Source organism: Bacteroides sp. An19 (assembly GCF_002160215.1).
Lineage (GTDB): Bacteria > Bacteroidota > Bacteroidia > Bacteroidales > Bacteroidaceae > Phocaeicola > Phocaeicola intestinalis.
Genome location: NZ_NFKD01000014.1, coordinates 1 through 57,329 on the forward strand (window position 1 = coordinate 1; position 57,329 = coordinate 57,329).

Sequence of the window (57,329 nt, forward strand, 5' to 3'; positions counted from 1 at the left end):
TATTAAAAACATGGAGGAATAACTATGCCTTATATAGACGATGAACTGCTGGAAAAGATGATCAATACGATGGCGGAAGGATTTGCGCGTATCGAAAAGAAGCTGGAACGCATGAACCGGCAACGGGACTGCCTGGACGGAGACCAGTTTTTGGACAATGTGGACCTGGCGGAACTGCTTGGCGTGTCGCAACGGACATTGGCACGTTACCGGGAAAAAGGGAAAATACCTTATTACTGTGTGGATGACAACGGGCGGACACTCTACCTTGCTTCGGAAGTACGGGATTTCATCAAGAGCCGACGGAAATCTTTGGATTCGGGAAGGACTGAAAACAAGCTGAATACGACTTGCAAAGTAAAGAATATCAATCAATAAAAGAAACTGTATGGAGAAGCTGTTTTGAATTCCTATGAAAAGTTTTCATGACTTGATGCATCCGTTTCCGTATGTGTTTTGGGCAATGAATTCAAAAACAGTTCCCTACAGATGTAAATCTTTTCTTCGATAAACTACAAAACGCCCTTTAAAAACAACCATAAGATAATAGGGGACAAAAACAAAACACCTATTAATATTTTTTAAACCAATTTTCCATCCTAAAATTTATAAAGATATTCTTTTTACTTTTTGTCAAGTAGAAAACCGGGAATTTGTAATTGAAATGGTGGAGAAAGATATTTCAAAATAAAATTGCAAAAGTAAAAATCTTATAGATTGAAACTTAGAAATAAAAAATCTCCTGTTTTTTAGCTCCATAATGGAAATAAACAAGGGCTAAAGCAGGAGATTTTTATGTTATAACTTATAGATTATAAGTAAACCTATCTCAATTTTTCATTTTGAACCTCATAAATTTAATGGTAGTATTCTACGTGAATATTGATACCTTTCTTGTGTTGGCAAATTTACAAAGTTAAGACTTGTTGAATGTTAGTTCTGAATAACGAATCATCATTATACGGGAATCCCTGTGTTGTAAAAATAACTGGGGGGATATTTGCAATATTGCCAATATAATTGAGGAAGATATGCAAATGGACGTCATAAGCATACACAGTCTTTCCGACTAATTGAGGGAGAATATCAGAATCAAACGATGGTGTCATTCTGATAGTAAGGTCTGTTTTAGGTCTACCTCCATCATAAATCGTTTGCACGTCAGAATAACTGGTATTCCATACAAGGTCTTCGTTATCAGTTTGAACATTGGAATAGAGATTCTGTATCGCTGCAAGAATACAAGTATCAATTGTATCTGGGGTATTCTTGTTGTATGTTCTTGTAAAAGGACGAGTATATACTATTGTTCCTCCACAATCACATAAATGATGTTTGAACCTAAATCTAATTACTCTTGCCACTTTCCAATCTGGAATAGGAAGCATTACTAATTGAACATTTGGTGTTGGCATAAACATTTTTATATTAAAAAATTAATGATATTAGAACTTACAATATGATTGTTGAAAATCAAGCCTTTCAGCCCTTATAAATAATCCACATGCCATTTATCCTCGTCTATGAATTTCATTTTTTTATTATCTATCAAGTACTTATCCTCCTTTTTAATAATTGTATACTGTAGGTATTTGTTATCATTTTGTGTTATTACAGTAAATCTATTCTTTCTAGTTTCTTGTGTGTCAATTACCTTTTCCTCTTTAGGATCATAAATATAACTTCCTTCAACTCCCCATGATAGAGCATTTGGACGGCTCATTTTTCGTTCCTTATCTGTACAATATTTACTAATTATAGAAGCTGCCTTTTGCTTCATCATGCGAGTAGCTTCGTCCCATGCCAACTGAGTATTTTTCTCTAACTCGTTACAATACTTCTCCCATTCATTCATTTCTGAGATAAAATTTTGAACGAGTTCTTCAATCATTTTTTTTGTAGTATTATCCATATCTTAATTGAGTATTAATGAAAATTATTAAACTTCATTGTTTTTGTTTGTCCATTTGGAGTAGTATATGAGTATATTATATTAGTAGGTCTTGTTCCTCCATTCTGATATTTCAATTGAATTGAGACATCAACACTACCATATGTTTTAACAGCATTTGCAATTTCTGCTTCAAAAAGCCTAAATTGACCTCTATTTATATGTGGATCTTGAGGAAAAACATGATCAATACCACCAGATCCCCCTAAACGCTTTCCAATAATATGACCTGCATCATCTGTATCAAATCCTAATCCACGAGCTTGTGCTATAGATTTAGCATTTGTTTTTGTGCCAGTACCTAAATCACTACTGGTTATTGTTGCTTTTGCTGTCAATATTTCGTTTTGTAAACCACGGGTATAAGTAGGTATAACAATCCATCCTAGGATATCAAATATAAAATTAGGATTATCCACATATCCATAAAAGGTTGGATTATTTCCTGCCAATCTAATAGGGTCTTGTGAAATATATCCTCCTAAATTAGGTAAATAATATCTGAACCTATTATAGTACAGTCCTGTTTCCTCATCCGCATATTGTCCCTGAAATCTGAACGGGCAATCGAACTCCGTTCCCTTGTCAACGGCAATCACTTTACCGTATATATCCAGTGTGCAATCCCAAGTCTTGTTTCCCTGCCCGTCATACATCTGGATAGGCGTACCCAAATAGTCGGACACGATGGAATACTGCTTGCCACCCTGGATCTTTGCCGCAGGTACAAACGTGCCCGCCTCGAACACCCAGGTGGTAACATCTTCCACCGGCTCTTTTGGAGGGGTGTTTTTCTCTTCGTCCGATTGCAAGCCGATGGCTTTATAGCTCCATTCGTGTAAAGGCACGTTTCCGTCCCACACCCAGCGTGTGACTTTGCCGAAATACCGCTTGGCGGTACGGCGTCCCAACGCGTCGTAGCGGAATTCCACGGGCCTGCCGTCCGGACGTATCACTTTCTTCAACATACCGTTGGACGCCCACTCGTAGAGCCATCCCATGCCCGTAGCCAGGCAGCGGATGCCGCGTTCCTTTTCCATGCGCTTGCGGTCATGGGGCACGGCGTTGTCCTGTAACTCCTTGAACTCGCGGAAAACGAGGTTTCCCTCGTCGTCGTAGTGGTAGAAGGATGACGGGTCTTCCAGCAGCCGTCCTCCCGCACCGTACTTGCGGTCTTTCTTCTCCTGCGTTTCAAATAAGTTGCCCACGAAGTCCGGCACGCGGTAAATCACGTCCGTTTCGGAACCGTCTGTCGTTTCCTGGCGGATGAGGAAGTCGAAACGGTCGTAATCGTAGCGCATGAGCGTCCCGGTCAGCTCGTTCTCCTTGGCGAGCAACCGATTGGCGACGCCCCACTCGTAACGGTACGCCCCGCGCTCGATGCCGCCCGACCGCACGGACTTGCGCACCTCGCGCCCGAAACGGTCGCGTTCCGTCCTGACGGTCACACCGCCGGAGAAGGTGCGCTGCACCTCCAGCCCGGTGTTGTCACGCACCCAGGACGCCTGCCAGCCCTCGCCCGCCTGCATGGTCTGCAAATAACCCTCCCGGTCGTATGTATGGCGGATGTCCGCGCCCAGACTGCTGGTGATGCGGGTGCAGTTTCCCTCGCTGTCATACGTGCGGCTGACGGTATATTCTCCCTGTTTTTCCCCGGTGACCAGTCCCGTCTTCCTGTCACGGGTGAACTCCAGCAGGTTCTCCGCGTTTTGTGCCTTGACGAGCAGCCCGTCCTTGTCATAGGTGTAAAGGGACACCTCGCCGTCATACTGCTCCTCCTTCAGGATGTGGTCCAGCCCGTCGTACAGGTATCCGGTCCATTTGCCGCCGGGACGGTTCACACGGGTGACACGTCCCGCCCCGTCACGCTCGTACTCGCGGCGCAGGCCGTCGAAGCCTGTCTCCGTAATGACCTGGCCCAGCCCGTCCAGCCCGAAGAAATAGTTGTCGCCCGCCTCGTTCCCGATGCGGCGGAGCTGCAGCTCGCTGTTGTAGCCGAAAGTGATGCGGTGACGGTCCTGCTCGCGGCTTTTCAGCACGCCCAAAGCTCCATAAGTAAATTTGACTTCACGGATGTTGTCGGCAGCATGGACCAGGTTGCCCATGGCGTCGTACTCGAAACGGTGCACGTTGCCGTCCGGCTCCTCAAGGCGGATGAGGTTGTCGGCACGGTCGTAGGCATAGCGGGTGGCGTTGCCTTTCACATCGACCGCCTGCACGAGCCTGCCCCTGCCGTCGTATTCCCAACGGCGGAACAGCCCGTTGGGGAACTGTAGCAGTTCGAGGTCGTACCTGTCGTTGAAGGTGAGCGTGTAAACCCGTCCCTGTCCGTCGGTGATGGTGCGCAGGACTCCGCCGTCGTAGGTGTATTCCACCGTTTCCCCGCTGAGCGTGGTGCGGCTGACGACACGGTCCAGCTCGTCATAGTCCCATGACAGCTCCCTGCCTTCCGGTGTGCGGAGCGAGGTCAGGTTGCGGTTCTTGTCGTAACTGAGGAACGTGTCCTCGCCGTTCTCGTCCGTGATGCGGACGGGCTGCCCGGACTCGTTGTAGGCCGTCTTGCGGGTATATCCTTCGGGATTGACCGTGACCTCCAGCTCCTGATAGCCGTTGTACTGCCGGCGGGTAATCCCGCCGTTGGCATCCACGATCTTGTAAATGAGTTTGTCTTCGCCGTAGTAGTATTCGGTCCCGGCATCCTCGCCGTTGCGGATGCGGGTGCATCCCTTGGCGTAGCGGATGGAGTATTCCATCACGCCGCCGTCGCCCCACGTATGCACGCACCGGGCATTTTCGCCCCTGCCCTCATATTCCCAATGGAAGGACATGCCTCCCTGGTTGGTGAGCTGCACGAGCAGGTGTCCGTCGGCATAGACGAAATGCTTGCTGACATCCAGCGCGTCGGTGGTCTCCACCATGTCGCCCCGTCCGTCGTACCGGTAGCGGACCAGTTTGACCTCCTCGTTGTCCTGCCGGACGGACACGCAGCATACACGGCCCAGCCCGTCGGTTTCCACTTTCAGGCGTTCGCCGCGGGAGGATATGATGCCCGACAGGCGTCCGGCGGAGGCGTACTCGAAACGGATGCGGAATCCGTCTTTGGTGGAAATGTCCGACACCATGCGGTATCCGAAACGGTTTTCCGGCCCGCCGAAACGGTATTGGAGCCCCCGGATGTCGGTGAGCAGGTAGCCCTGCTCGTCGAGCGTCCAGAGAAGCTGTTCCTTGCGGTCGAAATGGGAACCGCCCGGTTCCAGCACGGGCAGGAAGGACTCACGCCCGTCGGAGTGGCGGAAAAGGAACGCATCTTCCTCCAGACGGCGTATGCCCAGGTTGTAGCTGTGGTGCCAGTTGTAGCCCAGAGGACCGTCCACGGCGGCGTCGCTGTAATAGGTGCGCTCCCAGACGATGGGGATGGGACCGGGAAGCTCGAAGTCCACATTGGTATGATACACCCTGCCTGTGGCGGCATCCACCGGCTCACCGAACGTCTTGCACTTGATGGGCTGGAGAATGTCCGCCAGCCTGTTCTTTCCTTTCTGTCTCAGCCAGTCGATCAGGTCCTGGAACTTGTCGCCCAGCTTTTTCCATAACTTACCCAGTCCCTTGAGGCCGAATTTCATGGCCAGGGCGAACATGTCGATGGTGGGCGGGCCTCCGACAAGCACCTGCTTGCCCACCGAGGTGATGGTGGACAGCATGGAGGTGGGGGACATCAGCGCCTTGCTGACCTTCTTGGGCTTGCCCTTGCGGGGGACGGTCGGTATTCCCACTATGTTGCAGGACAGTGCCGGATGCGTCAGGGTGGAGCAGGGAGCACCGTCCGCCAGTACCGTCGAGCTGCCCATCCACATCTCGGACTCGGACATGCCGCTGACCAGCGGCGCGGAATGCAGGACGTATGCCGGCAGATGCACGATGCCGATGCCCGCCTGGGCGATCCACTGGCCGTGGACCTTCACGGACGGGGCCATGCCTTTGAGTATGCTGCCCGCCACGCCTGCCACGCCGCCCGATGACGGGGGGATGGCAACTGCCAGGCTTGCCATGAGGTCGGCCATGAGGTCGTACACCTTGCCCACGTGGGGCACGGGCATGACGGGGGAAGGCGGCGTGACCGTGGGGTGCATGTCGATGCCTACGGACAGGTCGCCGAACTTGGCCACAGGCATGCCCGGCATGGAAGGAAGCGCTCCCGCCAGGCCCGACTGCAGCTTGTCCAAGGCGGACTTAGAGGCCGTAAAAAGGTCCGAAAAGCCCCGTCTGACGCTGTTGCTATCAACGGCGTCAGCTATATTTTTGAATACATCTGACATAGTGAGAATTTTTTAGAACATAAAGAGGGAGTAGCCGAAAGGTCCTGTCGAACCCTTCAGTTACTCCGGAAAAGGCTTATTTATGCATCCTGCGCATAATCGCTGTTCCATTCATTTTCATCATCCCCCTTTGTTCCCTCCAGCTTGATGACAAAGCTCTTTGCCGGAAAATAGGGAGTCAGGTGAATGTCGAGGAAGATACGGTCCTTCTGCTTCGGGTCTCTCTCAAAGCGCAGGATCTTGAACTTTTCAATCAGGCGTCCGGGACCTTGTATGCTGTCCAAGAAATTACTAATTTGACCGCGTAAATCCCTCTCAGCCTTGCTGTTCCAATTTTCGAAAGCACGGCGGTTAAGAAAATCCATCAATACTTTTGTCACCCAATCGAACACACGTACCACCGAATAGGTCTGCAAGCCCAGGTTGTCACCGTTGAACAGGGTCTTGGCCGAGAAAGCCATGACTTTGCCGTATTCCTTTACCATCGGTATCAGACCGATTTTTTCTATTTCGGAAATTTCGCTTTTCTTCAAGCTAAAAGCCACACTGTCCACCTCGCTCATGGAGCCGTACTTCTTTCCGGCAGTGACCTGTGCCATCACCGTCTTATAGACACTGCCTGCCAGTGCAGCCGAAGGCGGAATCAGCAAGTCCTCCGTTTCTCCCAGTTCGGCATAGCGTCCACGTCCTACCAGGTAGTTGCAGGTCATGCAAACGTTGGACTTGTACACATCGCCACCCGTCAGGTTGGAATCAAAGAACATCTCGATCACATCGTCGGGTTTTTCAAGGTCAGCAAAATCGGTGAAAATCATGACCTTGTTGTCATGCGCTATTTTTGCCCATTTCTCCACCACCTTGTTGGAACCTAGGTATCCGGGGATTACCAGCAGGGAATAGTTGGTGCGCAGGTCCAAACGGTCATAGTTGGCACGAAGCTCGTCGGCAATGGCGTCGATGAAGAAAGAGTTGTCCAAATCGGTAAGCTGCGCCATGGACGCATTGACGATGGATACGTTCTTAATCTTGTCAGAATCCGTATTCTTGTAGAAAAGCATGACTGTGCGATAGGATTTTTCCAGCTGTTTCACTTCTTCTACCGCCTTCAGCTGATTTTGAGAAAGCAGGTCAGAAACGGCAGCAGACTTTTTCTGGCACAAATCCACCATTTCGCTGATGGACTTGCCGTCTTTCAGCATATCTATCCACATCTCAATCCTTTTTTCCAGTTCCTTACGCTCGTTAGCCCGTTCCCGGTCAGTAAGGAATATATTCCGGCGTGCCTTACGTTCCGGATTCAAATTCTGTATGCCGTCCACCGAAGATTCCAAGACATTGAAACCTCCGAACTTTGCCAAAGCCTGTAACTCCGCATTCAAGTTTTTGGTTTGTACCGCAGCCTGCTGTTGCTGTACTACGGTTTCCTTCTGTGTGTTCTGTTCACTCATGGTTCTCATTCATTTACAGGGTTAGACTTCTCGTTTCCTTTTAATTCGTCCAACATGATAGACAGTGTATTGACGAACGCCTTGCGTGTGGCCGGGTTTTCCAAGACCCGTTGCAGCACCTTGTTAGACCGTAATGATTTCTCCATCCTGTCAGCGAACTGCTTTTCAGCATTCAATCCCGACAGGAAAGGACTCTGTTCCGTCATTTTCTTCACGGAGAAGTCTCCCACATTGTGGAAACGAAAGTTTTCTTCTACAGGAGCACCTTCCGCATCAGCGAACTCGATATCGATTTCCGGCTGGAAATGTTCAAAGACTTCGTCAATGTTAGTCAGGCCGGTGACCACTTCGGGAGCTACCGGTTCGTCCTTTGTCAATTGCTCAACCAATAATGTCCGGTTCTGTGGAATTTCCGCAATACCTTCGGAGGCATCCATTTTCACTTCATTTCCGCCTATTCCGTAATTTCCTAAATCCATACTTAATCTGTTTTATAATTAAAAAATATGTTAGTAAATCTCATTCAACCGAAAATCTTACTTTTTCTTCTGGCCTTTGCCTGCTGCATGGCCGGGTTCTCCACCAGTTGTTTCCAATCCTCTCCCAACCATTCCTGAAGCTGGCGTTCCAGAATCTCCATATCAATCGGCGCACGTACCTGCCTGCCAATGTGGAGCGCCAGATATGCCGCATAAGTAAACGTGGAGTTCCGTCTGATTTCTTCGGAAAGATAACTCCCGGCTGCCAGAGCGAGCAGAAAATACTCGAAAGCCTGATTCAGCTGTCCTTCCTCATAGCATAAAAAACCACACATACGATAGCCTTCCATGACATAGTAGGGGTCTTTTTGTCCGGTAGCTTTCTCCGCCAGTCCTTTATACAGCGCAATTGCTTCCTCTCGTTTTTTCTCTGCCGTCAGAACAGCCGCTTTCATGGAAGTTGCCATTTTCCAGTAGCTATATCCAGTCGCTTCGCCATTATCCATCGCCTTTTCCGCTTCCCTGATCGTGTCGTCGCTGTACTTTATGCTATGTTTGTATTCCCGAATCGCATAACACGCTTCAGCGGCGATGAACAGGGCGGACGTCAATATATTCGTATCCTTCAACTCCCTGGCAATATCCAGCAGTTTCCGGATTTCCTTGTTCAACAGTTTCCAATCCTGCTTTTGTGTGCAATCCATGACGGCGCTCACCTGCTGTTTGAACCGGTTTTCGGGTGCAATCAGGTCATTGCCTGTATCAGCCCGTGCCATCCGGTTATGCAGGGCCGCCGCCATATCAAACTTGGGACGGATATGAATTACAGCCGAAGATTCATCCAGATTGACACTTCTGTTTTTCTTCATGTCAATGGTCGTTAATCGGATTCCCTGCGGAATCCCTTCTTCCAATGCCTTCTTGAACCATTCGGTCCTGGAAAAGTCCCTTTCCTGTCCCGGAGGAAAATAGATGCAGAAACAGGCATTCTCCAACCCGGATATGCATGCCTTGAAGCGCAGCATCTCTTTCCACAGATTGGCTGTCGTATGTTCGACAGACGTGTCCGGAACATATTCTTCTTTCAACAACCCATCGTGCCGCAAGGCCTTGATGATGTCGTATTTTTCCTCCACTTCCTCTGAAAACCAGCCGGCATATTCCTGCCACAAGCGTTCGGTGTATTCATCCCCGCTTCCCTCACACGGTGTGTCAAACCGGAAGAAAATATCTTCGAACTGTCCTACGGGCGAACGCTCGATTTCCAGGAACCTGTCAACCAGATCCACATCGTTTTGTCCGACAATCCATATAGCCAGTTTCCAGTCCTTCTTATCAACAATATCCGCCCAATAATCGACAGCCTTGTAGTATTCCTGTACAACAGACGCAGATGCTCCCATATCCTGATGGTTTTATGAATTTAACTTTATGACTCCTCCTGTTACCGCTACATCGGCTGTTCCTTCGATTGCCAGGTTCGTGCCTTTGACCGTGCCTTTTTGAGTGCTCAAGTCATATTCTTTGGAAGCCTCCTGCTTGATATTGGTTCCGCTGCTGCCGATTATCTTCTTTTCACCGCTGAGTATCATGTTCTCACCGCCCGACAACAGTGTAATGCTTTTCCTCCCTTCAATGGAAATCGTATCAGACTGCAAGCCGATAGACTTGCCATCCATGATAATAACCGACTCTTCTTCGTTGGTGATGGTAACGGTCTTCTTTGCCATTATACTAATCGTATCTTTTCCGTCCAGCAGAACAAGCTGTTTCCCAGTCTGATCCATGATAGTGATGCTTCCCGTCTCATCATCAAAAAGGATGGTGTTCCCACTTCGGGTAATGATACTTTTCAGTTTGTTGTCCTTGTCTCCGCCTTTTCCCGAATCCTTGTGAAACATGGCTCCGGTCACATAAGGACGGTCCGGATTGCCGTGCTCATAACCGACCATCACCTGGTCCCCGACTTCCGGGACGAATACCCATCCCCGATTTTTGGATACCGCATTGCTTGTTCCCGCATTAGGAGTCTGTACCCTGATCCAGTTGGTTGTTTTTCCTTTTTTCTGCCAATCAAAGACAACCTTCACGCGTCCCTGTCCTTTTTCGTCATCATTCTTCTCCACCGTTGCCAACTCAGGCAATGCCAACGGCATTTTCACATTGGGCACAGGGATGTGTGTCATTTGGTCCGGGATGCCGACAAAACTATTCACATAATGCCCGTCCCGATGCACTTCGTGGGTGATTTCGGTGATACGGAATTTGCCTAAAGGCGACAATTTCATCCTATCCGGGAAAGCCACGTCGATAACCTCTCCGATCCTGATCAGACATGTCTTGCCAATGCCTTTTATGTTCAAGAGGCCGGCACCGGATGAATTCTTTACAATTTTCATCTGTTCGTCCAATCCCGCCTTGTCGGTGACATGCGGATTGGCCGCAGAAGTGGTGCGGGCACTGTAAGCCTTTTCCGAACAACCATGAGCTATGGACTGGAGGTCGTTCATCCCTTCCGGTTTTGCGGGCGTATCTGCATTATGTATTTTGTTCTCCTGCGCTACATAATCGTATCTGGCAGATTTCCCGGGTACCAGATTGGCTACCAAGCGTACTTCTTCCAAATCCACATCATACAAGATCTTCGTAGGGTCGTCCTCCTTGTCCGGCTTGCCAAAATAAGTTTTGGCGCCATCGTAATAAAACCATTCCCCATACAAGGCTGAAAGGCGGTTCATAAAATCAAAGACACTTTCGTTGTATTGTGCCATGTAAGGAATAGGCAAATTATATTCAGGATTAGAGACCAGATTGACTTTTCCGTACTCCTGTGTCACTTCCTTTATAATGGCGGATAAGGTCTGGTCCGTCCATGAATCGAGTGTTTTATTATTTTCATACAGTATAGTAGGGCTTGCTCCATGAATAGCCACTCCGCCAGTTTCGCCCACACTTCCAATCATTTCCACCTGGTTGATAATTCCCTCAAAATCATAACCTTTTCCAGTCTGCTTGTGGACAAATGAAATGTTGACGGTCTCCCCAATGTAATTGATGAATTTCTCCGGAGTCTGTTGAAAAGTGTTGTTAGGCGACAGATAGTTTACAATTATAGTAAACGTATGATGCCGGTTGAAACCTTGATGAAGACGTAAAGAAACGAATTTTTGTTCTTCCCCCTTCACTGTGACTTTTGTGGCTACCAAATTCAGAAAACTTGCTCCCATACTTATACCTATATAAATTTCATTTAATAATCCGACTGGTCGGTATGTTTTTGAGTGCCGAAATAACCGGAATTGGTATATTCCGGCACTCTAAGAATTTGACTAGAAACAACCGTTAGTTGTTTTCCGGCCAGTCTTGTACAAATGTAGCATCAGCCATCTTCACCGTTTGAGCAGAGATGGAGAATTTGATCGTCATCGGATAAGAGTTTGCTACATTCAGTGCCTCCTCATACTTCACTATATACCCGTTCTCAAATACCAGTTCCTTCATTTTGGCATCCTCGTCTGCTTTCTTGAAGACGATGTTTCCGTTTACAGGCTGGTACTGCTTGAACATTTTGTCCAGTACAATCGTATCCGGAGTTGATTCAACCTCGACATTGATTGTACCACCATAGATGTCAGATGCCGGACGACCCTTAGGATCTACATCACGGTTGAACTTGACATCCCATCTCAACACATCAAACTCTTTCGAGTCCGAGAACTTAAATGACGCTTTAAATGCCATATTCTCAAAGTTTTAAGTTAATAAAAAGGTTAATTCTGAAATTTATAGCCATCCATGACCGGTTGCCCTATCATTTTTGACTTCTGATTTCGGTGCCCAATATATGGCATTTTGCGGAAATAACAAAGCGTTTTTGGAAAAAAATTCGATTTTTCCCGAAAAAATGCCCTCTGGCATGAAAAAAACAGCTCTAAAAATAGCTGATTTTCGTTTTTTGCCTTATATTTGCAGTGTTCTCCTGCGCAATTTTAAATCTTATTGATTATGGATACAGGAGTTGGTTTCATTAATCTTGATGATTCTGTAAAAATTGCGCTTAACATAGCACAGGCAGTGGCCCGTGAAAATGCGAACGAATATTACACGCCGTCGCATTTGTTAAAGGCCTTACTTCATAAAGAAGTAGGGTTAAGGGATTTTGTATTAAGTATAGGCAAGGATTTGGGATATTTGGAAGAATGGGCAGATGTCCATATCGAGCAATGCCCGAAATCTACCCAGTTGTCTGAAATCAAGCCGTCGGAAAAGATTGACAGCCTATTCCGTACTGCCGATGACGTACGTATAGAACTCGGACTGTTTGACATTAATCCTATATGTGTATTGGCTGCTCTGACAAAGCCGGGAGTCGCCTATTCAAGTGACCAGCTCAAATCCTTTCCCATCCTGGAAAAGGATATCTGTTCCATATATTATAATAATGAGCCATCGGGCAATTCTCCTGTTCCCATGACGGAAAGTTCTGTCCCGGTATCCAACCCATCTTCCTTTTTAACCAAATACTGCATGGATCTTACTGCCGTTGCAACGAACAGTCTGCATCCTGTAATCAACCGTGACCGCGAGAACCGCATGATCATGGAGATTTTAGGCAGCCGAACCAAATCCAATGTGCTGATTGTCGGCGATGCCGGAGTCGGGAAGACGGCTCTGGTTTACGGACTGGCGTGGGATATTGTGAACCATAAAGTACCCTCCTTCCTGGAAGGAGCCCGTATCTTTGAACTGGATAACGCCTCACTCATAGCCGGAGCGACGTACAAAGGAGAAATAGAAGACCGCCTGAAAAATATCCTGAAAGAACTTCGCGGCATAGACAACGCCATTCTGTTTGTTGATGAAATCCATGTATTGCTGGATAGCCGTCAAGGAAATTCGGGTGCCGGAAATGTGCTGAAACCAGAGTTGTCGCACGGCAACCTGACCGTGATAGGTGCCACCACCATTGACGAATACCGTAAGATCATCGAGCCGGACCATGCCTTTAACCGTCGTTTTGAGGTAATACAAATCAATGAGCCGGACATGAAGTCCGCCATTCAGATGCTGCATTCCGTACAGAAACAGTATGTGGACTACCACCAGGTGAAAATCAGCGAAGACGCAATAGCCGAATGTGTGCGCCTTGCCAAACGGTATGTGAAAGACCGCCGTTTGCCGGATTCAGCCATCGGACTGCTGGATATGACACTCTCTGCCATTAAGATGGTGAATGAAACGGGGAAAAACGATGCGGAAACCCTGCTTGGCCAATTGGACGAAATTGAGCAGGCGGAAAAGGATCCTGTAGAGAAGGAAGAGGAACTGAGGGACCTGATATTTCTGATGCACAATAAGTTAAGTCCAATCCTGTTAGGGGTTATACCTGACGAGGCGGATGTACAAGAATTGCAGAAGTATGAAGAATTAGCAACTTACCTGAGAAATGCGTTGAATGCCATTCTCCAGTTTACTGAAAAGAAAATAGAGGAAGTCGGAGTCTATGAAGTAGCCGCTGTCGTTGCCAGCAAGACAGGTATCCCTATCGGTAAAATACAGTCCCAGGAAAAGGAACGACTGCTCAATATGGAGGAGTATTTGCGACGCAGGGTCGTCGGACAGGACCGGGCGCTGAAGACATTGACGGATGCCATTCTGGAATCCCGCAGCGGCATGAACAAGCCGGGACAACCCATCGGCTCCTTCTTCCTGCTGGGACCCACCGGAACCGGAAAGACCGAACTGGCCAAGGCCCTGGCGGAAACACTGTTCAATGACGAGAAATCCATGATCCGCTTTGACATGTCGGAATTCAAGGAAGAACATTCGGCCGCCCTGCTATATGGCGCGCCTCCGGGATACGTGGGCTATGAGGAAGGCGGCATGCTGGTCAACAAGATACGCCAGCAACCATACGCCGTGGTGCTATTTGACGAGATAGAGAAAGCGCACCCTTCCGTATATGACATTTTCCTGCAAATCATGGATGAAGGAAAACTGCATGACCGGCTGGGAAAGGAAGGGGATTTTTCGAACTCCATCATCCTGTTCACCTCCAATGTGGGAAGCGAGTGGTTGACAAGACAACTGGAATCGGGCAATGTGCCGACCACCAACCAGATAATGGAGGTGATGGGGCAGTATTTCCGTCCGGAATTCCTTGCCCGCCTGTCGGAAATCGTACCGTTCTCCCCTATCAGCGAAGATATCCTATTGAAAATATTCGATATACAATTCAACGGGGTCAAGAAACTGCTGGACAAACAGGGTATCAGCATCATCATCAGTGATGATGCCCGAAAGATGCTTGCCCATAAGGGTTTTACTCCCAAATACGGCGCACGCCAAGTGGCCGGCGTAATCCGTAACTATCTGCGCAGACCCATATCGCGCCTCATCATCAAAGAGGAACTGTGCCAGGGAAAGACACTGGAGGTCGGCCTGGATGAACGAAACGAATTAACCTTGAATATTCACTCCTAAATTTTGTATGCACTATGTTTGGATATACAGTATTCTTAAAAATCGGCAATCTGGCAGCCACCTCGCTGACAGATATGTATAAGGACAGTTACCAACTGATAGGTTGTGAATTCGGATTCGCCCAAGGGATAGATGTCAAGGGACAAGTGCAGACGGAAGTCAAGGGCGGAACCTTTTATGTGACCTATCCCCACCTGCCCAACCGGGACATGATCCAGTGGATGCTGGATGCGCGCAAATATCAGAGCGGCGCCATCGTCGTGCACGACAACCAAGGCTCCGCGCTTGAGAAGATACTCTTTGAGAAAGCGACCTGCGTGGATATGGAAATCAGCTATATCCGGCAGGGTAAGGGCTATATTGCGACCAAACTGACCGTACAGGCACAGAAACTGATGTTCGGTACAGAGGAATTTGAAAACCAGTGGGTACTCTAAAAAAGATAATGCTATGGGACTCTTTAATTTTCCACAAGTGGATAGCGATGTGAATGTCATATTCAGCATTGACGGCGACGAATATGCGGTAGAACAGTTCAAGATAGGTTTCCACCAGCCTGTTGACGGGAACAAGAACCAACCGGAAGGAGAAGTGCGCGGAGGGCGAATCATGATTGTCCTTTCGCAAACGGTGAAAAACAATATCTACGGATGGGCCATCAAGCCGTGGGTGAAAAAGAACGGAGCGGTGCTGTTCAAGACCGGTACGTCCGGGGTGATATTTGAGGTGGCGTTTACGAATGCGTACTGTATAAGATTACATAGAAGTATAGAAGCTATAGGAGGGGGATTAACAACAACTTTAATTCTATCTTCAGAAAAAATTATGCTTAATGGTATTGAATTTGATAACTTTTGGGTAAAATAATAGAAGCTATGATAGAATTAGATGATTATATATTTTTAAAGATGATAGGTTATCCATATTCAGGGAAAGTAAAGGGTGATTATATTGTTGTTCAGGAGAAAAGTTATTTTGAGAATTATTCTAATGATTCAATAGTTTATGAGCCTTATCTTCAATCATCTTCTCGTATCATTACTAATAATGATAACAATAACACAGAAGATGATGATACAGATAGCTTATTGTATCAAATAAAAGAGTATTCAAATAGTTTATATAAATATATATGCGATAAATACCAAATAGTATCTGATCATTTTGTGAACTTTTCTAGTGAATGTAAGTCGGAAATTATAGAATGGTATTCATTAGTAAGAGTTGCTGGAAGTATGACTAAAGATTGGTTTTTGGGAGAAGGATATGAAACTAGGCGATTTTCTAATGATAAAGTAGCTCTTTGTATGAAAAATAGTAAATCTGTAGATAGAATACGAAAAGATTTTTATACAAAAGCTAAAAGAGTTGGGTATATAAAGGGATTAACATATACATCAGGACGAGGTACTTTTGGATTAACAGGGCTTTTTAATGCAGGATTAGACCCTATAGAACAATTTGTTGGTTCTTGTAGAATTGATATTACTTGTAGTGATGGTAAAAATTTGCATTTTGTAGTGTGGAATAAGACTAGTTTTAATTCATTCTTGTATCATATTGGTTCTGGTATTAATATAATATTAGAAAAAGTGAACTTACCTCAAATGCCAGAGTGGGAATGGAATAGAGAGACTTTTAAATATATGAGTAATATGGAGCAATTTTATGAATGGGATGAACCAATTGATTTTCAGCTTTATAAATAATGTAAATATGAAATTACTATATTTTGTTCTGCTTTTTCTTTTAAGTAGTTGTGATAATATGTATAACAAAAATGTAATAGGAAATTTCTATCTAACAGCAACAGAATCATTAGATGATTTGTGCTTAGTATATTATGAACATAAATCAAACTCATATCCAGCAATTATTGCATATGGCATTTTTAGTGTTCAATATAATTGTGAATATATTATTGTTAAAAAGCATCCTTTTTTAAATCCTCAATCAAGATTAAGATTTGATGTGAATATTACAGAATTTTACATAATAAAAAATGTTCATACTGATTTTTTTGAAGATAAAAATTGTTTAGGGCCATTAAATGAAGAAATGTTCATACAAAAAATAAAGGAATTAAATATTGATAACCTAAAAGAGTTTAGTATAAAAAAATAAATTTATGAAACAATATAAAACATTAATTATTTATTCAATCTCCAATGACCCATCAAAGAAGTCATTTGAAGAAGAACTGGAGAAATACGGACTGGAACGGATAGGAACGCAAGACATCTTCGCCCTCCCATTGGAGGAATACCGGACGAAGGTGCAGGCATTCAAAGCCTACCTGCGAGCCTACGCCCGCCAGCATCTGAACAGTCAGGACACGGTGCTGTTCGTGGAATCACGCATGAACGAGGAACGGACCCTGACCGCCATGCTACAAACCAATCTGACGAGTGAAGAAGAATAAAAAAACATAAGGATATGAGTGCACAATCGTATATCAAGTTCTGGACCGCCGAACCCTCGGAGCATGAGGAAGTGCAGGCATACGACCTGCTGGACTATGAGTATGACTTTGAGAAACAGACCCGTCCGAACGGGCAGGCAAGCGGCGAGATACACGGAGGCAGGATGCGGGCAAGCATCGCGGGATTCCCTACGGAAGAACTGCTGGAATGGATGTTCAATTCAAGAATCCTGAAAGACGGGGAAGTGATGAACACATCCGGCCTGAGCGGTGCGCCCAAGGAAGTTATCCGTTTCAGAGGCGCACAATGCCTTGAACTTGACGTGCATTCGACAGTAAAAGAAAGCCGGACTTCGCTATCCATCCATTTCAGGGAAATGGAAGCCGGGGATTCGTGTCACTTAAACTTGAAATCATGAACTGGTTTACCTCTTTGTTCAAACGAAAAGACTCCGCCGTGCCGGATGATCGGTACGTGATGCGGCTGACCGTCTGCCACGAGACCTACGCGGTAGAGGAGTTTGACCTGAAATTCAAACGCGATACCGACCGCAACGGACTGCCGGAGGGTGAAGCATACGGCGGCTTTATCACCTGTACGCTTACCGGCATGCCGGGGGACGGACTGCTGAGATGGGCCGCGTACAGCAGGATGTACGAGGACGGAGACCTGCGGATTTACCGGAAAGACGAACCCGACCAACAGGCCGCATTCGCCTTGCGCTTTACAGAAGGCAACTGCATCCGTTTCCGGCGAAGAATAGACCATACCACCCATGAGTACAGCATCGTCCTGCTGTTTGCCGCGAGAACACTGAAATTTACGAATGAAGAATTTGAAAACGAATGGCGCTGACGTATATGGAAACGAAATTTTGCAAACTGCCTTTGGACTTTGAGGCCCTGCTGAACGAAGATGTGGGAAACAACCATCTTGCCTCGTGCAACGAGATTGATTCGATTGACCAATTTATCGAGTTGCTAATCAGCACGGCCCCCGGAGAACATGCCTTTGACAAGGAGTTCGGCTGTGAGATATTCTATCTCGACTTTGAAAGCATTGTCTCCCATACCCGTTGGGAAGGACAATTCTCAGAATACATTACGAAGGCAATCACCCGATACGAAAAACGTCTTACGAACGTATATGTACGGGTCAGCATAGATGACGCGACCCTACAGGACAGCGTATCCGGCGTTTCGACCATCAAGAAACGCGTTCAGGTATATGTGTATGGCACTCTGGTACACACAGGAGAGAAGCGGTGCTTTTATTATGTGATTTATTTAGGTCCCATTTCAACCAGATAACAAGGTATATGAGCATAGAGAAATATAACAAGGAACAGATCAGGAACCGTATGCTAAAGTATGCTGCGACTTTCTGGGGAATCAAAAAAGCCGAAAACTTTGATCCGGTCGTCAAGCTCCTGCTGGAAGCATTGGCCAATGAAATGTACATACTGGGAGAAGATTTTACCGCCATCGAAACAAGGTTGCTGGAAAAGACCGCCCGGATTCTGACACCGGGTATCCTGACCTTCCCTTTCCCCGCACACGGCATCGTACACGCTTCTCCCGTCGAGCCCGTTTATCTGATTACGCGAGAATCGGGCATGTATTATGAAAGCGATTCGCTGATCCGGAAACTGTCGACAGGAAGTATTTCGTTTTATCCGGCATGTGATACGCTGCTGCATAAAGCCGACATAAGATATATGGTCTGCAACAACCTCCTGTACCGGATAGACCATACTCTGGAAAAAACCATGATTGCCCGTATGGAATCCAGAATGACTCCGCGTACCGTTTGGCTCGGTCTGACTGTGGATGAATCCATTACCGACCTTCGGAATTTCTCTTTCTATCTTGATTTTCCAAATCTTACGGAAAGCTATGAATACCTGTTCCTGCTTCCCTGTACGGAATGGTCCGTCAAGGGAAAACAGGTTGTCATGCTGCGGGGAATCTACGAAAAAGACGATACACAAGATAACCCCATCCGTGCGTTTTTCCAAAACTATGATACGATGTTCCTCATAGACAAGGAAATCATGGAAATCTACAATAAACATTTTCTGAGCGTCCAGCAGTCTTTCCCACTTGATGATTCCTGCAAAGAAACATTGCCAGAAGAACTGTATCCTTGTTTCAAGGAAGCCGTGCGGGAAAAAATGCAGGACAAACTGGTCTGGATAAAGATACAATTCCCCGCCCATTTCACTGCAGAGGTTATGGATGAACTGCAAGCTGGAATCAATATCGTACCCGTCGAAAACAAACTGTTACGCGAACAAGTGACTACTCTTGAAGACACTTTCAGGGTGATTCCCTTGCGGACGGATAATTATGAATCCCTGTTGTCCGTACACAGTGTGAAAGACTCGGACGGGAAAAGCTATCATGAACTTCTGTATCCGGAAGGAAATTCCAAGTCAGGCTATGGCACGTATTCCATCCGTAAAGGAGGGTGCGAACGGTTTGATTCCCGTTCTGCCAAAGAACTGTTATGCTATCTGCTGGATCTGCTGGATGATGAGACCCATGCATTCGGTTCCGTTTCGAGTATCAAGCTACAGGCACTCGCCACCCAAATGGAGCAACTGATGGCACAAATGAAACAAGCAGTTGACAACATGAATGAATTCAGAGAGACACCCTACTATCTGATGATCGACCAAGTATCCGGTAAGAGCCAGGTTACCGTCAAATACTGGACCACCAACTGCGAGATAGGGAACCGGATACAGGCCGGTGTGGACCTGTCGCCCAATGCCACCACTTATTTGGACCCAAGGACACTTGCGCTTGTCAGCACCACCTATGGCGGCAAACAGGCTCCCCAAAACCGGGAACGCATAGACATTTACAAATACGGTTTCATTTCACACGGCCGTGTATTGACCCAGAATGATATTATCAGTTTCTGTAAGAAAGAGCTCGGAGAACTGCTGGTACGTACGGATGTCAGGAACGGGGTAGAAATCAGCCCGATGCCCAGTGAAGGGCTGATACGTACCAAAGAGGTACATTTGATTCTCAAAGAAAAGCTGGACGACCCGTCACAGGAGAAGCAGATGAAAAACAATCTGAGGACCAAGCTTTCAGCCTGTTCGCCAGATACATTCAATTACCGGATATTCATCGAATACAATAAAGCCTAAATAACTTATAGCATATGGACCCAGTTACCCAACATCTCATTTCATCGTATCTGTTGATGCCCCTGCTTACCGTAATTTTCGGGATAGCAGCCTATTTCATCGCACGGAAGAACAGACTATTGAACAACAAGAAACTGATTGTTTATCTGCTCGTGTGCAGTATCGTGCTTGCCCTGCCCGGGCTGTCCGGATTTATGGACTACAATTTCATGCCCTATATCTATATCCTGCTGGTTATCCTGTACTGGGTTGGCGGATATTATAACCGGTACATCCTGCGTAAAGTGTTTTCTTCAGGCAAGGAGATGCCCTCTTTCGGTATACAGTGCCTGATGACAGTCACGGTCATGCTGTTAGGTGCCGGAATTTTTTCGGTCGTCTTCAACCTCTGCAACGAACTTCAATACGGGATATGGGCTTCGACCTGCATACTGCCTTTTGTATTTCCCCTTCTATATACCCAGACGGTAAAAAGCTATTTCGACATCCCCGTGGAAATCTATAAAGTGTGGAAATATTCGGAAGAATATGATTCAGAAACCCTGTATATCAACCGTGAACGAAGTATCGTCATCGACGTGGACATTTTCCGCAGGGTAGATGACCCGGTATCGGAACGTATCACCGGCAAGGCCTCCGAGGATGTCATTTTCGGGCAATGGTTCCAGCGTATGATTGATGACTGCAACCTCAAATCGCCCTCTTCGCCCATCGTTTATCAAAATGAAGGAGGAGCATATTATGAATGGGTATTCTATACCAAATCCTCTTTTTTCAGAAAGAGGTTCTATATTGACCCGGAACTTACACTTGCGGAAAACAAGCTGAAGATGCATGATGTGATTATCGCCAAACGGGTAGCGAATGAACTAGTAACATATAAGGAATATTAAAACGCAATATTATGGCAGGAAATCAAAATAAAAGGGGCAGCTATCCGCTTGTGAACTGGGCGGACGGCATGCCGGTCAAGAAGGAGCACTTCGTCCAGCAAGAAAACCATTTTACGCACCGGCTGTGTGAATACCAGTCGTATCATCTGAACCGTACGAACTATGGGCTTTTACCCTTCAAGAAAGGAGAACCCGTTTCCGGAGATTTCAGCATCACGGAACTTGTCACGGGAACTTTGGAAGTCCGCCTGAAACGGTGCCATGCCATTACTTCGGGAGGATACCTGATCGATTATGACGCAGGAGACAATGATGAACTGACGGCCAGTTTCCATATTTCTGCCGATGAAATGGAAGACAAAGATCTGCGATGGGATGTCATCCTGATGGCCGATCCATTCGAGCACCGTCCTTCAGGTATTCCGGACGAAAAGGAATTAAGTCCCCGGCAACCCAACGCATTGCCCAACTATGCGTTAAGCGTACTGCCGACAGGGCAAACCAACGGAGGCGAGCTGGGCAGGCACTTCCTGCTGATCGGACGTTTGCGCAAGAACGGCAACCGCTGTGAAGTGGACGGTAACTTCATACCTCCCTGTACCAGCATGTCCAGCCATCCTGACCTGAAGAACTATTATGCCAAATTCGGGCAGCTTGTTGATTCCATCGAAAAAGCCTCATTCGATATTCTCGCCAAGGTGGAAAATGCGGAAAAGCAAACGGTGCTGGCCACAAGCATCGGCATGTTGTGCCGTCATATCATGCTTTTCATATCCGACATTTATTTTTCCTATCGTAATGAAGGGCAATACTATTCCCCCTTGCGTTTTCTGAATGTATTTTCCACACTGGCACACCACCTGTACGTATGCCTGAGTTTTATGAGCAAAGAGGAAAAAGAAGACCTGTTGAAGTACTTCAATGAATGGAACGGCATCACTCCCGGTGCATACGAAGGGCTGTTGCGGGAAAATTGCGGCTTGCTGTATGACCATCACAATATCCGTCAACTGATGGTAACTACAGAGCGTTTCCTATACCTGTTCAATGACCTATGGACCACTCTCAGCCGTCTTGAATACATTGGCAAGCACAAGGAGAACATCGTGGTTGCCGAACGTTCCAGACACCCCAAGGAATCCAGTGAAACACGTTGGAACATATTGGACTAACCTTAATACCCGGAAAGTTATGGCAGAAGAAACTGACAAAATCGTATGTTTTGACGAACGCTCCCATCCGTTCAATTTGCCGGACACTGACTTCAAAGCGGAAGTGGTGGCCAGCGGACTGAAAGAAAGCGGCTACGATGCGGAACGCACCCTCATTTCCAGGTTGGGGGACATACGGCGTGGCTTTTCGAAAGACATCCACGATGTCCACTCGGAATATTCCCAATACGACCTGACAGATTACCTGTATCTCTATGTGAACAGACGAAGTATTTATGACACACTCCCCGAAGGGATTTTCCATAAGAACCTCTATCAGTCCGACAAAAGCTCCAAAGAGCAGATACTGGATGAAATCCGGATTCACCGGGATGAAGAGTTCTATGCCCGGCGCTTCTTCAAGCCTTTCGAGATAACCCTGGACTACATGCTGGTGAGTTTCCAAAACAAGGAACGCCGTATCGATGAAATGAACGTGCATCCAGACTTTGTAAGTATATTCTCCGACCAGTGGCCGGTGCTGAAACTGCTGCCTGTCCATCTGGCGATTATGCTTATCCGCATGTTGGCCTATATGGAACAGATTACCGTCAGCCCTTCCAAAATAAGCGAGTGCATGAGCATGCTGACCGGAGTGCCTATTCGTCTGCAAAAAGGAGAGAAAAGCGTAGTGGAAGCAGACCCGCATCTTGTCCCTAAACTGGGAGAATGCCTTTTGGGAGACACCATGGTCCTGGGGAACCATTTTGCCGACGGCACTTACCAAATGCTGTTGGAAATCGGCCCGCTATCAGCACAGAAGATGGAGACCCTATTCTCCGATACCATTGACCGCCAGATACTCAGTGACCTGATGGACCTGTTCCTGCCCGCTGACAAGGAAATACAAGTCCGTTATATCATACAGCAGGAGGACGCCCAGTTCAAGCTGGGAAATCCAACGGAACAAGGAGCCTATTTAGGAATCAGCACTTATTTGTAACCCATAAAACACCTATTCTATATGAAACCGAGAAATAATACGGAAGTAAGGAAAGCCTATCTGAAATTTTCCTGTTACCTGACGGGTTGCGTCATTCTTGCCGTGGCCATATTTGCCTGTTTCCTTAAAACGTCCAGTACGGAAGTGAAGCGGATTACGGAACAGACATTGAAGTATGATTATGTCTATGCCAAAGAACTTTCGTTGTCAAACAGCGTGGATTCGGTCTATCAGTACATGAAGCTGATGAACACCTCGCCACAGATTAACGATGTTCTTCTGCAAAGTGTTGTCAGCGTGCGAAAAATGAACCTGTTGAAGTATATCCAAAGTATGGATGACAAGGATTGCAGGCTTTACAAGCAACTGCTGGGGAACATCAACATGTTCCTGAGTGTAAAAGACTCCATCCGCCTGTTGAGCATCCAGGAAGAGATGGTAAAGAAAGACCTGATGCAATGTATCCAAGACAACTGGAAGACACGTCGCAACCTGAATGTCGGTTCCAACAGCAACCAATAAAACTGCATATTATGAATGACAATAAAAAAACACTGAACAAGCGGGAGACCCTGATGGGGCATATCTATGTATTCCTGTTCTTTTTCGTAACAACCGTGGTATGTTGTCTGGCAATATTCATGTGGAATTCGGATTTCAAGATGTTTGAAGAGAAGGAGTTCGTGAAAATAAAGATGGACCGTATCAAGGATTTCCAACAGGAACAGGCCGACAGCCAACTGGCCATAGATTCCCTGTTCCGTAAAATCGAAACCTTTGAGCCGGGGGTACATGCCCAATATGAAGAAGACGATATCCACTACCTGATAAACAACCTGCGCAATATATACGAAAGAAACAGTTGGGACAAACGGTACAAGCTGTTTATGCACATAGCCGACTTTTATGCCATGTGGTTGGCAGACAAAAAACAATTGTGGAGTATCGAACAAAACATACAACTGTTCAAAGCCAATCTGGAAGAATGCGAGATCGGATTGCAGAAAAAAGAAGAATACCTGCGCTCAGGCACTAAAAATAAATGACATGGGAAAGATTTATACCAGAAAGATTCTGTTTGTAGCGGCAGCCATGCTGCTGTGCATACTTATTGCCGTGCTGATCCGGATATTTTTCTCCAGCCGGACCGTGCGGATGACACTGACCCCCATAGAAGTGGAGGTCGGAGAACCCATCTATTATGCGGACAGTACCCGCAGGGCAAACACATGGCTCTGGGAGTTCGGCAACGGAGATGTCTCACACGAACGAAACGGACAATATGTGTTCAAAGAACCGGGACGTTACCAGGTACGCCTGCAAGTGGACCATTCGCTGGAAAAGAAGCAGATCATCACCGTACGGAAGAAAACAAACACTTACGGGAGCGAGCAGCTTGTAAAAATGAAAGCTCCGGCGAGCGCTTTCCAAGGTGAAATCGTGTCTTTCAAAGGATACGGACCCTCGAAAGAGTGGCGGTGGCAATTCGGCGAATCAGGAATCGTTGACTCCCGAGAACAAAATCCGCTCTATGCCTATTCGGAACCAGGCGAATATGAAGTGCTGCTGACTACGGAAGATACGCAATACCCTGTACGGCACAAGATTAAAGTCCTTCCCCAGTATACAGAAAATGACTCTACTGATGTGCTTGTCATTATCGGAAACGATATCCGTGAACATTTGCAGGCCATCGTGGACGGCAGACCGTTTAATACCCATTATAACTATATTCTGAAAAAATATCTCTGTGGGAATCCGGATATAGCCGTCACTGTCAACAACCATAAAAAGAATGACTTCTATTCTTACTGCCAGGGGCTGAAAATCATCGCGCGAAAGAAAACAGTGATTGATGAAGTGTTTGTCGATATGGGCGATGACCTGAACAACGAATGCGTCATGCAGCTGATGGTGACCCAACACGAACGTTTTTCCGAATCAAAAAAGTAATGCGCCATGAAAAAGAACTTTATATCGCATCTGCTCCAGACTGGATGTATTTTCAGCATTGCCTGCCTGACAGCCTGCGGACCGGTACACCGTTTTACACGGGTGAAGAATGTTCCGCGCGAATATGTGCGGAACTATTCGGTGGAAGGAGTGAAAGCTCCCCGCAGTCTGTCGTTGTTCAAGCGCAATCCGTGGATTGTCTTCGCCAAGGAACAAGGGACAAGCTGTCTGAGCCCGAGCGGAAAGAACGAAATGCAGGCTGTGGAATACATGGATGCCTTTCTGGTCATCAAACGGAAAGGAGACTGGCTCAAACTTATCCAATATAACCCCGCTATCCTGAAAAACGGAAAACTGAAAGAGTGGAAACAGGCCCAATATTGCGGTTGGATGAACCAGAACGACCTGCTGCTGACCCGTAGCGGATTTACCGATGTCCTCACGGGATTCAAGAACAAGCAAGTGGTCATACTGAGCGACACCGTGGCATTGGCCAATCCCTCAGCATATTTTACCAATGATTCTGTGAAACTGTTTGAAAATACCGACCTGACACAGGAAGCCGGCAAGATTCCGCTTTACAGTATCGTGTACCCTTATAAAATATCGGAAGACAAGGGATGTGTACTCGTGGCAAACAAACCGCAGCTTGACGCCGACAGCATAGGACAGACGGTTATCGGATGGATAGACAGAGGGCTGCTGACCGCTGCCGGGCAACAACTCCATATAGACATAGCCTCGCTGCCGGACAGTACGCTCATCTTCAAAGACAGAGAACGAAAGGACACCTTGCGGCTGTCGGCCGACGACATGGAGCGGAAACTGGAATTTGCAGAGAACTATCCTACCATCCGGTACAGTCCAGTATTGTTTTACAAAGAGAATGACACAAGCCTGTGTTTCAGGACGCATATTCCGATGCCGGTCATTGACAAACAGGAAAGCTATGTGCTGAATGTTAACGGAAATCCGATTTATTACAGCACTTTCAAGAATAAGATAGAGAAGGACTTGCAGAAAATAAACCTGGTGTTTGTCCTGGAAGGAAAAGAGAACACCATCCAGCAGTTTCCAGCCGTAGTGAACGCCATTCAGGGATTGCAGTCGCAACTGGTAAATGACGAGAGCTTTTCCTTCAGGTTCGGCGCCGTGCTGACCTTCAACGAGCCGGACAACCGGACAGACCCCATCTGCAAACTGACTCCCGACTACATGGAGCTGCTTGACTTCCTTTCCGCCAAGGCACGTAACGTCAAGCAACTGGAACCCACATACGGACGGTTCGGCAGCTGGTCAGGCGTTCAAATCGGGGTGGAACAGTTCAACAAATGCCCGGACGAGACCAACATCCTGGTTGTCATCGGCGACAAAGGGTTCAACAGCGAATGGGCGGACTCCACTCTGGTAAACAAACTGGTGAAGAACAACTGCCGCCTGCTGGGTTTCCAGCTTTACGGGGGAGAGCCGGACAACTTCAACAACTTCGTGCTGCAAATAGGGAACATGATAGACTGCTCGGCACCACGCATCAGCCGAAAAAAACGGGAATTGGTCGTATATCCCGAACAAGTCCGGAATGAAAATGAATACGCGGAAGTGGGCCATAACACCTATTGTCTGGACTTCCCCAACCGGAGCATGACACAGGGATGGCTGGTGTTTCCGCAAAAGAACGAATCGCTGGAACTGGAAGGACTTACCTCTGCCTTGGACTCCATGCTACTGCAAGTGAAGTTTGACAACACCCTGCTGAGCAACAGCCTGACAAGGGCATTCGACGAGGTGGGAACACATCGGTATAAGGCGGACTCGACAATGACAGACTACTACCATATCCGCCAGGCAGGGGTGCAACCAATATTGTCTGTGCTTCCGGATATCGAACCTGCCTGGAACCTGCCGGCACAGCCTGTCGTGTTGCCAGACTCGCTGTCACCGTCACTGGGCTATTACCTGCTTGCCAACGAAGAGGAATTCAAGCGCCTGAGAAAATATGTAGAGGAACCCGCCAAATTAATTATGGACTATAAATACGAAGCTGTCAAGAAGAAAAAACAGGCGAAAGTGAACATCTGCGACTGTCCGGACGACTATTTTTGGACAGATAGCGAAGAATCCACTATACGCGTGAAGACGGATAGCCTGAACGTGCCGGAATATGCCTCTACCCGCCGTGTGCGGAGAAAGCTGGTGCGGCATTTCCTGTCCGAGCGCAACACGGACAAGTATTGCAAGGTGAAGAGGAAGACCTTTTTGAGAATGTCCATATCGGAAGCCTTGCAGCGGTTTACCTCCTGCCCGGCGGACTATCCGTTCTTTGAGGTGTATCGGGTCAAGGACCTGAAGGACAAGGATATGATTACGGACGTGGAACTGGACATGCTGATTGAATACTTCAAGGAAAAGAAAAAAATGCTGGACGAAGCAGCCGGCAAGTCGTTCAAATCCAACGGGCAGACCTATTACTGGATTAGCCGTGAGCTGTTACCCTAATCGTTCATTTGAAACTTTACAGTTATGATTTATCAGGCAATATTGAAAATCGGAGGCAAAGAGATACCGTTGCTCTATTACAGCTACCGGTGTCATATCCGGCACTGTGACGATCCGAATTTGGGGCGAATTATACAGCTACATATCCAAGTTTGCGAAGAAATAGGAAACCGGGAGAACCTGCCGGTTGAGGGAGACCTGATTACGCTCATGTTTGAATGTAGCGGTGACGAGCAGTTTTTCTATGACTGGCTAAACGAAGGAGCCATGCACTATGGAGAAATTCATTTCATCTATAACGAAAATGAGGTTGTGGATATTTTCCGATTCTGGGACTGCTTCTGCGTGAAGATAGAGGAAAGCATGAGTGCCGGGAACTCTCCGATGGTGATGATTGTGTACCTGTCGCCGGGGATTATCAAGAGGAATAATTTGGAGGCGAGGGAGAAGGAATGGAAAGTGAGTGACCCCGCAATCCAAAGTAGTGCAGAGAATTTTGTCAAAAACGAAACGGAAAAGAATGTAAATACTCAAGGAAATACTAATTTTACCAGGAAATCTTCTGAATCGCTTTCAGAGGCTGACCAGGCAATCATTGATGCCCAAGTGGCGAAAATGAAACAAATATCAGAAAAAGAGGAAAAACGGTTTAAAACTTTATTAGAAAATGAAAATGAAGATGAACCAACCAATAAACAAAAAGGCAATTATGGAGAGATAAAATCCTGCCTTAATTTGCAGACTAGCGAGGAATTAAAGAAAGGTGTAAATGGCAAACGATACAATTTGAAAAGAATCGGTGATGACGCACCTGACAGCTTGGATTCTAAAATTAGGCACGGTATTGATGGAATTTATGAGAATTTGACACCTGTGCCTAAATTTATTATTGATGAAGCTAAGTTTGGAACCTCAAGATTAAATCCTAAAACAAAAGATGGACCTCAAATGAGCATTAAATGGATTTCATCAAGAGTGGCTCAGTTAGGTTTTGAAGGAATAATTTCAGAAGAAATTGCATCGGAAATTCAAGATGCTTTAGATGAAAACGCTGTTGATAGAGTTCTCACTAATATATCTGAAGCTGGAAAGATAAGTATGTTTTTAATTACAGATAATGGTTTAATAAAAATGAATGTTGAATAGAATTAATGTATAAAAATATGGTTTTACGAGATAGTTTATTTACAGAAAAGCAATATTTAGATCAACTAACTAAATATTCACGGAGAAGTAAACAACTGGAAAATAATATTGATGAACTTCTTAAAGCGGAAAAGGAACATGTGCAGCTATATTCGGCTCCCAATAAGCAAGTCCTTCATAATAAATACAATACACTTTTTGGATGTAAACTAAATTCTTTTGTGACAAAATATTCAATGGGAGAAGATGTGGTGAAACTAAAAAGTGATTATGATAATTTGGTAAAAATATTAATGGATAACTGGACTATTACAGGTGGATATGTACAGATGCTATGGATGTTATCTATAGGAATAATGTTAGATACAGATATTAATAATATACAGATATTATCTGATATGATAAATGTTGAACATGTTGATGATTTTCTATACAATATTTTAATTAAATATAGATTGCCAAATTGGGGAAGAAATTCGAATACTATTTTGTTCCCAATTCCTTACCAAAGTATATTATCCATATTTATTAGTAGCAAACAAAGTAACTTATTGGCTATTGAAAAAATAGAGAAATATATCAAAAAGGAATGGTATCGAGGGCACTCTGATTGTTCATGGTATAATGACCATAAATATGGCATTGTTCATAACGGTTACTGGAGTTTTGAAAGTGGTGCATTGGTCAAGGTATTGGGACTTGATGACAGTATTTTGAAAGGACAACCATATTATCCATACGATATGGTTCATTGGGCAGATGGTCAAAAGTAAGTAACAATTAAAAATGAAACTGATATGAGTTATTATATTCATGCTTATTTAGTAGATGCAGATAAAGTAAAAGCCGTTTACGGTTCGCACGATGTGGATTTGTTGAACCATCTGTCTTCTTCACTGAAGGAGAAATTAGACAGCTTGAATAATTATTTTGGAAGTGAAATAAGTCCGTTGGAAGATGCTTACAGTGTACTCGCTGACATTGTAAACGGAGAGAAACGTTTTCCCCACATGGCATTCATGTATGGATATGTGTATGAAACAATTTGTGAATATTATGGGCGAATCATCTATAATGCCGAGAATTTGTGGCAACTGGACAAACAGAGCACTTTCATACCTATTCCACTCAGTGATAGTTTTCCTTATATCATAAGCATTCCGGTGTCAGAATTGGAAATCAAGAAACAGCAATATACAACACTGGAAGCAGGGAACGGCATTGGTGATTATGATTATGAAGAAGAAATGGATGATTTAAATTTTATTTTTGATGAAGCCATTGAAGCCCAGAAAGATTTGATAATTACTGTTTATTGAGAAATGTATGAATGATTTTCAAACATCCAACCAGTTCAGTTTATCCGTTGTATTTTTCCTGACTATTGATTGTAATTATGACTATACAATGGACTATATGGAAAACGTAGCCCGGAGCTTCACCAAGAAGTATCCGAGCTACCTTATCCATAAGAAAAGCGAAGACAAGATAAAAGCCTTTTTGACCGACAGGGTAAAAGCCAAAGTGGAAAACTTTGTGAATGCAGAGGCTAAGAACGTGACAGTAACCGAGGTGCGGGAAATAGCAGACCTGATAGCAGAATACGAGGGAACGGAGAACTCGTCCCCTTATGGAAGCCATCCGGCAGACGCCCCCTCGCTGGGAAGCACCGGCGTGGAGCTTGCCATGAGCGTGGACACAGGCGCATCGGACATCCGTCCCGTCAATGTAGCCAAGCCCGCAGACGCATCGGGGAAGCCCAAGATAATGAAGCGGAGTGTTATCCGTGTAACGGTGGAACTGGAAGTGCAGATGGAAACCAAACAATACCTGCAATTTCTGCAACAGGTTCCGGACCTGTTCAGCCTGCATGAATTTCCCAACTTGAGATGTCGCGTGACGTGCAGCCAGAAAAATGTGACAATCAACGAAGAACCTGCACCTGTTGAGGTGAAGGTGGTAGAAGATAGAAAATACCAGCGCTGGTTTGTTGCCTTTACACTGTTGATGATATGTTGCGTGGGTGGAATCATTGCCCTGTTTTTTTCTATTCCGAACCTGTATAAACAGGATATTCATTTCTTGCGGAACGATACGATACATCAGGACTTTTCCATATCCAACAGCATGATAGACCTGGATAATGTGAGCCTGATTAAAAACGGCGGGAAAGACACGCTTATCATCAAAGACAAAAAACTGATTATTGCCAAGTAAAAAGAAATGCTTATGAATCCAATGGAAATACAACACCTCCAAACAGCCCTGTTGCAAAGCGGATGTCCAGAAGACCTACTGGCTGATTATCTGGATTTTCTGCAAAACGGAGGACAACAAGTGGAAATCGTACGGAACAACATCACCCAAGTGTTTCAGAAAGAAGCCCTCTACCGGAAACGAAGACATGAAACCATGGAGGGGACAGTAACCTTCCGAAACAAGGAGCAACATGGAACCGGAAACTCGGACGCAGGCGTGTTTATCGGGATAGAATTTATCCGCTGTTGTTTCACTCATGGTATTCCGGCACGGATGCTGAAGGTCGTGAGGGAGCATGGAGAGGTGGTGGAGATTGTTGTGGGGTTTGGGATAAAGTCTATGTGCCTTTAGTTTATAACTATAGGTAATTTGCAAGTTAGAAAACTTGTAGAAATAGTCTACCTCACAAAATGTGTGAACTTGATATAAAAGCTTACATTAATTATAATGTGTAAGTAATAGAAAATGAGTAATTTTGCGGTGTATTTCACGTCATAAAATAACAACTATGCAGCAAATAAAGTCGTTTTTATTATCATACATAGAAATTAAATCTGAATGTGCTCCATATATTAGGAAAATACTAAAAGAAGGAGAAAGATATTATTTCAACCAATATACCACCGATAACGATTCGGTTATAAGTGATTTGTTTGGGAAAAACATATTTATACAAGCGATTGTCGGGAAAAACGGTTGTGGGAAAAGCACCTTATTTGAAATTATCATCCGGATGATGAACAATCTTGCTTATATGCTTTTCAAACACATTCCAGAAAATGAGCATTCTATGAAAGTCAGTTATATTAAAAATATATATGCTGACTTAGGTTTTATATTTAATCGTGAAATAGGATGCATTAAGAGCAGAGGGGAAACAATGGCATTTGAAATAGGCGCTCACAAATATGTATTTGGAACATTGAACGGTGAATTTGGAAACGATTATGAACACATTAAGACTCCTACTGATGAAAAAATTATAGAAATCACTGAAAACCTGTTTTATACATTAGTTATAAATTATAGTATACATGCTTTTTATGAAAAAAACTATCGAAGCGATGAAGTTATCTTAGGACAATTAGGCGGTTATCCATGGATTAAGTGTCTCTATCACAAAAATGACGGTTACAGAATCCCTATAGTATTAAATCCGTACCGTGACAATGGAGTCTTAGATATGGATACAGAAAGTTATTTGAATGAAAACCGTCTGACGTCTATTTTAAAATACAGTGAAAAAAATAACATAGAGTTTATAGAAAACTATCAACTACAGAACATCAACTACACTTTTCGACCGGATACACTATTGCAGAAATTCAGCATAAAAGATTTGAAAATAGATGTGGATGAGAAAAAATTTCGCAATGATTCCAATTATCGTTATAAAATAATAATTGACCTATTTAAAAAATCTTTGGCATCTTCTAAATCATACGCTCGCTGTATTATTGAAGCATATGACTTCAAATATACCGGCAGCGAAGACGATTTAAAACTTATAGGCTATTTATATCTTGTGTATAAAGTGCTTAATATTGCCGGCACATATCCCTCTTATAGAGATTATAACGATTTTTCAAAAATGAATCTGTGCTTTGCTACAGAAACAGGTAATGAAAAAGGAATTTGGGAACCTTTTGAGCTAATAGATTTTATCCATGAACTTCGTAATGATTCGTCACATATCACGCTTAAATTAAGACAAACGGTAAATTTTCTTACAAATTATAGTGGGCGAAAAGCTGATTATGATTTGTTGACAGATCATCCTGATTATGATACTTTTCTTGCTGCTTTAAATTTGAAAGATGGAATAGACTTTCACAATTTAGATGATATTATGGAGCATCTACCTCCATCCTTTTTCGAGCATGATATCACTTTGGATAGATACAATATTAAAAAAGAAAAGATTAACAAACGTCCAATATCTCTTTCATTATTAAGTTCCGGTGAGTTACAAATGTTATTCGTTCTCAGCAGTATTGTATATCATTGCAAAAATATTTTATCTATTACAGAAAAGAATCGGGTGAAATATAGATGCATAAATCTATTATTGGATGAAATAGAACTTTGCTTCCATCCCGATTTTCAACGGCTATTTTTGAATAACCTTATCACGACTATTAACCGCATGAAACTAAACGAAAACTGTGGTTTTAACATTTTGTTATCAACTCATTCGCCATTTATACTGAGTGATATTCCACAACAAAATATTCTTTATCTTAATGAAGGAGAAGTAGAGAATAATAAAGTAAAAATCAACCCATTTTGCGCGAATGTCAATGATATACTATATCAAAGTTTCTTTCTTAGTGAAGGTTTTATGGGAGAATTTGTCCGTAGAAAAGTGTTAGACCTAACAGAATATCTCAGCAATGGCACCAATAGCAATGAATACTGGGACGCAAAAAAAGCACGACAATTTATTCTTACCATTGGCGAGCCATTAGTTAAAGAACAACTGATGGCCATGTATAGTGATAGTAAAATTATTCATAAACAGGAGAAAATTGAACTATACAAGGCAGAAATTAAACGTATTAAGGAGGAACAAGAATGATACAGATTGGCATTACACCTACTATAGAACAATATGCAGCTGAATATCTCAATGATTTAAGACATTTAGCAGATAAACCAGAAGATAGACTGGCTCGCCTTGCTAGTGCTTTAAATAATGCTGGTTACAATGCGGAATCTTTGTATGTACAGCAAATTATTGATAATTATGAGGATATCATAACAGCAAAGCCTAATGATTACAACACGCGAGTAGCATTATATTTTGGGATAATTAATCTTTTAGGTAGAATCAACTTAAATATTCAGCAAGCTAATGGGACATTCAAACAAGTGGAGAAAGTATTATATATGCATATTGTTGATGCTATGGGTTATGACGATGTTAGAGAAAAAATATTTCCTAAATATATGAAAGGCCTAAATATAAAATCATGTGTATATTGTGGAACACAGTATGCCGTATCTGTAAAAAGAGGCAAAACGAGTAGAAATAAAACATATCATTCTACCTTTACGCTTGATCACTATATGCCTAAGAGTAAGTATCCTTATTTGGCAACCTCATTTTTTAATTTATACCCATGTTGTGCCCATTGTAATCAACTAAAAAGTAACAAAAATCCAATTTTTGCATTATATGACAACTCAAATTCAAATAAGTTCCCTTTTAAATTCATTTTGGATAAGAAATCCTTCCTTAAATACAGTATGACAGGAGATTCTGATGATCTCCGTATAATTTTTGGTCCCAATATTGGAACTCCACAACAAAAGGTTGATGATTACGACAGCTATTTTCACATAAACAAATTATATGAGAATTTTAACGATACAGTTGAGGAGATAATTTGGAAATACCGTGCTCATAATACATCTGCCATTAAAGCACTCAAGGATGCCGGATTTAATTTTATTCCTTGCAAGGCAGACATTAATCGTTTCATTTTAGGTAATTATGATCAGGCTGATGACATTTTGAAGCGACCTCTTGCAAAGCTTGTTCAAGACATTGCAAAACAATTAGGTATAATATAAATCAAGTTTTTGTTCATAGGATTTCTTAGAATCGTAACAGTTTCCTGTCTGTGGTTTTATCTAAGGTGAATATTGTTGATAAAAAAGATCAAATTCTATATTCAAGAATAGTTCGCTTGTTATCTAATTTTCAGAATTTTCATCATTCTCTTTCAGCCCCAACCGTTCACACAATTCCGGGTCTGCCTTGATGCGCTCCATCTCCTCATTGACAATCGCCTGCGCATCCGCCTTGATGCGGTCGTAGTTGCGCTGGATCTGCTGGAGCATGATGTCATTGCCGTCCCTGTCCTTGAAAGCGTTGATGACAGGTATTTTTTTGTACGCTTTCTCCTCGGCACTGACCCTGGCATGGTCCACCACAATTTCGGCATGGAAAATCTTCTGGTCAATCTTCTCGCCGAAGTTGTCCGACACCGAACCGACAAAGGTACCCTGCGAGAGGTTGGCAATCTTGGATGCCGGAATGAGCGAATCGAGCTGGGTATTGATGGACGTGGACACATCCTGCCGGTTGATGGAAACGGACTGCCGCTGCTGGAGCACCTTGCCGAAGCGTTCGGAAAGCGTCTTTGCCGTTTCCCCCACCACCTGGCCGCTGAAGATGTTACCTACCGTATTCTGGATGACCTTGGACTCTTTTTCACCATAGTCCCTGTTGAGCTGGCTGAAATCCTGAAAGCCCAACAGGACAGCCACCTTGTTGCTTCGGGCGGTGGCTATCAGGTTGTCCAGCCCGCGGAAGTAGATGGTGGGAAGTTCGTCAATGATGACCGTGCTCTTCAACTGCCCCTTCTTGTTGATGAGCTTGACGATGCGGGAATTGTACAGCCCCAAGGCTGCGGAATAGATGTTCTGGCGGTCGGGGTTGTTGCCCACACAGAGAATCTTGGGTTCCAGCGGATTGTTGATATCCAGCGAAAAATCGTTGCCCGTCATCACCCAGTAAAGCTGCGGGGAAATCATACGGGTCAGGGGAATTTTCGCACTGGCTATCTGGCCCTGGAGCTGGTCCTGCGCTCCGCCTTTCCAAGCATCCATGAAGGGGGAAAGATAGTTCTCCAACTCCGGATAGGAAGTCAGGATGGTAAACAAGTCGGAATACGGTTTGTTCAACAGTTCGACGGCATGAGGGAACGTGCAATAGATGCCGCCCTTAAAAATTTTGAGGTACCAAATGATGGCTGCAAGAAGGATAATCGGAGACTCCACGAAGAAGTCGCCCTGTTTTTCAATCCAGGTGCGGTTCAAGTTGAGCATAATCGTGTAGCTTGCCTCGTACGCATCGGAAATGTCCGTCATGAACTCCGGATTGATGGGATTGCAGCGGTGCGAGCGGCGCGGGTCGTCAAAGTTGATAACATAGAACTTGGGAGTGACCTTGTACTTGTCCGTATTATGCAGTAACGTGTTGTAGGCAATGGTGGAGAGGTCGTCGAATTTGTAGTCGTACAGGTAGCAACTGAAACCCTTGGAAATCATCTGGCGGATATAGCTGTTGACCACCGCATAGGACTTTCCCGATCCCGGCGTGCCCAGCACGATGGAAGCCCGGAAGGGGTTGACCACATTAATCCACCCGTCGTGCATCCTGCCCCCGTAACGGAAGCGCGTAGGCAGGTTGACGGAATACTCGTTCACCATCAGCCGGGTTTCCTGCATGAAGCTCTCGTTCTCGATGTTGAAGCGGTCCTCCATCAGCCGGTGCCGGAACAGACGGCTCATCCACAAGCCCGCCTTCAACAGGCAGAGATAGCCGACGGCGAGGGTAAAGACATACAAAGCCGTGACCGCCCCGTGAGGGAGGGAGAGGTCCAGCAGCCACCAGTTGAGAAAGAACAGCACCGTCCCGGCGAAGAGTGCCGTACCGATTCCCTTCCAGGTAATCTTTTCCCCTTTGACGCCTATCGTACCCAGGCAGGATATGGCCAGCAGCAGGACTACCGCCAGCTTGCTCCAAAGAATACAGTTGAAAATTCCCGTGGTACGGTTGAAGTTCAACAATATCCTGTCCACCACCTCCAGCGTCAGGTTCCAGTGGTGAAAACTCGGATAACAGTACACATAGACATGTACCACCCCCAAAAAAATGCTCACAGCCCTGCCGAAATCCATGATTTTGGCAAGCGCCCTCAAATCGTCTTCCTGTTGCATAGAGTTAAAAAATTATTCGTTGTTCCTATACGGTCAAATACCGCGTGACCTGCGCTTCTGCTGTTTTTTCTTGCGTTTCATACGGCGGCGGAAAGCCTCTTCCTCGTAGTCGACCGCCGGATTCTGTTCCATGGAGAGGATGCCGGCCGCCTGTTCCAACACGCTGCCCTGTTCCGGACGGCGGCTGCGCCAAAGTTCGGCAGAGGAATCCGTCCGCGCAGGAGCCGGGATGCCTTCCCACCAGCGGAAAAGTTCGTTGAGCACATTCGCCGAGAACTCCCTGCCCATGCGCGAGCCGTTGAACACCTCGTGGCGGTCACGGTCGATGAAAGTCACTCCATATATCCTGCCGGACGCGTTCTCGCGGAACACTATCCCGATATGCTGTCTGTCCAGCATCCTGACCAGCTCCTCCCGCGAGCGGGCGTTGCGCATGGCTTCCGCCACCTGCCGCTGTATGGACGGTGCCCACCTGCCTTCCCTGAAGTCCTTCGCATGCACCAGCATCCTCCTGTCCAGCCCTTCCTTCCCGAACCGTTTGCCGAACCGGGAACTCTTGAACGGCGGGCTGACCACCTTCCCGTTGTCGTCCGTTGCCGCATATACGATGCCGGTATAGGACCTGCCGCCGTATTCGCCCCGCACCAGCTTCGCTTCAATATTGAGCGTGGACAGCAGCGCGCTGTATTCGCCGAAGGTCTGGAAACGGTAGCTTTCCAGCACAGCTTTCAGCGTGTTGCCTACCTGGTGGCGTACGTCACCTGACGAAGCATCCACCTTCTTCAGTTCCGTTCCCCACTCACGCTCCTGTACTTCCGCACCGTTGCGCAGACCGAATTCCTGTTCCAGTTCACGGCAGGCCGTCATGGACCGGCGGTGTTCATAAACGTCACTGATTTTCCGTCCCTCATCGTCCACGCATACGCTGACGATGTGGATGTGCGGATTGTGCGTGTCGCCGTGCCTGAACACGATGTAAGGCTGGCTGCCATAGCCCATCTTTTCCATGTACTTTTCCGCCAGCCTTTCCAATTGTCCGTCCGTCAGCGTATCTTCCGGTGCCGGACTGAGGGCGATGTGCAGGACCGGCTTCTCGGTACGCCGGTTCGCCAGCAAGTGGTTCTCGAAGGAAAGCAGCGCCAGCCGCATGTCCCCGCCCGGCTGGTCCGGACGGTCGGATATGATGCGGTTGCCTGAAAGGACCTGTGCCGTACCTGCCGCCACCTTGTTGAAATTATAGGCAAGCGCCCCGTAAAGGCTTGCCCCATGGCTTATCTTTGCAACCATTTCCGCTGGTATTCTTCGGTGAGCGCCATCACTTTCCTGCACACGAGTATCAGTTCCAAGTTGGACTTCTCCAGCCGGTAGAGCAAAGCCATCGCCCGTTTTTCCCCGAAGTTGTTGCGGATGGAACGTACCACCTGATTGTAGTTGTTGCCCACCGCCTGGAACTGCCTGTAGAACTCGGTCAGCCGGACGTAATAGTCCATGCCGGCCTTGTCCACCTTCACTACTTTGAGCGTGCCTCCAAAGACGGCCTTCTTGATGAAAAGCGTACGGTCCCTGGCTCCCGATTCCGCCAACAGTCTGTCGAACTTCGCCTTCTCCGCCGCATTCAGGCGGAAGCTGTATTTGTAGTCCGCCGGATCGTTTTTGGGCTTCCTCCCTGTTCTTGTCCTTGTGTCTTTACCCATAAATTTCCCTTGTTTTCGACTTTGGAGAAAAACACCCGCTCCGGGCGGGCCGGAGGTCTTTGTCGGGCAGAAGCATTTCTGTCGGACAAAGACACAACTTGCTCTGTTCGTTTGAACAGAGAATCCGCCTTCGCCGGATTGCCGTGCGACGCTTGCGGAGCGTGGCAGGCCGGTGAAGTGCATTTCCCTCTTCCGTCATGATTCACGGTGCAAAATTAGTCCCTTTCAACGGGCTGTCAAACAGCCGTTTGCCTGACATGTGAGGACATCTGACGTCGTATCATGCCAAAGCACTCTACCGGTCATCCATGTGACGGAAATACTTCCTACTTTTGACGTGACGCAAGAGGGCATGCAGTGCTACGCATCCGTTCATATCCTGCCATACACAAGATATGACAGGGATGTCTTGCTTCCAACATTGCATGGATGCCGTGTATGCGGCAATGCCGGACGGGATGCACCGCCATACGAAACACATTGCCCTGTCGCGTGCCATGAGAGTGAACCGAAAAATGAATATTCACCTAAATTCAAGAAGTTATGAGAAAGAAGAAAAGCCTGTTTGAAAGCCTGTGCCGGAAAAAGGAAAGCGGCGGCACCATCCTGGTAGAGAAAATAACACTCGGCGCCGTCCCGGATGACCGGGAAGGAAACGCAGCCGAAGATCTGCGGATGCAGGAAACCTATGAAGACCTCTTCCTGGACCGCAACGAAACCGTACACCGCAAGCAGACTTACATCAGTTGTGAAACCTACTCCCTGCTTGCCCGCATATTGCCCATGGTCAAGGAAGGGATGACCGTACCCGCCTTTCTGGACAATGTGCTGGCCCATCACCTGAAGACCTACGGGGCGGAACTGGAAGAACTGTTTCACCGCAAGCTGGATGATGTAAAGTTCTGACCGCAGCCTTGCAACAGGTATCGTGACATGATACGGCCACCGTTGCATCACTTGCCGTGACACAGTACATACAGGGATGCAACAGGTATGATGGTGCATCGGATATGTCAATGCCTTGTGGCCTGTAACGTCCTGCATTGCCTCCTGCAAGTATGGCCCTGATGCATTCCATATTATATTGCATGGATGCATTGGTGACAATCCTGCCATGTGTCCTTTGATACCATACACTTTGGCGTATATACAGTACCTTATATGCTGCATTGTAGCAACGGGCGCAGTGTATGCGGCAAGGCACTGGTGCAAGGCATTCCGTATGGCAATCCTTATCTGCAAGAACAACCAATCAATCCAAAGAAAATACAATGGAAAAGAAGAAGAAAGAACCTTTGTTCGTTGCCTTGAGCAACCAGAAAGGAGGCGTCGGCAAGTCCACGCTGACGATACTCCTTGCCAGCTATTTCCACTACCGGAAAGGCAGAAACGTGCTGGTCGTGGACTGCGACTATCCGCAACACAGCATCCGCGACATCCGGGAATGGGACATCAAGACAGTGGAAAAGAACGAAAAGCTCCAGGGAAAGCTGCTGGAACAGTTTGAGGGAAGCGAGCGGAAAGCCTATACCGTGCTGACCTCCACCCCCGAAGACGCCAAGCAGACCGCCTACGAATTCCTGGACCGCTCGGAAACCGCCTATGACCTTGTGCTGACGGACCTGCCCGGAACGGTGAATGCCACAGGCGTGTTCCGTTCCCTGGTGAACATGGACTATCTGTTCGTGCCGGTGACACAGAACCGGATGGTCATGCAGAGCAGCATGAACTTCGTGCTTGCCATCCGGGAACTGCTTTCCCGCAATGACAGTTTCCCGCTGAAGGACATCCGCCTGTTCTGGAACTGCATGGACCGCCGGGTGTCCAAGGAACTTTACCGCGCCTACACGGAAATCTTCCGCCATCTGAAGCTGAAAACGCTGGAAACCGTATTGCCGAAGGCGGAACGCTTCAACCGGGGCATCTGCACGGACGGCCAGGTATTCCGCAGCACGCTGTTTCCTCCTTCACCTTCCCTGCTGAAAGGGAGCCATATCGACCTGCTTGCCGACGAACTGGAAACGATACTCGGACTTACTGACTAAAAATACAGCATACTATGGCAAACAGAAACCGTAAAATATATGATGTGGACGAGGATGTCCTCAAACGGGTAGTGGCGGGAGATACGGCCGCCCTTGAAGAAATGACGGACGACGGAGCATCCTCTTCGCCTAAAAGGAAGGACGCAAAAGACGGGGAAAAGGAAACGAAACCCCTTCACGGGGCCCCACCGGAACAGGAAGCGTACCGGAAACGCTTTCTTGCGGAACGTCTCAAAGGCACCCGGCGGCAGACCTACATCCACGATGCGCTGTACCGCGCCATCGCGGGTGTACTGCCGGTAATCGCACCGGACCTGTCGGTACCCGCTTTCGTGAACAACGTGCTTTCGGACCACCTGAAGCAGTATGAAGAAATTATCAATGGGATTTATAATGAAAAAGCCACCCAAAAACCTATACAATGGAAGAAGTAATCTATCTGTCGGTACGGACGGCCTGTGCCGCCTATATCTTATACAAGGTATGGCAAGCGAAAAGCCAAGTCAAAAGAATCTGTGATGCGCTGTATGCCGTTTCCTCCTCCGCCCAAGCGGAGAAAAAAGGAACGCCGCTTCCCGAAGCGATTCCGGAAGCGGATGTGATGGGCGGTACGCAGTCCGTCTATTTAGACGAGAACACGGGCGAAACGGGAGCCCCGTTCCTAAGCCTGCCTCTGGAGAAGGATTTTATCGGCGAGGAAGCGGAAATGCCGGAAGAGGACGTGGAATGCACGCTGGATCTGGAACGGATGCGCCTGTTGCAGGAGGAACAGGAGGAACTGGATGCCATGAATATACCCACGGAAGCCGTGTCGCAACCGGTAACACAGGCGGATCTGGTGAACATGGCCGACGTACTGTTCAACCGGAACCGGGCCAGGGAGAACGAGGAACAGTCGTCCCGTGCCGCCCTTACGCTGCATACAATACGTGAAACGGAAATGTTCGCGGTCATTGAGGCGCAGGTGGAAAACAAGGAGGTCATCGAGGAGCTGATGGGAAGGTATTTGGATGAAGAGGGGAATCCAAAGCCGGTCAGGAACAGTGCTCCTCCTAAAAATGAATTCGGAAAGGATTGGAAAACACTGATAGCGTAAATAAAAACGCCCGATACAGTTGTTTCACACGTGTGTGAGTCTGTGCTGTGCCGGGCGTTGTTATTTTTCCTGTCACAAAGGCAGTTCCTGCAATTTCCCGATATCTGTCCTGATACGGGTAATTTCATCATATTGCCCAAAAGCCAGGGCCGACCTCATGACATTCTGTTCAAAATCTACCCCGGTATTTTCACACAGTTTTTTCCCGATGGATACCAATGCATTGTAGAGGTCATGACCGCGAACATACAGGTATGCATTCGTTTCCCGCAGTCCCAAAACTTCATAGCGGCCCCTCTCCACTCCAAAGTCAAACCCGTATTGCGCAGCCACGTCCACCGTTTCAGCAGCCAGATTTTCTTGCATGCGCTTCAGGAAAGCCGCGCCGTTGTCCAGTTCATCCCCTTGCCGGTATTGAAACGCGACACACCGGTGGAAGTCGCCCCGTCTGAAACGGGGATGATTCTCCCTTTCCTGATGCAGCATCAACAGGAAAGGCTCGTACACGATCCGGGAATATCCTTCCAGAAAAGAGCGGAAGTCAAACTGTTTTCTCCCTTCCACTTCATCAAAGGCCTGCTGCAATTTGTCGGCAAACGCACAATGGTTTTCCCAAGAATAGGCATAGGTCTGCAGGATTCCCCTTTCCGCCCGCAAGTCCTCACCGGAAAGATAGCGGAGGTCGCTGTCTATGCAGATGAAGAACCGTCGGGAAAGGAAGTCCTTGTATTTCAAGCATTGCGTGCATCCGGTAGTGGGAGAACCTTTCTCATTGGTCGTTGCCCGCATGAACTTGTAATGTCCCGTACGGTATTGGGAAAGGCACTGTTGCCAGAACCAAATGTCATCCGTGTCTTCCACATGAACCACGGCATCTACGTTGTAGAGTCTGGCGGATGCCGCCAGCCCTTTGGCCGCTTTGGCATAAAAGTCACGCTTATCCGCTTCCATCATGGCCGCTCCAAATCTTGAATGAACACAATCTTGTCCTCCCAGCCATTGGCAAAGATATTCGGGGAATGGGTGGTCAGTATTACCTGACAATACGGATTCAACTGCCGTATCCATTCGATCAGACGATCCTGCCAGCTGATGTGCAGGGAGATTTCCGGCTCGTCCATCAACAGTACATTCGGTTTCTCCTCCTGAAGGAAAACGGTGGTCAGAATCAGCAGCATCTGCTTTTCACCGGAAGAAAGCTGGTCCAGTTGGATTTTTCTACCAGAGTGATCAACAGTTGATGCATTGCCCGCCAAATGCTTTCCTTCTGTTTCCCGGATTGAAAAAACAAGTGTGTTATTTTGCGGGTCTATCGTAATCTCTTTGCCTGTTTCCTTAAACAAGGTATTGACCAATTTGAAAAAAGTGTCGATCCGCTTCCGAATCATATCCGCCTTGTCCGGATAGTTCAACATCTTCATCCGGTAATCGAAAAACGAAGTGCCCTCCCCGTTCTGGTTGATGACATGTTTGAGTTCCTGAAGCAATATGCTTTCCGTCTTTTTCTTCGCGTTGGCAGGCACATCAAATGAACGGATGTATGTGACCGGACTGTCGATGGCCGTGCCACTGACGGATTCAGCAATCCCTTTCTTTATTTTCTGTCCAGTATAGTAATCCGACATCAGGTTGAGCAGGGTCGTCTTTCCACAGCCGTTGATGCCGACAAGGATATTCACATCATCGTGTATGCCTTCCCATTGCAGGTCAAGCCTTCCCCACATCCTCCGTACCTGAAACCAGCCTATATATTTGCCTTTATTTTCCATACAAATTCATTTTTGAAATACAAAACTATTAAAATTCAGGCAAATGCACAACTTCTGTCCGGCAAAATTGCTGAAACTGCGTTGTTTTCAACCCGTTCCATTGCTTATGGCATTATTTTTCTGATAGAGAACAGACAGCCCTTAAACAAAAAGTTCCGCCCTGGTACGCTGGTCTGCGGGAAGCGTGGCGGATTCTAGCGATGCAAAGGTATGCTTTTTATCTTACACTGCAAAACCCTGGATTGGAAATCCTAACGGGACATTTATAATGTTGCATGTAGCATGGCTTCTGATACCTGAAAACAAAGCATCAAGGATGCTGAATCATTTTTGGAACTGACATCTGAAGACATCTGCCGCCATGTGGTGAAACACCTGTACCATGCTGCATTCTCCACCTCTATATTTGCACCGAAATCAATTGTGTAACCCCAAAAACGATTCAAGCATGAGAAAAAGAATCCTTTTTACCGCATTGAGCGTATTAGTGACGGCAGGGGCTTTCGCCCAGGGCGAGGGACTTGCAGGCATCAACGAGGCCACCAGCCTCATGACCAGCTATTTTGACCCGGCGACGAAGCTGTGTTATGCCATCGGCGCCGTGCTCGGCCTGGTGGGAGGTATCAAGACCTACGGAAAGTTCTCCAGCGGAGACCCCGACACGTCGAAGACCGCCGCGAGCTGGTTCTTCGCCTGTATCTTCCTGATTGTGGCCGCCACCATCCTGCGTTCCTTCTTCCTCTGAGCCTATGGAGTACGACGTGAACAAGGGCGTGGGAAAACAGGTGGAGTTCAAGGGGCTTACCTCCATGTACCTCTTCATCCTGGCGGGCGGACTCGCCGCCGTGCTGCTGGCGGTGGTCGTCCTTTACCTCGCCGGTGCGGGGCAATGGACCTGCATCCTGGGCGGCATCTTCGCCGGCAGCCTGCTGGCCTGGGGCGTGTTCCGGCTGAACGCGCGGTTCGGCGAACACGGGCTGATGAAGATGCTGGCGGAAAAGCGCCACCCGCGCTACCTGATCCGGCGCAGAAAGATATTCCGAATGTTGAACCCTGAAAGAAAGCCATGAGAAACATACTGAAAGCCGAGACACTGGAACGGAAATTCCCCCTGCTTGCCGTGGAGCACGGCTGCATCGTGTCGAAGGACGCGGACCTGACGGTCGCCTTCGAGGTGACGCTGCCCGAGGTGTACACCGTGGCGGCGGGGGAATACGAAGCCATCCACTCCGTGTGGGTGAAAGCCATCCGGGTGCTGCCCGACTATTCCATCGTGTGCAAGCAGGACTGGTTCACAGAAGAGAGCTACCGGCCGGACTGGGAAGGCAGGGAGATGAGCTTCCTGGCCCGGAGCTATGAACGCCACTTCAACGAGCGTCCCTACCTGAACCACCGCTGCTACCTCTACGTGACCAAGACCGTGCGGGAACGGAGCCGCCGGAACAGCGACTTCAGCACCCTGTGCCGGGGGCATATCCTGCCCAAGGAAGTGACGGACAAGGAGGCCGCCTCCCGTTTCATGGAGGCGGTGGAACAGTTCGAACGGATTGTCAACGACTCGGGGCATGTGCGCCTGCGCCGCCTGCCGCCGGAAGAAATCACGGGCACGGAAGAGCGTCCGGGGCTGGTGGAACGCTACCTGTCCCTTTCTCCGGAAGGCGGGCAAACGGTGCTGGAAGACATCTGCCTGGAGCCGGACCGGATGCGCATCGGAGACAAGCGGCTGTGCCTGCACACCCTCTCCGCGGCGGACGACCTCCCCGGCAAGGTGGGCACCGACATGCGCTACGGGCGGATGTCCACGGACCGCAGCGACTGCCGCCTCTCGTTCGCCGCCCCCGTAGGACTGCTGCTCCCCTGCAACCACATCTATTCGCAGTATGTCTTCATCGATGACGCGCGGACGGTGTTGCAGGACATGGAGAAGACCGCCCGGAACATGCTCTCCCTCTCCCGATACAGCCGCAGTAACGCAGTAAACCGGGAATGGGTGGAAATGTACCTGGACGAGGCCCACACGAAAGGCGTGCTGCCCGTGCGCTGCCACTGCAACGTGCTTGCCTGGGCGGAAGACGGGGAAAGCCTGCGGCGTGTCAAGAACGATACGGGAAGCCAGCTGGCCATGATGGAATGCACGCCCCGCCACAACACGGTTGACGTACCGGTGCTGTACTGGGCGGGCATCCCCGGCAATGCGGGCGACTTTCCTGCCGAGGAAAGCTTCCACACCTTCCTGGAGCAGGCGGTATGCCTGTTCACGGAAGAGACGAACTACCGCAGTTCACTCAGCCCGTTCGGCATCCGTATGGCGGACCGCCAGAGCGGGGTACCCGTACACGTGGACCTCAGCGACGAACCGATGAGGCGGGGCATCATCACCAACCGCAACAAGTTCGTGCTCGGCCCGTCCGGAAGCGGGAAATCGTTCTTCACCAACCACCTGGTGAGGCAGTATTATGAACAGGACACCCATATCCTGCTGGTGGACATCGGGAACAGCTACCAGGGGCTGTGCAGGCTGATCAACCGCCGCACGAAGGGCGAGGACGGCATCTACCTGACCTATGAGGAAGACAATCCGATTGCCTTCAACCCCTTCTATACCGATTCCGGGGAGTTCGACGTGGAGAAGCGCGAAAGCATCAAAACGCTGATTCTGACCCTCTGGAAACGGGAGGACGAGGCGCCGAGCCGTTCGGAGGAAGTCGCCCTGTCCGGCGCGGTGAACGCCTATATCCGGAAAATCACGCAGGACCGGAGCCTGAGACCGGACTTCAACGGTTTCTACGAGTTCGTACGCGACGATTACCGCCGGATGATGGAAGAGAAGAAGGTACGTGAAAAGGACTTCGACATCGACGGTTTCCTGAACGTGCTGGAACCCTTCTACCGGGGAGGCGACTATGACTTCCTGCTGAATTCCGGCCGGAAGCTGGACCTCACGAACAAACGGTTCATTGTCTTCGAGCTGGACAACATCTCCTCGAACAAGGTGCTGCTGCCGGTGGTGACGCTGATCATCATGGAAACCTTCATCGGCAAAATGCGCAAGCTGAAAGGCGTCCGGAAAATGATACTGATCGAGGAATGCTGGAAGGCCCTGATGTCGGCGAACATGAGTGAATATGTAAAATATTTGTTCAAGACCGTCCGGAAATACTTTGGGGAAGCGGTAGTGGTCACCCAGGAAGTGGACGACATCATCTCCTCGCCCATTGTGAAAGAGGCCATCATCAACAACAGCGACTGCAAGATTCTGCTTGACCAGCGGAAATACATGAACAAGTTCGACCAGATACAGAAACTGCTCGGGCTGACGGACAAGGAAAAGGGGCAGATCCTCTCCATCAACCAGGCGAACCGCCCGGGGAACACCTACCGCGAGGTATGGATCGGGCTGGGAGGCACCCGTTCTGCCGTGTACGCCACGGAGGTGAGCGAAGAAGAGTACCTGGTGTACACGACGGAGGAATCCGAGAAACTGGAACTGCAACGGCTGGCGGACGGGCTGGACGGCGACCTGGAACTTGCCGTGCGCCGCCTTGCCGGAAAAAGACGCGATGAAAAGAAACAACCCTAAAAACAGAAACAATCATGAAAAAGAACAGACAACTGCCGAAGCTGGCCGCCTGCCTCATGGGGGCGGCAGCCCTGATGCTGCAAGGATGTGCGGACATCAAGGGGCCGAAAACGGAAAAGCTGTGCGGGCCGTGGACAAGCGTGGAGGGGAAACCCGACGTGCTGGTTTACCGGGAAGGGGATTCCTACAAGGTGACGGTGTTCGCCCGCAGCGGGAAGACACGCCGCCTGAGGCCGCAGACCTACCTGCTGGTGGAAGAGGACGGGAACCTCTTTATCAATACCGGATACCGCATTGACGTGGCCTACAACGAGGCTGCCGACGTGCTGACCTTCTCTCCGGGAGGCGACTATGTACGGAAGGAGGTACAGCCATGAGAGCGGGAAAAATCCTGGCATTCGGCCTGGTGGCAGCGCTCGGCACGTCCGCCGCACAGGCGCAATGGGTGGTGAGCGACCCCGGGAACCTCGCGCAAAGCATCATCAACATGTCGGACAACATCGCCCACACCTCGAAGACGGCCGTGAACACGGCGGAGAGCTTTGCTGAAACCGTGAAGATCTACGAACAGGCCAAACGCTACTACGATGCGCTGAAAAGCGTGAACAACCTGGTGCGTGACGCCCGCAAGGTACAGGAAATTATCCTGATGACCGGTGAGGTGTCGGACATCTACGTGACGAACTTCGGGAAGATGATGGACGATGAGAACTTCTCCCCGGAAGAGCTGGACGCCATCGCCTTCGGCTACACGAAGCTGTTGGAAGAGAGCAACGGCGTGCTGCAGGACCTGAAACAGGTGATCAACGTGAGCACGCTCTCCATGACGGACAAGGACCGCATGGACGTGGTGGACGGATGCTACCGCAGCATGCGGCGCTACCGGAACCTGGTGAGCTATTATACGAACCGCAACATCGCCGTCAGCTTCCTGCGTGCCCGGAAGAAGAACGACCTGGACCGCGTGATGCGGCTCTACGGGAAAGCTGACGCCAAATACTGGTAGCCCATGACGTTGCTTTCAATAGACTTCACCAACCTGCACACCGTGCTGGAAAGCCTCTATGAAGAGATGATGCCCCTGTGCGGCGACATGCTCGCCGTGTCGAAAGGGCTTGCCGGGCTGGGCGCCCTGTTCTATGTGGCCGTCCGCGTATGGCAGTCGCTGGCGCGGGCCGAACCGATAGACGTGTACCCGCTGCTGCGCCCCTTCGCCGTCGGCATCTGCATCCTGCTGTTCCCGACGCTGGTGCTGGGCACGCTGAACAATACGCTGGGGCTCATCGTGCAGGGGACGCACTCCATGCTGGAGACACAGACGATGGACATGGAGAAATACCGGGAACAAAAGGACAAGCTGGAGCGGGAAGCCATGCTGCGCAACCCCGAAACCGCCTACCTGGTCAGCGACGAGGAGTTTGACCGGCAGCTGGACGAGTTGGGATGGTCTGTCGGGGACGCCGCCACGCGGATGGGCATGTACATGGAAGTGGGGATGTACAACCTCGAAAAGAACATCCGGGACGCATTCCGCAGCCTGCTGGAACTGCTGTTCGCCGCCGCCTCGCTGCTGATAGACACGGTGAGGACGTTCTTCCTCGTGGTGCTCTCCATCCTCGGTCCCGTGGCCTTCGCCTTCTCCGTATGGGACGGGTTTCAGTCCACGCTCGCCCAATGGTTCACCCGGTACATATCCGTCTATCTCTGGCTGCCTGTGAGCGACCTGTTCAGCTGCATGCTCGCCAAGATACAGGTGCTGATGCTCCAGAATGACATTCTGGAACTGCAGAGTAACCCCGACTATTCGGTGGACAACTCCAATGCCGTGTACATCATCTTCATGCTGATAGGCATCATCGGTTACTTCACCGTGCCGACCGTGGCGGGATGGATCGTGCAGGCAGGCGGAGGAGGGAACTACAACCGCAACATCAACCGCAGCGCCGTGAAAGGCGGCGGGCTGGCCGCAGGAGCCGCAGGCTCCGCGCTCGGCAACGTCGGAGGCAGGCTGCGGGGAAAATAACCCAAGAAAAACAGATTATGGAATTCAAGTCATTGACCAACATTGAAACGGGCTTCCGCCGCATCCGCCTGATGCTGGCCGTGTTTGTCGGCTGCTGCACGCTCGTCACCGGCTATGCCCTGTGGAGCTCGTTCCGATTCGCCGAAAAGCAGCGGGAAAAGATCTATGTGCTGGACGGCGGGAAGTCGCTGATGCTCGCCCTTTCGCAGGACCTCTCCCAGAACCGTCCCGCAGAGGCCAGGGAGCATGTACGGCGTTTCCACGAGCTTTTCTTCGGCCTCTCGCCGCAGAAGGACGCCATCGAGCACAACATCAACCGTGCCTTGCAGCTCGCCGACCGGAGCGCCTACCGGTACTATACGGACTTTGCCGAGAAAGGCTACTACAACCGCCTGATATCGGGCAACGTGAACCAGGTGCTCCAGGTGGACAGCGTGTCGTGCGACTTCTCCGTGTACCCTTACCGGGTGAAGACCTACGCACGCCAGCTGATTATCCGAGAGAGCAACGTGACGGAACGCTCGCTGGTGACCGGATGCGAGCTGCAGAACACCTCACGCTCGGACGCGAACCCCAACGGGTTCATCATCGAGCATCTGGTGATACTGGAAAACAGGGACCTCAGAAGCGCGGAACGATGAACAGGCGGAAAAACTTCTGGAAACGGGCGGACATCCGGCTGCGGATGTCCTGCCGGAAGCTGACGGAAAGGCAACGGGCCGCCGTACTGCTGGCCTTGTTCCTGCCTTTTCTTGCCGGGTGCGTCTACACCATAGGCACCGCCCTGCAGGGATTCGGGGAAAGGGACGGTCCCGGGCCGGAGGTGGAGCACATCCGCCCCATCGGCATCACATACGGAATCAAAAAAATGAACGAAAAAGAACAAGCGGAAAACAGACATGAAAATGAACATCGGAAAACTCAGGACGCTGCTGAAACTGCCTCCGCCCAAGGAAGGCGGCAAGCCGCTGACTGAAGAACAGAAACGGAAGCGGGCCGGATACATCGTCTATCCCGTCCTGGTACTCCTCTGCGCCGGGTGCATCTGGCTGGCCCTGTCCCCTTCGGAAAAGGAACAGGCAAAGGCCGGGCAGGGCAATGGCTTCAACACCGAAATCCCCCTGCCGGAAGACTCCCGGATGCAGGAGAGCAAGGTGGCCGCCTACGAACATGAGGAAATGGAGAAAAAAGAAAAGGAACGCAGGAGCACCTACCGGGAGATGGCCTCGCTGCTGGACCGGAAACAGGCAGACACGGTGCGGTTGCCCGACCTGCCTCCGGAAAAGCCCCGGAAAACGGCGAGCGGGCAGGAAACCGCCCGCTCGCCGTCCGCCGCCTACCGCGACATGAACCGCACCCTGAACAACTTCTATGAGCCGGCCTATGATCAGGAAAAGGAGGAACTGCGGAAACGCGTTGCGGAACTGGAACGGCGGCAGGCACAGCAGCCGGAGGCTTCCTCGGAATACTCGATGGAAGAGAAACTGGCGCTGATGGAGAAATCCTACGAACTGGCCGCCCGCTACAACGGAGGGCAGACGGCACAGGTCCGTCCGGCAACGGAAAGGCGTAAGGCGGAGGCCAGGCCGGTGACGGCTGTCCGGCACCAGGTGGTATCCTCCCTTCCCCGTCCGTCAGACAACCAGGAGCGTGCGGCGGCCTTTGCCGGGGAAAGGAACACGGGGTTCCACACGCCGGTCGGAAAGACGCTCGCTTCGGCCAGGAATACCATCGCCGCCTGCGTGCACGGCACCCAGACCGTGGCGGACGGGCAGACGCTCCGCATCCGCCTGCTGGAACCGATGGCGGTGGACGACCGGCTCATCCCGAAAGGGACGGTGCTGACCGGCGGCACACGGATGCAGGGGGAACGCCTGGACATCCTCATCTCTACCGTGGAGCATGACGGGTCGGTCATCCCCGTGGAACTGGAAGTGTATGATGCCGACGGGCAGCAGGGCATAGCGGTGCCGAACTCGATGGAATACGATGCCCTGCGCGAGATAGCCGCCAACATGGGAGGCTCGATGAACAGCAGCATCAACATCTCAACGGATGCCGGGGCGCAGATCGCCTCCGACCTGGGGAAAGGCGTGATACGGGGCGTGTCGCAATACGTCACCCAAAAGATGCAACGCGTGAAAGTGACGCTGAAAGCCGGACACCGGGTGCTGCTGTACCCGCCCGGACAATAATGAAGAAGAACCAAAGGACATGGGACAAACGATTATTCACCAAACAAGCAGACTTATGAAGAAAATCCTGATTCTGACTGTCGCCCTGTTGGGCATGAACGCCGCGCAGGCACAGCAAAGCAGCGGCGACTGGTTTGAAGGGCTGAGCCGCAAGATCGGATTCAGCCGGATGATTCCCCCGCACGGGCTGGAAATCACGTACGACAAAACGGTGCACGTCATCTTTCCTTCACCGGTAAGGTATGTGGACTTGGGGTCCACGGACCTGATAGCGGGAAAGGCGGACGGCGCGGAGAACGTGATCCGCGTGAAGGCCACCACGAAGAACTTCCGGCAGGAAACGAACATGAGCGTGATTACGGAAGACGGAAATTTTTACAGCTTCAATGTGAAGTACGCGGACGAGCCCCTGCTGCTGAACGTGGAGATGTGCGACTTCATCCATGACGGGGAAACGGTGAACCGCCCGAACAACGCGATGGAAATCTACCTGACGGAACTGGACAACGAGTCGCCCCGCCTGGTGCGCCTGATCATGAAGTCCGTGTATGAACGCGACAAGCGCCGCATCCGCCACATCGGGTGCAAGCGTTTCGGGGTACAGTTCCTCCTGAAAGGGCTGTACAGCCACGGCGGGCTGCTCTATTTCCACGCGCAGATAAAGAACGCCTCGCACGTGCCCTTCGATGTGGACTTCGTGACCTTCAAGATAGCGGACAAGAAGCTGGTGAAGCGTACCGCCATGCAGGAACAGGTGGTCTATCCGCTGCGGGCCTACAACTACGTGACCCGTGTGGACGGGAAGAAGTCCGAATGCACGGTGTTCGCCCTGCCGAAATTCACGATACCCGACGGGAAGAAACTGGTCGTGGAAATGTACGAGAAACGAGGCGGGCGTCACCAGACCTTCGAGCTGGAGAATGAAGACCTGGTACAGGCCGAGACCATCAATGAACTGCGTGTGCGATGAAGGGGAAGGTATTGTTTATAACCCTGCTTCTGTCCGTCCTTCTGGCAGGACGGGCGGAAGCCCAGCGGTGCCTGCCGGGCATGAAAGGCATACAGGTGTCAGCGGAGATGGCGGACGGATTCTATTCGCAGAGGAACCGGAAGGATGCCGGTTATGCCTTCTCGCTTGCCCTGTTCGCCTATGACAAAGGGGGCCACAAGTGGATGTACGGCATCGGGATGATGAAACGGCATTATCCCTACCGGAAAACCCGGATTCCGCTTGCACAATATACGGGGGAAGCGGGATACTGCTACAATTTCCTGTCCACACTGGGCAAGACAGTGTTCCTGAACGCCGGACTGTCGGGCCTGCTGGGGTATGAGCGCGTAAACGGCGGGAAACGGATGCTGGAAGACGGGGCTGTCCTGCAGGAAAGCGAATCCTTCATTTATGGAGGTTTCGTGACCCTCGAAACGGAAGCCTACCTGAGCGACTGCACCGTACTGGCTTTCCAGTTACGGGAACGCATCCTGTGGGGCAGCGCGGCCGGACATTTCCATACCCAATATGGAATCGCCCTCAAATACATATTCTGAACCTTACTGAAAACAAGAAACAATGATGAAAATGATGAAAAAGACATTTGACCGGATGAAAGCCGCCTGCTGCCTGGCAGCGGCGGTATGTTGCCTGGCTTCCTGTGACGAAGGGCCGGAGGTGCAGCAGGAATACCCGTTCACCGTGGAAGCCCTGCCGGTAACGGATGAACTCGTGGAAGGGGAAACGGCGGAAATCCGCCTGGAAATCATTCCCGAAGGGGAATTCAACGGCACCGTCTACACGCTGAGGTATTTCCAGCCCGACGGAGAAGGCATCCTCCAGCTGGCGGACGGCACGGCACTGAAACCCAACGACCGCTATCTGCTGGAAGACCTGAAATTCAGGCTGTACTACACTTCGGAAAGCAGCGATGAGGCACAGGCCATCGACCTCTATTTTGAAAACAACTGGGGAGCCGTCTGCCAGCTCAGCTTCAGTTTCAATGCGGAGGACAGCAATCCGGAAGAAAGCGTGACGGAGCCTGTCGGAACAGGAATGGAAAACGGAGAGGAGGGCACGGAATGAACATCCTGCTGTATGCCGACATACCCGGATTGCCGGAGTATGTCCTGCTGACCCAAAAGGCGGTGACCGTGCCTGCCATCGGCGACCGGCTCCGCATAAACGCGGACCGGCTTGCCTGCAAGTTTTCCCGGCAAGTGCTGGAAGAAACGCCCGCCTGCCATTGCTTTGAACGCAACGAAAGGACAGAAAGCATGAGTGTGGGGGATTTCCTGAAGGAGTGTGAACTGACGGTGAGCAGACGGGAATGGAGTTATGATGGCGGCACGCCCTGCTGCACGCTGGATGTGGAGGTGGTGGAATGGTAAACAGGATGAGAAAATCCATACCCGCCCTTTGCCTGCTGGGGCTGTTCCCCTGCCTGTTGGCGGCGCAGGACATGGAGGGACTGAAACGGCTGCCTCCTTTTGAACGCGCCATCCGACTGGTCATGCGGTATGAAGGCTGGCACGGGCCGGACAAGGCACCGTACATCGCTTACGGGCACCGCATCCTCCCGGGTGAACAGCTGTCCTACGGGATGAGCCGTGAGGAAGGAGAAGCGTTGCTAAGGAAAGACCTGCTGGAACGGTGCGCCCTCTTCCGGCGCTTCGGGGCGGACAGCCTCCTGCTGGCAGTGCTGGCTTATCAGGTCGGCCATAACCGGCTCCTGGGATACGGAAAGATGCCCAAAAGCAGGCTGATACGGAAGTTGGAGCGAGGGGAGCGGGACATCGAACGGGAGTACCTGTCGTTCCGGTGCTGGAAAGGCCGGGTCATCCCTTCCATCGAAAGGCGGCGCCGGATGGAACTGGCACTGCTGTATGAACCTTGACTTTATCAATTCTAACACACCTAAGGGACTGCGCAAAAAAAATACCATTTTTGACACAGTCCCTTTTTCATTCCATAACGGTTAACTTAAATCCTTATGAATATACAGACAACCAAACAGATACGCATTGAAGACTATTTGCACGTACTGGGACATCTCCCGGTGCGGCAATGCGGAGCGAACTTGTGGTACCGTTCGCCGCTGCGGGAAGAAACGGACGCATCGTTCAAGGTAAACACGGCCCTCAATAAATGGTTCGATTTCGGCATCGGAAAAGGCGGCGACTTGATTGCCCTCGCCTCCGAGCTGTATGGGTCAAAAGACGTGTCTTACCTGTTGCGGCAGATAGAACGTCAGACACCTCACATCTGTCCCGTGGCCTGCCCGTTCCCCAAACGGGAAAAGCCGAAACCGGCTTTTCAGGACGTGGAAGTGAAGGAACTGGCATCGCCTGCCTTGTACCGCTACCTGAAAGAAAGGGGCATCGATGCGGGAACAGCCCGCAGGGAATGCCGGGAAATCCGTTACGGGGTGGGCGGGAAACGCTATTTCGCGGTCGGATTTCCCAACATGAACGGCGGGTATGAGATACGGAACCGGTATTTCAAGGCCTGTATTTCCCCTAAATCCGTGTCGTATATCCAGGAACCGGAAGGGAAAAGACCGGTGTGCTGCCTCTATGAGGGGTTTATGGATTACCTGTCGTTCCTGACATTACAGAAGAAAGGTGTTGAGGGCTTTCAGCCGGGCTGTGACCATATCGTGCTGAACTCTGTAGCCAACCTGACGAAGGCTATGCCGCTGTTGGACGGTTACAAGGAAATCCGTTGTTTTCTGGATAATGACCGTGCCGGGAAGGACGCCTTGAAGAATCTCAGGGAAACATACGGGGGACATGTGAAAGATGAATCTTTTAAGTACTCAACTTGGAAGGACCTCAACGATTATTTGAAAAGTCTGCTGTAAATCTGTTGCGAACTTTCCCGCATCCTGCTTTGAAACATAGAAATAAATTCTGATTACCACACAATTATACCAACCGATCTTTTTATATTTGCAGAAAATAATTGTTGCAAAGACTTTTGCCAACATCCGGCAAACTTATACCTGACAGATATTATGGCCTATCAAGTGACTCTGAGAATGCAAAATGGTGTAGAAAGAGATGTGGCATGCTACGGTTATGAATGCCATATCGCCCACAGTGACCGTCCTGATATCGGACGGATTATTGCCGCGCATATGGAAGTCTGCCAAAAACTTGGCACCGCAGAGTATCTTCCTGTAGAGGGGGATTTGATTGCACTGACCTTTGAATCGACCGATCATGACAACTTCTTCTATGAATGGCTGCTCCAAGGTAATATGGCAAACGGAGAAATCGAATTTGCCACAGGAGATGACATCGTGGACATATTCCGTTTTTGGGATTGCTATTGCGTCAGTTTGGGAGAAACCTTGCGCACAGGAGAAATGCCCATGCTGATGACTGTGCTCCTGTCACCTGGCATCCTCAAACGTATGAATTGTGAACCGCGAGAGAAAGTGTGGAAGGTCTCGGATATTAGCGTGAAGCCAAGGGTTGTGGATAATGATGAAAAGCAAGAAATCTTCATAACAGATGCTTATTGGATTGATGAGAACAATGCAATACAAAAAGATTCTTTTCCTGATATTCCTTTTACTTTATATGTGAAAGTTGATACTCCTATTGTTGGGAAACGTGTTGATTTAAATTTTAAGTTTGAAGATTCTGGCACTTATAAATGTGCCAAATATTCAGGCATAATAAATAGTGAAGGTATTATAGCCATTGAGAACTTTAAGTTTGAGACAGTGCAACATGAAGAAAATTGAAATTACCTCTCCGCAAATATATGGCAAAGCCCATTTAGGCATAAGAGAAATTACAGGATGGTGGTCTAGTAAAAACAGTTCTGACCTTCAATATAAAATTACTGAAGCCAGACTTGAAGATACTGTGTATTTTGTAATCAAGACAAGTGGTGTTCAGAATGGAACAAAAATTGATTTGCAATTATATAATTTGGAAGAGTTTCTTTTTTTAGACTACCTGTGTCCTGATAAATATAAGTTTAATGGAAAGATAGAAACAGCCTATACATATATACAAAATAATTATGCTATCATAGAGCTTCAGCTTCCAAGGACATGGACAAAAGATGTAGAAGAAGATGGAGGAATTCTTGAATTATATTGGAAAATAGTATCCAATAATATAAATAAAACTTCTTTGCCCAAGGGAAAAAAAGATTTCTTGAATGTAAGAATATCAGACCGCGATCTCTTCATCAAACCCTCATTAATAAATGAGGGGATGCCAGAGCTGTATACTAGCAATGGAGAACAATTGTTTTTCATTAATTTTGTCAAAGATGAAGTAGTAGATAAGATTACAGAAGAAACTGTCGAGTTTATAGATTTTTATAAAGATAAAATTGCCCTCGCAAAACTAGCAAAAGGATATATGGTAAATAATGAAGGTAAAGTATACGAAATGTTAAGTGATGGCAGTCGTAGAGAAGTATATGATTATAGTTACTATACAATAGATGGAAAACTTATCTATGTAAAACAAGGTAAGAATTGGACTACAAGAGCTAGTGATGGGAAAATCTTGTCAACGAAAGGTATAAACCAATATGAGCATTTTGCAAATAAAGGAGTAAAAGCAACTATTTTGAATTTATTTTCCAAAAGTATACAATCTTGGGATATTTTTTCTTCTGTGACAAAAGCACATGCAAGTGATACATCAAAACCATTATCGATTTCACTACCTGGTATAACAGGTGGTTTCGGAATGACTATATCACTTTTAGTAGACTTAGGTGGTCTTATAGCGGAAGATATGTATTATGAGGGAGAAAAAATATATAATGAATATGTATATGGAGAATTATGGAAAGCTAAAAGTAAAGGCTTATATGAGGTTCAACAGGTAGTTCAAAAAGCTGATAATAGTAGGACTTCAAAGTTGCGTTTTGGATTTATTAAGGTGTCATTTAATTTGGCTAACGAACTTATTAAAGGTAAGTATAAAAAATTTAGAGACTTCAGAATTGCATCGGATGAAGAAGTAGATGAAAAAAATATAACTATCTTATATGAGTATTTTAATAGC

62 protein-coding genes (1 of these 62 running past the window's edge) are annotated in these 57,329 nt (G+C 48.2%); 48 read left to right on the plus strand and 14 right to left on the minus strand.

From position 1 onward, the window contains the following. The first annotated feature begins 24 nt into the window (after positions 1-24). Complete coding sequence (locus B5F25_RS07680) at positions 25-378, plus strand: helix-turn-helix domain-containing protein (RefSeq protein WP_087248707.1); 354 nt, start codon at positions 25-27, stop codon at positions 376-378. A gap of 530 nt (positions 379-908) precedes the next feature. On the opposite strand, the gene B5F25_RS07685 is transcribed toward B5F25_RS07680, so the two are convergent. From B5F25_RS07685 to tssD (B5F25_RS07720), 8 genes are all read right to left on the minus strand, one after another. Further along, entirely contained in the window at positions 909-1,415 is a 507-nt protein-coding gene (locus B5F25_RS07685) for a hypothetical protein (protein WP_140406887.1), read from the minus strand. Between the two features lie 74 nt (positions 1,416-1,489). Next, on the minus strand, positions 1,490-1,912 hold the full coding sequence (locus B5F25_RS07690) for an NTF2 fold immunity protein (protein ID WP_087248711.1): 423 nt from the start codon (positions 1,910-1,912) through the stop codon (positions 1,490-1,492). 14 nt (positions 1,913-1,926) lie between these two features. After that, complete coding sequence (locus B5F25_RS07695) at positions 1,927-6,267, minus strand: DUF6531 domain-containing protein (RefSeq protein WP_087248713.1); 4,341 nt, start codon at positions 6,265-6,267, stop codon at positions 1,927-1,929. A gap of 80 nt (positions 6,268-6,347) precedes the next feature. Then, complete coding sequence (locus tag B5F25_RS07700; RefSeq protein ID WP_206423538.1) at positions 6,348-7,724, minus strand: DUF5458 family protein; 1,377 nt, start codon at positions 7,722-7,724, stop codon at positions 6,348-6,350. Continuing rightward, positions 7,721-8,194 carry a hypothetical protein gene (locus B5F25_RS07705; protein ID WP_087248715.1) on the minus strand — a complete coding sequence of 158 codons (474 nt, stop codon included), beginning with the start codon at positions 8,192-8,194 and terminating at the stop codon, positions 7,721-7,723. Before B5F25_RS07705 ends, B5F25_RS07700 begins: the two co-directional genes overlap by 4 nt. 44 nt (positions 8,195-8,238) lie before the next feature. Beyond that, positions 8,239-9,597, minus strand: a complete 1,359-nt coding sequence (locus tag B5F25_RS07710; protein ID WP_087248717.1) for a hypothetical protein — start codon at positions 9,595-9,597, stop codon at positions 8,239-8,241. A gap of 12 nt (positions 9,598-9,609) precedes the next feature. Next, positions 9,610-11,421, minus strand: coding sequence for a phage baseplate assembly protein V (locus B5F25_RS07715; protein WP_087248719.1), 1,812 nt, complete (start codon positions 11,419-11,421; stop codon positions 9,610-9,612). Positions 11,422-11,536: 115 nt separating this feature from the next. Next, on the minus strand, positions 11,537-11,935 hold the full coding sequence (gene tssD / locus B5F25_RS07720; RefSeq protein WP_013617107.1) for a type VI secretion system tube protein TssD: 399 nt from the start codon (positions 11,933-11,935) through the stop codon (positions 11,537-11,539). A gap of 264 nt (positions 11,936-12,199) precedes the next feature. Here tssD (B5F25_RS07720) and B5F25_RS07725 point away from each other — a divergent pair, with 264 nt between their 5' ends. From B5F25_RS07725 to B5F25_RS07840, 24 genes are all read left to right on the plus strand, one after another. Continuing rightward, entirely contained in the window at positions 12,200-14,677 is a 2,478-nt protein-coding gene (locus B5F25_RS07725; protein ID WP_087248721.1) for an ATP-dependent Clp protease ATP-binding subunit, read from the plus strand. Between the two features lie 14 nt (positions 14,678-14,691). After that, on the plus strand, positions 14,692-15,114 hold the full coding sequence (gene tssD / locus B5F25_RS07730) for a type VI secretion system tube protein TssD (RefSeq protein ID WP_013617109.1): 423 nt from the start codon (positions 14,692-14,694) through the stop codon (positions 15,112-15,114). A gap of 13 nt (positions 15,115-15,127) precedes the next feature. After that, positions 15,128-15,544 (plus strand): type VI secretion system tube protein TssD, encoded by a 417-nt coding sequence (gene tssD, locus B5F25_RS07735; RefSeq protein ID WP_087248723.1) that lies wholly within the window; start codon positions 15,128-15,130, stop codon positions 15,542-15,544. Between the two features lie 8 nt (positions 15,545-15,552). Next, positions 15,553-16,386: a hypothetical protein gene (locus B5F25_RS07740; protein WP_140406888.1), complete on the plus strand. Its 834-nt coding sequence runs from the start codon at positions 15,553-15,555 to the stop codon at positions 16,384-16,386. Between the two features lie 7 nt (positions 16,387-16,393). Then, on the plus strand, positions 16,394-16,801 hold the full coding sequence (locus B5F25_RS07745; protein WP_140406889.1) for a hypothetical protein: 408 nt from the start codon (positions 16,394-16,396) through the stop codon (positions 16,799-16,801). Positions 16,802-16,805: 4 nt separating this feature from the next. After that, entirely contained in the window at positions 16,806-17,099 is a 294-nt protein-coding gene (locus tag B5F25_RS07750; protein WP_087248729.1) for a hypothetical protein, read from the plus strand. A 14-nt stretch (positions 17,100-17,113) separates the two neighbouring features. Beyond that, positions 17,114-17,518: a type VI secretion system tube protein TssD gene (gene tssD, locus B5F25_RS07755; protein ID WP_087248731.1), complete on the plus strand. Its 405-nt coding sequence runs from the start codon at positions 17,114-17,116 to the stop codon at positions 17,516-17,518. Next, positions 17,515-17,955 (plus strand): type VI secretion system tube protein TssD, encoded by a 441-nt coding sequence (tssD, locus tag B5F25_RS07760; protein WP_087248733.1) that lies wholly within the window; start codon positions 17,515-17,517, stop codon positions 17,953-17,955. The genes tssD (B5F25_RS07755) and tssD (B5F25_RS07760) overlap by 4 nt, the downstream gene beginning before the upstream one ends. Before the next feature lie 5 nt (positions 17,956-17,960). Next, positions 17,961-18,410 carry a GPW/gp25 family protein gene (locus B5F25_RS07765; protein WP_241148376.1) on the plus strand — a complete coding sequence of 150 codons (450 nt, stop codon included), beginning with the start codon at positions 17,961-17,963 and terminating at the stop codon, positions 18,408-18,410. 8 nt (positions 18,411-18,418) lie between these two features. Further along, positions 18,419-20,263, plus strand: coding sequence for a type VI secretion system baseplate subunit TssF (locus B5F25_RS07770; protein WP_087248737.1), 1,845 nt, complete (start codon positions 18,419-18,421; stop codon positions 20,261-20,263). A gap of 14 nt (positions 20,264-20,277) precedes the next feature. Further along, the gene (locus tag B5F25_RS07775) at positions 20,278-21,156 is read left to right on the plus strand and encodes a TssN family type VI secretion system protein (RefSeq protein ID WP_087248739.1); all 879 of its coding nucleotides are present in this window, start codon (positions 20,278-20,280) and stop codon (positions 21,154-21,156) included. Between the two features lie 11 nt (positions 21,157-21,167). Continuing rightward, positions 21,168-22,328, plus strand: a complete 1,161-nt coding sequence (locus B5F25_RS07780) for a hypothetical protein (RefSeq protein ID WP_087248741.1) — start codon at positions 21,168-21,170, stop codon at positions 22,326-22,328. A gap of 19 nt (positions 22,329-22,347) precedes the next feature. Beyond that, positions 22,348-23,310, plus strand: a complete 963-nt coding sequence (locus B5F25_RS07785) for a type VI secretion system baseplate subunit TssG (RefSeq protein WP_087248743.1) — start codon at positions 22,348-22,350, stop codon at positions 23,308-23,310. 21 nt (positions 23,311-23,331) lie between these two features. Next, entirely contained in the window at positions 23,332-23,832 is a 501-nt protein-coding gene (tssO, locus tag B5F25_RS07790) for a type VI secretion system TssO (RefSeq protein WP_087248745.1), read from the plus strand. An 11-nt stretch (positions 23,833-23,843) separates the two neighbouring features. After that, on the plus strand, positions 23,844-24,356 hold the full coding sequence (locus tag B5F25_RS07795) for a type VI secretion system transmembrane protein TssO (RefSeq protein WP_087248747.1): 513 nt from the start codon (positions 23,844-23,846) through the stop codon (positions 24,354-24,356). A 1-nt stretch (position 24,357) separates the two neighbouring features. After that, on the plus strand, positions 24,358-25,263 hold the full coding sequence (locus B5F25_RS07800) for a PKD domain-containing protein (RefSeq protein ID WP_087248749.1): 906 nt from the start codon (positions 24,358-24,360) through the stop codon (positions 25,261-25,263). 6 nt (positions 25,264-25,269) lie between these two features. After that, the gene (tssR, locus tag B5F25_RS07805) at positions 25,270-27,759 is read left to right on the plus strand and encodes a type VI secretion system protein TssR domain-containing protein (RefSeq protein ID WP_087248751.1); all 2,490 of its coding nucleotides are present in this window, start codon (positions 25,270-25,272) and stop codon (positions 27,757-27,759) included. Positions 27,760-27,783: 24 nt separating this feature from the next. Beyond that, positions 27,784-28,905 (plus strand): type VI secretion system tube protein TssD, encoded by a 1,122-nt coding sequence (gene tssD / locus B5F25_RS07810; protein WP_087248753.1) that lies wholly within the window; start codon positions 27,784-27,786, stop codon positions 28,903-28,905. 17 nt (positions 28,906-28,922) lie between these two features. Beyond that, complete coding sequence (locus B5F25_RS07815) at positions 28,923-29,678, plus strand: PoNe immunity protein domain-containing protein (protein ID WP_087248849.1); 756 nt, start codon at positions 28,923-28,925, stop codon at positions 29,676-29,678. 24 nt (positions 29,679-29,702) lie between these two features. Continuing rightward, positions 29,703-30,224 carry a hypothetical protein gene (locus B5F25_RS07820; protein ID WP_087248755.1) on the plus strand — a complete coding sequence of 174 codons (522 nt, stop codon included), beginning with the start codon at positions 29,703-29,705 and terminating at the stop codon, positions 30,222-30,224. Positions 30,225-30,231: 7 nt separating this feature from the next. Further along, entirely contained in the window at positions 30,232-31,122 is an 891-nt protein-coding gene (locus tag B5F25_RS07825) for a translation initiation factor 2 (RefSeq protein WP_087248757.1), read from the plus strand. A gap of 12 nt (positions 31,123-31,134) precedes the next feature. Next, complete coding sequence (locus B5F25_RS07830; RefSeq protein ID WP_087248851.1) at positions 31,135-31,515, plus strand: hypothetical protein; 381 nt, start codon at positions 31,135-31,137, stop codon at positions 31,513-31,515. Positions 31,516-31,672: 157 nt separating this feature from the next. After that, a complete protein-coding gene (locus B5F25_RS07835; protein ID WP_087248759.1) occupies positions 31,673-33,742 on the plus strand; it encodes an AAA family ATPase in 2,070 nt (689 codons plus the stop codon). After that, entirely contained in the window at positions 33,739-34,740 is a 1,002-nt protein-coding gene (locus tag B5F25_RS07840; RefSeq protein ID WP_087248761.1) for an HNH endonuclease, read from the plus strand. The genes B5F25_RS07835 and B5F25_RS07840 overlap by 4 nt, the downstream gene beginning before the upstream one ends. A 123-nt stretch (positions 34,741-34,863) precedes the next feature. Here B5F25_RS07840 and mobC read toward each other — a convergent pair whose 3' ends face one another. From mobC to B5F25_RS21110, 4 genes are all read right to left on the minus strand, one after another. Next, entirely contained in the window at positions 34,864-36,894 is a 2,031-nt protein-coding gene (gene mobC / locus B5F25_RS07845) for a conjugal transfer protein MobC (RefSeq protein ID WP_087248763.1), read from the minus strand. Between the two features lie 33 nt (positions 36,895-36,927). Further along, positions 36,928-38,181, minus strand: a complete 1,254-nt coding sequence (gene mobB, locus B5F25_RS07850) for a conjugal transfer protein MobB (protein ID WP_087248765.1) — start codon at positions 38,179-38,181, stop codon at positions 36,928-36,930. Beyond that, positions 38,166-38,588, minus strand: a complete 423-nt coding sequence (gene mobA, locus B5F25_RS07855; protein WP_087248767.1) for a conjugal transfer protein MobA — start codon at positions 38,586-38,588, stop codon at positions 38,166-38,168. Before mobA ends, mobB begins: the two co-directional genes overlap by 16 nt. 295 nt (positions 38,589-38,883) lie before the next feature. Beyond that, positions 38,884-39,087, minus strand: a complete 204-nt coding sequence (locus B5F25_RS21110; protein WP_140406890.1) for a hypothetical protein — start codon at positions 39,085-39,087, stop codon at positions 38,884-38,886. A gap of 44 nt (positions 39,088-39,131) precedes the next feature. Here B5F25_RS21110 and B5F25_RS07865 point away from each other — a divergent pair, with 44 nt between their 5' ends. From B5F25_RS07865 to B5F25_RS07880, 5 genes are all read left to right on the plus strand, one after another. Further along, entirely contained in the window at positions 39,132-39,494 is a 363-nt protein-coding gene (locus tag B5F25_RS07865; protein ID WP_087248771.1) for a DUF3408 domain-containing protein, read from the plus strand. A 255-nt stretch (positions 39,495-39,749) separates the two neighbouring features. Further along, positions 39,750-39,899, plus strand: coding sequence for a hypothetical protein (locus tag B5F25_RS22220; RefSeq protein WP_206423539.1), 150 nt, complete (start codon positions 39,750-39,752; stop codon positions 39,897-39,899). Continuing rightward, entirely contained in the window at positions 39,860-40,633 is a 774-nt protein-coding gene (locus B5F25_RS07870; protein ID WP_087248773.1) for an AAA family ATPase, read from the plus strand. The genes B5F25_RS22220 and B5F25_RS07870 overlap by 40 nt, the downstream gene beginning before the upstream one ends. 14 nt (positions 40,634-40,647) lie before the next feature. Continuing rightward, positions 40,648-41,067, plus strand: coding sequence for a DUF3408 domain-containing protein (locus tag B5F25_RS07875; protein WP_087248775.1), 420 nt, complete (start codon positions 40,648-40,650; stop codon positions 41,065-41,067). Beyond that, positions 41,055-41,729 (plus strand): DUF4122 family protein, encoded by a 675-nt coding sequence (locus tag B5F25_RS07880; protein ID WP_087248777.1) that lies wholly within the window; start codon positions 41,055-41,057, stop codon positions 41,727-41,729. Before B5F25_RS07875 ends, B5F25_RS07880 begins: the two co-directional genes overlap by 13 nt. A gap of 72 nt (positions 41,730-41,801) precedes the next feature. Here the strand turns inward: B5F25_RS07880 and B5F25_RS07885 are convergent, their stop codons facing one another. Together B5F25_RS07885 and B5F25_RS07890 are read right to left on the minus strand one after the other, a co-directional pair. Next, positions 41,802-42,683: a DUF4435 domain-containing protein gene (locus tag B5F25_RS07885; protein WP_087248779.1), complete on the minus strand. Its 882-nt coding sequence runs from the start codon at positions 42,681-42,683 to the stop codon at positions 41,802-41,804. Next, positions 42,680-43,498 (minus strand): ATP-binding protein, encoded by an 819-nt coding sequence (locus B5F25_RS07890; protein ID WP_087248781.1) that lies wholly within the window; start codon positions 43,496-43,498, stop codon positions 42,680-42,682. Before B5F25_RS07890 ends, B5F25_RS07885 begins: the two co-directional genes overlap by 4 nt. Before the next feature lie 12 nt (positions 43,499-43,510). Here B5F25_RS07890 and B5F25_RS21600 point away from each other — a divergent pair, with 12 nt between their 5' ends. The 18 genes from B5F25_RS21600 to B5F25_RS07975 all read left to right on the plus strand — a co-directional run. Continuing rightward, positions 43,511-43,696: a hypothetical protein gene (locus B5F25_RS21600; RefSeq protein WP_143269870.1), complete on the plus strand. Its 186-nt coding sequence runs from the start codon at positions 43,511-43,513 to the stop codon at positions 43,694-43,696. Between the two features lie 250 nt (positions 43,697-43,946). Next, a complete protein-coding gene (locus B5F25_RS07895) occupies positions 43,947-44,243 on the plus strand; it encodes a DUF4134 domain-containing protein (protein WP_013617142.1) in 297 nt (98 codons plus the stop codon). Positions 44,244-44,247: 4 nt separating this feature from the next. Further along, positions 44,248-44,568 (plus strand): DUF4133 domain-containing protein, encoded by a 321-nt coding sequence (locus B5F25_RS07900; protein WP_087248783.1) that lies wholly within the window; start codon positions 44,248-44,250, stop codon positions 44,566-44,568. After that, positions 44,565-47,078 (plus strand): TraG family conjugative transposon ATPase, encoded by a 2,514-nt coding sequence (locus B5F25_RS07905; RefSeq protein ID WP_087248785.1) that lies wholly within the window; start codon positions 44,565-44,567, stop codon positions 47,076-47,078. The genes B5F25_RS07900 and B5F25_RS07905 overlap by 4 nt, the downstream gene beginning before the upstream one ends. A 14-nt stretch (positions 47,079-47,092) precedes the next feature. Then, positions 47,093-47,455: a DUF3876 domain-containing protein gene (locus B5F25_RS07910; protein WP_087248787.1), complete on the plus strand. Its 363-nt coding sequence runs from the start codon at positions 47,093-47,095 to the stop codon at positions 47,453-47,455. Further along, the gene (locus B5F25_RS07915; protein ID WP_140406891.1) at positions 47,452-48,084 is read left to right on the plus strand and encodes a DUF4141 domain-containing protein; all 633 of its coding nucleotides are present in this window, start codon (positions 47,452-47,454) and stop codon (positions 48,082-48,084) included. Before B5F25_RS07910 ends, B5F25_RS07915 begins: the two co-directional genes overlap by 4 nt. Positions 48,085-48,087: 3 nt before the next feature. Then, positions 48,088-49,101: a conjugative transposon protein TraJ gene (gene traJ / locus B5F25_RS07920; protein WP_087248789.1), complete on the plus strand. Its 1,014-nt coding sequence runs from the start codon at positions 48,088-48,090 to the stop codon at positions 49,099-49,101. Positions 49,102-49,118: 17 nt separating this feature from the next. Beyond that, on the plus strand, positions 49,119-49,742 hold the full coding sequence (gene traK, locus B5F25_RS07925; RefSeq protein WP_087248791.1) for a conjugative transposon protein TraK: 624 nt from the start codon (positions 49,119-49,121) through the stop codon (positions 49,740-49,742). Continuing rightward, positions 49,739-50,077: a TraL conjugative transposon family protein gene (locus B5F25_RS07930; RefSeq protein WP_162614374.1), complete on the plus strand. Its 339-nt coding sequence runs from the start codon at positions 49,739-49,741 to the stop codon at positions 50,075-50,077. The genes traK and B5F25_RS07930 overlap by 4 nt, the downstream gene beginning before the upstream one ends. After that, on the plus strand, positions 50,001-51,296 hold the full coding sequence (traM, locus tag B5F25_RS07935) for a conjugative transposon protein TraM (protein ID WP_162614375.1): 1,296 nt from the start codon (positions 50,001-50,003) through the stop codon (positions 51,294-51,296). The genes B5F25_RS07930 and traM overlap by 77 nt, the downstream gene beginning before the upstream one ends. 55 nt (positions 51,297-51,351) lie before the next feature. Next, positions 51,352-52,266 carry a conjugative transposon protein TraN gene (gene traN, locus B5F25_RS07940; protein WP_087248855.1) on the plus strand — a complete coding sequence of 305 codons (915 nt, stop codon included), beginning with the start codon at positions 51,352-51,354 and terminating at the stop codon, positions 52,264-52,266. Next, on the plus strand, positions 52,263-52,844 hold the full coding sequence (locus B5F25_RS07945) for a conjugal transfer protein TraO (RefSeq protein ID WP_087248797.1): 582 nt from the start codon (positions 52,263-52,265) through the stop codon (positions 52,842-52,844). Before traN ends, B5F25_RS07945 begins: the two co-directional genes overlap by 4 nt. A 31-nt stretch (positions 52,845-52,875) precedes the next feature. After that, the gene (locus B5F25_RS07950) at positions 52,876-53,373 is read left to right on the plus strand and encodes a DUF3872 domain-containing protein (RefSeq protein ID WP_162614376.1); all 498 of its coding nucleotides are present in this window, start codon (positions 52,876-52,878) and stop codon (positions 53,371-53,373) included. Further along, positions 53,370-53,678: a hypothetical protein gene (locus B5F25_RS07955; protein WP_087248799.1), complete on the plus strand. Its 309-nt coding sequence runs from the start codon at positions 53,370-53,372 to the stop codon at positions 53,676-53,678. The genes B5F25_RS07950 and B5F25_RS07955 overlap by 4 nt, the downstream gene beginning before the upstream one ends. A 5-nt stretch (positions 53,679-53,683) precedes the next feature. After that, positions 53,684-54,184 (plus strand): glycoside hydrolase, encoded by a 501-nt coding sequence (locus B5F25_RS07960; RefSeq protein ID WP_087248801.1) that lies wholly within the window; start codon positions 53,684-53,686, stop codon positions 54,182-54,184. A gap of 96 nt (positions 54,185-54,280) precedes the next feature. Beyond that, a complete protein-coding gene (locus B5F25_RS07965) occupies positions 54,281-55,150 on the plus strand; it encodes a toprim domain-containing protein (protein ID WP_087248803.1) in 870 nt (289 codons plus the stop codon). Between the two features lie 153 nt (positions 55,151-55,303). Next, positions 55,304-56,041: a type VI secretion system tube protein TssD gene (gene tssD, locus B5F25_RS07970; RefSeq protein ID WP_087248805.1), complete on the plus strand. Its 738-nt coding sequence runs from the start codon at positions 55,304-55,306 to the stop codon at positions 56,039-56,041. Continuing rightward, positions 56,028-57,329, plus strand: partial view of a hypothetical protein gene (locus tag B5F25_RS07975; protein WP_087248807.1) — the 5' portion only. Its footprint extends 45 nt past the window's final position; 1,302 of the gene's 1,347 nt are visible here — the first part of the coding sequence; it begins with the start codon at positions 56,028-56,030; its stop codon lies off the right edge, out of view. The genes tssD (B5F25_RS07970) and B5F25_RS07975 overlap by 14 nt, the downstream gene beginning before the upstream one ends.

Bases quoted from the DNA above. Each gene is read 5' to 3' on its own strand.
- B5F25_RS07680 (WP_087248707.1), top strand. From the start codon at position 25: ATGCCTTATATAGACGATGAACTGCTGGAAAAGATGATCAATACGATG.
- B5F25_RS07685 (WP_140406887.1), bottom strand. From the start codon at position 1,415: ATGCCAACACCAAATGTTCAATTAGTAATGCTTCCTATTCCAGATTGG.
- B5F25_RS07690 (WP_087248711.1), bottom strand. From the start codon at position 1,912: ATGGATAATACTACAAAAAAAATGATTGAAGAACTCGTTCAAAATTTT.
- B5F25_RS07695 (WP_087248713.1), bottom strand. From the start codon at position 6,267: ATGTCAGATGTATTCAAAAATATAGCTGACGCCGTTGATAGCAACAGC.
- B5F25_RS07700 (WP_206423538.1), bottom strand. From the start codon at position 7,724: ATGAGAACCATGAGTGAACAGAACACACAGAAGGAAACCGTAGTACAG.
- B5F25_RS07705 (WP_087248715.1), bottom strand. From the start codon at position 8,194: ATGGATTTAGGAAATTACGGAATAGGCGGAAATGAAGTGAAAATGGAT.
- B5F25_RS07710 (WP_087248717.1), bottom strand. From the start codon at position 9,597: ATGGGAGCATCTGCGTCTGTTGTACAGGAATACTACAAGGCTGTCGAT.
- B5F25_RS07715 (WP_087248719.1), bottom strand. From the start codon at position 11,421: ATGGGAGCAAGTTTTCTGAATTTGGTAGCCACAAAAGTCACAGTGAAG.
- tssD (WP_013617107.1), bottom strand. From the start codon at position 11,935: ATGGCATTTAAAGCGTCATTTAAGTTCTCGGACTCGAAAGAGTTTGAT.
- B5F25_RS07725 (WP_087248721.1), top strand. From the start codon at position 12,200: ATGGATACAGGAGTTGGTTTCATTAATCTTGATGATTCTGTAAAAATT.
- tssD (WP_013617109.1), top strand. From the start codon at position 14,692: ATGTTTGGATATACAGTATTCTTAAAAATCGGCAATCTGGCAGCCACC.
- tssD (WP_087248723.1), top strand. From the start codon at position 15,128: ATGGGACTCTTTAATTTTCCACAAGTGGATAGCGATGTGAATGTCATA.
- B5F25_RS07740 (WP_140406888.1), top strand. From the start codon at position 15,553: ATGATAGAATTAGATGATTATATATTTTTAAAGATGATAGGTTATCCA.
- B5F25_RS07745 (WP_140406889.1), top strand. From the start codon at position 16,394: ATGAAATTACTATATTTTGTTCTGCTTTTTCTTTTAAGTAGTTGTGAT.
- B5F25_RS07750 (WP_087248729.1), top strand. From the start codon at position 16,806: ATGAAACAATATAAAACATTAATTATTTATTCAATCTCCAATGACCCA.
- tssD (WP_087248731.1), top strand. From the start codon at position 17,114: ATGAGTGCACAATCGTATATCAAGTTCTGGACCGCCGAACCCTCGGAG.
- tssD (WP_087248733.1), top strand. From the start codon at position 17,515: ATGAACTGGTTTACCTCTTTGTTCAAACGAAAAGACTCCGCCGTGCCG.
- B5F25_RS07765 (WP_241148376.1), top strand. From the start codon at position 17,961: ATGGAAACGAAATTTTGCAAACTGCCTTTGGACTTTGAGGCCCTGCTG.
- B5F25_RS07770 (WP_087248737.1), top strand. From the start codon at position 18,419: ATGAGCATAGAGAAATATAACAAGGAACAGATCAGGAACCGTATGCTA.
- B5F25_RS07775 (WP_087248739.1), top strand. From the start codon at position 20,278: ATGGACCCAGTTACCCAACATCTCATTTCATCGTATCTGTTGATGCCC.
- B5F25_RS07780 (WP_087248741.1), top strand. From the start codon at position 21,168: ATGGCAGGAAATCAAAATAAAAGGGGCAGCTATCCGCTTGTGAACTGG.
- B5F25_RS07785 (WP_087248743.1), top strand. From the start codon at position 22,348: ATGGCAGAAGAAACTGACAAAATCGTATGTTTTGACGAACGCTCCCAT.
- tssO (WP_087248745.1), top strand. From the start codon at position 23,332: ATGAAACCGAGAAATAATACGGAAGTAAGGAAAGCCTATCTGAAATTT.
- B5F25_RS07795 (WP_087248747.1), top strand. From the start codon at position 23,844: ATGAATGACAATAAAAAAACACTGAACAAGCGGGAGACCCTGATGGGG.
- B5F25_RS07800 (WP_087248749.1), top strand. From the start codon at position 24,358: ATGGGAAAGATTTATACCAGAAAGATTCTGTTTGTAGCGGCAGCCATG.
- tssR (WP_087248751.1), top strand. From the start codon at position 25,270: ATGAAAAAGAACTTTATATCGCATCTGCTCCAGACTGGATGTATTTTC.
- tssD (WP_087248753.1), top strand. From the start codon at position 27,784: ATGATTTATCAGGCAATATTGAAAATCGGAGGCAAAGAGATACCGTTG.
- B5F25_RS07815 (WP_087248849.1), top strand. From the start codon at position 28,923: ATGGTTTTACGAGATAGTTTATTTACAGAAAAGCAATATTTAGATCAA.
- B5F25_RS07820 (WP_087248755.1), top strand. From the start codon at position 29,703: ATGAGTTATTATATTCATGCTTATTTAGTAGATGCAGATAAAGTAAAA.
- B5F25_RS07825 (WP_087248757.1), top strand. From the start codon at position 30,232: ATGAATGATTTTCAAACATCCAACCAGTTCAGTTTATCCGTTGTATTT.
- B5F25_RS07830 (WP_087248851.1), top strand. From the start codon at position 31,135: ATGAATCCAATGGAAATACAACACCTCCAAACAGCCCTGTTGCAAAGC.
- B5F25_RS07835 (WP_087248759.1), top strand. From the start codon at position 31,673: ATGCAGCAAATAAAGTCGTTTTTATTATCATACATAGAAATTAAATCT.
- B5F25_RS07840 (WP_087248761.1), top strand. From the start codon at position 33,739: ATGATACAGATTGGCATTACACCTACTATAGAACAATATGCAGCTGAA.
- mobC (WP_087248763.1), bottom strand. From the start codon at position 36,894: ATGCAACAGGAAGACGATTTGAGGGCGCTTGCCAAAATCATGGATTTC.
- mobB (WP_087248765.1), bottom strand. From the start codon at position 38,181: ATGGTTGCAAAGATAAGCCATGGGGCAAGCCTTTACGGGGCGCTTGCC.
- mobA (WP_087248767.1), bottom strand. From the start codon at position 38,588: ATGGGTAAAGACACAAGGACAAGAACAGGGAGGAAGCCCAAAAACGAT.
- B5F25_RS21110 (WP_140406890.1), bottom strand. From the start codon at position 39,087: ATGGCACGCGACAGGGCAATGTGTTTCGTATGGCGGTGCATCCCGTCC.
- B5F25_RS07865 (WP_087248771.1), top strand. From the start codon at position 39,132: ATGAGAAAGAAGAAAAGCCTGTTTGAAAGCCTGTGCCGGAAAAAGGAA.
- B5F25_RS22220 (WP_206423539.1), top strand. From the start codon at position 39,750: ATGCTGCATTGTAGCAACGGGCGCAGTGTATGCGGCAAGGCACTGGTG.
- B5F25_RS07870 (WP_087248773.1), top strand. From the start codon at position 39,860: ATGGAAAAGAAGAAGAAAGAACCTTTGTTCGTTGCCTTGAGCAACCAG.
- B5F25_RS07875 (WP_087248775.1), top strand. From the start codon at position 40,648: ATGGCAAACAGAAACCGTAAAATATATGATGTGGACGAGGATGTCCTC.
- B5F25_RS07880 (WP_087248777.1), top strand. From the start codon at position 41,055: ATGGAAGAAGTAATCTATCTGTCGGTACGGACGGCCTGTGCCGCCTAT.
- B5F25_RS07885 (WP_087248779.1), bottom strand. From the start codon at position 42,683: ATGATGGAAGCGGATAAGCGTGACTTTTATGCCAAAGCGGCCAAAGGG.
- B5F25_RS07890 (WP_087248781.1), bottom strand. From the start codon at position 43,498: ATGGAAAATAAAGGCAAATATATAGGCTGGTTTCAGGTACGGAGGATG.
- B5F25_RS07895 (WP_013617142.1), top strand. From the start codon at position 43,947: ATGAGAAAAAGAATCCTTTTTACCGCATTGAGCGTATTAGTGACGGCA.
- B5F25_RS07900 (WP_087248783.1), top strand. From the start codon at position 44,248: ATGGAGTACGACGTGAACAAGGGCGTGGGAAAACAGGTGGAGTTCAAG.
- B5F25_RS07905 (WP_087248785.1), top strand. From the start codon at position 44,565: ATGAGAAACATACTGAAAGCCGAGACACTGGAACGGAAATTCCCCCTG.
- B5F25_RS07910 (WP_087248787.1), top strand. From the start codon at position 47,093: ATGAAAAAGAACAGACAACTGCCGAAGCTGGCCGCCTGCCTCATGGGG.
- B5F25_RS07915 (WP_140406891.1), top strand. From the start codon at position 47,452: ATGAGAGCGGGAAAAATCCTGGCATTCGGCCTGGTGGCAGCGCTCGGC.
- traJ (WP_087248789.1), top strand. From the start codon at position 48,088: ATGACGTTGCTTTCAATAGACTTCACCAACCTGCACACCGTGCTGGAA.
- traK (WP_087248791.1), top strand. From the start codon at position 49,119: ATGGAATTCAAGTCATTGACCAACATTGAAACGGGCTTCCGCCGCATC.
- B5F25_RS07930 (WP_162614374.1), top strand. From the start codon at position 49,739: ATGAACAGGCGGAAAAACTTCTGGAAACGGGCGGACATCCGGCTGCGG.
- traM (WP_162614375.1), top strand. From the start codon at position 50,001: ATGAAAATGAACATCGGAAAACTCAGGACGCTGCTGAAACTGCCTCCG.
- traN (WP_087248855.1), top strand. From the start codon at position 51,352: ATGAAGAAAATCCTGATTCTGACTGTCGCCCTGTTGGGCATGAACGCC.
- B5F25_RS07945 (WP_087248797.1), top strand. From the start codon at position 52,263: ATGAAGGGGAAGGTATTGTTTATAACCCTGCTTCTGTCCGTCCTTCTG.
- B5F25_RS07950 (WP_162614376.1), top strand. From the start codon at position 52,876: ATGATGAAAAAGACATTTGACCGGATGAAAGCCGCCTGCTGCCTGGCA.
- B5F25_RS07955 (WP_087248799.1), top strand. From the start codon at position 53,370: ATGAACATCCTGCTGTATGCCGACATACCCGGATTGCCGGAGTATGTC.
- B5F25_RS07960 (WP_087248801.1), top strand. From the start codon at position 53,684: ATGAGAAAATCCATACCCGCCCTTTGCCTGCTGGGGCTGTTCCCCTGC.
- B5F25_RS07965 (WP_087248803.1), top strand. From the start codon at position 54,281: ATGAATATACAGACAACCAAACAGATACGCATTGAAGACTATTTGCAC.
- tssD (WP_087248805.1), top strand. From the start codon at position 55,304: ATGGCCTATCAAGTGACTCTGAGAATGCAAAATGGTGTAGAAAGAGAT.